The 56,695-nt window shown below is 62.8% G+C and carries 53 protein-coding genes and 2 pseudogenes (1 of these 55 cut by a window edge); 24 read left to right on the forward strand and 31 right to left on the reverse strand.

Annotated features, from left to right (window positions below):
- Positions 1-153: 153 nt before the first annotated feature.
- The gene (locus CCR94_RS04390; protein WP_104506665.1) at positions 154-969 is read right to left on the reverse strand and encodes an AraC family transcriptional regulator; all 816 of its coding nucleotides are present in this window, start codon (positions 967-969) and stop codon (positions 154-156) included.
- A gap of 88 nt (positions 970-1,057) precedes the next feature.
- Between CCR94_RS04390 and CCR94_RS04395 the strand changes: the two genes are divergently transcribed.
- Positions 1,058-1,819, forward strand: coding sequence for a class I SAM-dependent methyltransferase (locus tag CCR94_RS04395; RefSeq protein ID WP_104506666.1), 762 nt, complete (start codon positions 1,058-1,060; stop codon positions 1,817-1,819).
- A 142-nt stretch (positions 1,820-1,961) separates the two neighbouring features.
- Here the strand turns inward: CCR94_RS04395 and CCR94_RS25885 are convergent, their stop codons facing one another.
- A complete protein-coding gene (locus tag CCR94_RS25885) occupies positions 1,962-2,312 on the reverse strand; it encodes an ATP-binding domain-containing protein (RefSeq protein ID WP_425332310.1) in 351 nt (116 codons plus the stop codon).
- Positions 2,313-2,613: 301 nt separating this feature from the next.
- On the opposite strand from CCR94_RS25885, the gene CCR94_RS04405 reads away from it, so the two are divergent.
- The 13 genes from CCR94_RS04405 (at position 2,614) to CCR94_RS04470 (ending at position 17,913) form a co-directional block, all read left to right on the forward strand.
- A complete protein-coding gene (locus CCR94_RS04405) occupies positions 2,614-3,408 on the forward strand; it encodes a TonB family protein (protein ID WP_104506668.1) in 795 nt (264 codons plus the stop codon).
- A gap of 194 nt (positions 3,409-3,602) precedes the next feature.
- Positions 3,603-5,927: a TonB-dependent receptor gene (locus CCR94_RS04410; RefSeq protein ID WP_104506669.1), complete on the forward strand. Its 2,325-nt coding sequence runs from the start codon at positions 3,603-3,605 to the stop codon at positions 5,925-5,927.
- 22 nt (positions 5,928-5,949) lie between these two features.
- Positions 5,950-6,936, forward strand: a complete 987-nt coding sequence (locus tag CCR94_RS04415; protein WP_104506670.1) for an LLM class flavin-dependent oxidoreductase — start codon at positions 5,950-5,952, stop codon at positions 6,934-6,936.
- On the forward strand, positions 6,936-7,973 hold the full coding sequence (locus CCR94_RS04420) for an ABC transporter substrate-binding protein (protein WP_104506671.1): 1,038 nt from the start codon (positions 6,936-6,938) through the stop codon (positions 7,971-7,973). The genes CCR94_RS04415 and CCR94_RS04420 overlap by 1 nt, the downstream gene beginning before the upstream one ends.
- On the forward strand, positions 7,951-8,988 hold the full coding sequence (locus CCR94_RS04425) for a FecCD family ABC transporter permease (RefSeq protein WP_104506672.1): 1,038 nt from the start codon (positions 7,951-7,953) through the stop codon (positions 8,986-8,988). Before CCR94_RS04420 ends, CCR94_RS04425 begins: the two co-directional genes overlap by 23 nt.
- Entirely contained in the window at positions 8,985-9,755 is a 771-nt protein-coding gene (locus CCR94_RS04430; RefSeq protein WP_244593935.1) for an ABC transporter ATP-binding protein, read from the forward strand. Before CCR94_RS04425 ends, CCR94_RS04430 begins: the two co-directional genes overlap by 4 nt.
- 3 nt (positions 9,756-9,758) lie before the next feature.
- A complete protein-coding gene (locus tag CCR94_RS04435; protein ID WP_104506673.1) occupies positions 9,759-10,571 on the forward strand; it encodes a class I SAM-dependent methyltransferase in 813 nt (270 codons plus the stop codon).
- Positions 10,572-11,000: 429 nt separating this feature from the next.
- Positions 11,001-11,258: an L-lactate permease gene (locus CCR94_RS04445; RefSeq protein ID WP_104506675.1), complete on the forward strand. Its 258-nt coding sequence runs from the start codon at positions 11,001-11,003 to the stop codon at positions 11,256-11,258.
- Entirely contained in the window at positions 11,255-12,745 is a 1,491-nt protein-coding gene (locus CCR94_RS04450) for an FAD-linked oxidase C-terminal domain-containing protein (RefSeq protein WP_170068933.1), read from the forward strand. Before CCR94_RS04445 ends, CCR94_RS04450 begins: the two co-directional genes overlap by 4 nt.
- A 10-nt stretch (positions 12,746-12,755) precedes the next feature.
- Positions 12,756-14,000, forward strand: a complete 1,245-nt coding sequence (locus tag CCR94_RS04455) for an FAD-binding protein (RefSeq protein ID WP_104506676.1) — start codon at positions 12,756-12,758, stop codon at positions 13,998-14,000.
- Positions 14,000-15,289, forward strand: coding sequence for a glycolate oxidase subunit GlcF (gene glcF / locus CCR94_RS04460; protein WP_104506677.1), 1,290 nt, complete (start codon positions 14,000-14,002; stop codon positions 15,287-15,289). The genes CCR94_RS04455 and glcF overlap by 1 nt, the downstream gene beginning before the upstream one ends.
- A gap of 22 nt (positions 15,290-15,311) precedes the next feature.
- Positions 15,312-17,477 carry a malate synthase G gene (locus CCR94_RS04465; RefSeq protein WP_104506678.1) on the forward strand — a complete coding sequence of 722 codons (2,166 nt, stop codon included), beginning with the start codon at positions 15,312-15,314 and terminating at the stop codon, positions 17,475-17,477.
- Between the two features lie 19 nt (positions 17,478-17,496).
- Entirely contained in the window at positions 17,497-17,913 is a 417-nt protein-coding gene (locus CCR94_RS04470; protein ID WP_104506679.1) for a GlcG/HbpS family heme-binding protein, read from the forward strand.
- Between the two features lie 137 nt (positions 17,914-18,050).
- Here the strand turns inward: CCR94_RS04470 and CCR94_RS26545 are convergent.
- Positions 18,051-18,242, reverse strand: a pseudogene (locus CCR94_RS26545) (LysR substrate-binding domain-containing protein); the annotation flags it as partial.
- Here CCR94_RS26545 and CCR94_RS04480 point away from each other — a divergent pair.
- Complete coding sequence (locus CCR94_RS04480; protein ID WP_146089854.1) at positions 18,214-18,636, forward strand: hypothetical protein; 423 nt, start codon at positions 18,214-18,216, stop codon at positions 18,634-18,636. The pseudogene CCR94_RS26545 and the gene CCR94_RS04480 overlap by 29 nt on opposite strands.
- Here the strand turns inward: CCR94_RS04480 and CCR94_RS04485 are convergent.
- Together CCR94_RS04485 and CCR94_RS25890 are read right to left on the reverse strand one after the other, a co-directional pair.
- Positions 18,581-19,045, reverse strand: coding sequence for an L-histidine N(alpha)-methyltransferase (locus CCR94_RS04485; protein ID WP_104506682.1), 465 nt, complete (start codon positions 19,043-19,045; stop codon positions 18,581-18,583). The genes CCR94_RS04480 and CCR94_RS04485 overlap by 56 nt on opposite strands.
- Positions 19,035-19,244: pseudogene (locus CCR94_RS25890) on the reverse strand (ergothioneine biosynthesis protein EgtB); the annotation flags it as partial. The pseudogene CCR94_RS25890 and the gene CCR94_RS04485, both read right to left, overlap by 11 nt.
- Before the next feature lie 255 nt (positions 19,245-19,499).
- Between CCR94_RS25890 and CCR94_RS04495 the strand changes: the two are divergent.
- A complete protein-coding gene (locus CCR94_RS04495) occupies positions 19,500-21,173 on the forward strand; it encodes a methyl-accepting chemotaxis protein (RefSeq protein WP_104506683.1) in 1,674 nt (557 codons plus the stop codon).
- A gap of 126 nt (positions 21,174-21,299) precedes the next feature.
- Here CCR94_RS04495 and CCR94_RS26300 read toward each other — a convergent pair whose 3' ends face one another.
- Positions 21,300-21,422: a hypothetical protein gene (locus CCR94_RS26300; protein ID WP_275112800.1), complete on the reverse strand. Its 123-nt coding sequence runs from the start codon at positions 21,420-21,422 to the stop codon at positions 21,300-21,302.
- A 3-nt stretch (positions 21,423-21,425) separates the two neighbouring features.
- Here CCR94_RS26300 and CCR94_RS04500 point away from each other — a divergent pair, with 3 nt between their 5' ends.
- Positions 21,426-23,543: a putative bifunctional diguanylate cyclase/phosphodiesterase gene (locus tag CCR94_RS04500; RefSeq protein WP_158254615.1), complete on the forward strand. Its 2,118-nt coding sequence runs from the start codon at positions 21,426-21,428 to the stop codon at positions 23,541-23,543.
- A gap of 259 nt (positions 23,544-23,802) precedes the next feature.
- Here CCR94_RS04500 and CCR94_RS04505 read toward each other — a convergent pair whose 3' ends face one another.
- The 4 genes from CCR94_RS04505 to CCR94_RS04520 form a co-directional block, all read right to left on the reverse strand.
- Positions 23,803-24,375, reverse strand: a complete 573-nt coding sequence (locus CCR94_RS04505; protein ID WP_104506685.1) for a manganese efflux pump MntP — start codon at positions 24,373-24,375, stop codon at positions 23,803-23,805.
- Between the two features lie 313 nt (positions 24,376-24,688).
- Positions 24,689-25,402 carry a TerC family protein gene (locus CCR94_RS04510; protein ID WP_104506686.1) on the reverse strand — a complete coding sequence of 238 codons (714 nt, stop codon included), beginning with the start codon at positions 25,400-25,402 and terminating at the stop codon, positions 24,689-24,691.
- A 66-nt stretch (positions 25,403-25,468) separates the two neighbouring features.
- Complete coding sequence (locus CCR94_RS04515) at positions 25,469-26,065, reverse strand: tellurite resistance TerB family protein (RefSeq protein WP_206605774.1); 597 nt, start codon at positions 26,063-26,065, stop codon at positions 25,469-25,471.
- Positions 26,066-26,086: 21 nt separating this feature from the next.
- Positions 26,087-26,398, reverse strand: coding sequence for a DUF1476 domain-containing protein (locus tag CCR94_RS04520; protein WP_104506722.1), 312 nt, complete (start codon positions 26,396-26,398; stop codon positions 26,087-26,089).
- A gap of 749 nt (positions 26,399-27,147) precedes the next feature.
- Between CCR94_RS04520 and CCR94_RS04525 the strand changes: the two genes are divergently transcribed.
- The 4 genes from CCR94_RS04525 (at position 27,148) to CCR94_RS04540 (ending at position 31,830) form a co-directional block, all read left to right on the forward strand.
- Positions 27,148-27,780, forward strand: coding sequence for a hypothetical protein (locus tag CCR94_RS04525; protein WP_104506687.1), 633 nt, complete (start codon positions 27,148-27,150; stop codon positions 27,778-27,780).
- An 11-nt stretch (positions 27,781-27,791) separates the two neighbouring features.
- Positions 27,792-28,334 carry a M23 family metallopeptidase gene (locus CCR94_RS04530; RefSeq protein ID WP_104506688.1) on the forward strand — a complete coding sequence of 181 codons (543 nt, stop codon included), beginning with the start codon at positions 27,792-27,794 and terminating at the stop codon, positions 28,332-28,334.
- Between the two features lie 187 nt (positions 28,335-28,521).
- The gene (locus tag CCR94_RS04535; protein ID WP_146089855.1) at positions 28,522-30,111 is read left to right on the forward strand and encodes a hypothetical protein; all 1,590 of its coding nucleotides are present in this window, start codon (positions 28,522-28,524) and stop codon (positions 30,109-30,111) included.
- Between the two features lie 9 nt (positions 30,112-30,120).
- Entirely contained in the window at positions 30,121-31,830 is a 1,710-nt protein-coding gene (locus tag CCR94_RS04540) for a hypothetical protein (RefSeq protein ID WP_104506690.1), read from the forward strand.
- A 405-nt stretch (positions 31,831-32,235) separates the two neighbouring features.
- Here CCR94_RS04540 and CCR94_RS04545 read toward each other — a convergent pair whose 3' ends face one another.
- The 17 genes from CCR94_RS04545 to CCR94_RS24410 all read right to left on the reverse strand — a co-directional run bounded on the left by CCR94_RS04545 (position 32,236) and on the right by CCR94_RS24410 (position 47,521).
- Positions 32,236-32,610 carry a transposase gene (locus CCR94_RS04545; protein WP_425332311.1) on the reverse strand — a complete coding sequence of 125 codons (375 nt, stop codon included), beginning with the start codon at positions 32,608-32,610 and terminating at the stop codon, positions 32,236-32,238.
- Positions 32,592-32,732, reverse strand: a complete 141-nt coding sequence (locus CCR94_RS24950) for a hypothetical protein (protein WP_158254616.1) — start codon at positions 32,730-32,732, stop codon at positions 32,592-32,594. The genes CCR94_RS04545 and CCR94_RS24950 overlap by 19 nt, the downstream gene beginning before the upstream one ends.
- On the reverse strand, positions 32,729-32,965 hold the full coding sequence (locus tag CCR94_RS24955; RefSeq protein ID WP_158254617.1) for a hypothetical protein: 237 nt from the start codon (positions 32,963-32,965) through the stop codon (positions 32,729-32,731). The genes CCR94_RS24950 and CCR94_RS24955 overlap by 4 nt, the downstream gene beginning before the upstream one ends.
- 422 nt (positions 32,966-33,387) lie before the next feature.
- Positions 33,388-34,230, reverse strand: coding sequence for a fumarylacetoacetate hydrolase family protein (locus CCR94_RS04555; protein ID WP_104506693.1), 843 nt, complete (start codon positions 34,228-34,230; stop codon positions 33,388-33,390).
- 6 nt (positions 34,231-34,236) lie between these two features.
- Positions 34,237-35,040 carry an SDR family NAD(P)-dependent oxidoreductase gene (locus CCR94_RS04560; protein ID WP_104506694.1) on the reverse strand — a complete coding sequence of 268 codons (804 nt, stop codon included), beginning with the start codon at positions 35,038-35,040 and terminating at the stop codon, positions 34,237-34,239.
- Positions 35,037-37,676 (reverse strand): PEP/pyruvate-binding domain-containing protein, encoded by a 2,640-nt coding sequence (locus CCR94_RS04565; protein ID WP_104506695.1) that lies wholly within the window; start codon positions 37,674-37,676, stop codon positions 35,037-35,039. The genes CCR94_RS04560 and CCR94_RS04565 overlap by 4 nt, the downstream gene beginning before the upstream one ends.
- A gap of 38 nt (positions 37,677-37,714) precedes the next feature.
- Positions 37,715-38,665, reverse strand: a complete 951-nt coding sequence (locus tag CCR94_RS04570; protein WP_104506696.1) for a peptidase U32 family protein — start codon at positions 38,663-38,665, stop codon at positions 37,715-37,717.
- A 22-nt stretch (positions 38,666-38,687) separates the two neighbouring features.
- The gene (locus tag CCR94_RS04575) at positions 38,688-39,590 is read right to left on the reverse strand and encodes an ABC transporter substrate-binding protein (protein ID WP_146089856.1); all 903 of its coding nucleotides are present in this window, start codon (positions 39,588-39,590) and stop codon (positions 38,688-38,690) included.
- Positions 39,587-40,573 (reverse strand): peptidase U32 family protein, encoded by a 987-nt coding sequence (locus tag CCR94_RS04580; protein ID WP_104506698.1) that lies wholly within the window; start codon positions 40,571-40,573, stop codon positions 39,587-39,589. The genes CCR94_RS04575 and CCR94_RS04580 overlap by 4 nt, the downstream gene beginning before the upstream one ends.
- The gene (locus CCR94_RS04585; RefSeq protein WP_104506699.1) at positions 40,570-41,484 is read right to left on the reverse strand and encodes a peptidase U32 family protein; all 915 of its coding nucleotides are present in this window, start codon (positions 41,482-41,484) and stop codon (positions 40,570-40,572) included. Before CCR94_RS04585 ends, CCR94_RS04580 begins: the two co-directional genes overlap by 4 nt.
- A gap of 12 nt (positions 41,485-41,496) precedes the next feature.
- On the reverse strand, positions 41,497-42,468 hold the full coding sequence (locus CCR94_RS04590; protein ID WP_206605775.1) for a peptidase U32 family protein: 972 nt from the start codon (positions 42,466-42,468) through the stop codon (positions 41,497-41,499).
- A 181-nt stretch (positions 42,469-42,649) separates the two neighbouring features.
- Entirely contained in the window at positions 42,650-43,633 is a 984-nt protein-coding gene (locus CCR94_RS04595; RefSeq protein WP_104506701.1) for a LysR family transcriptional regulator, read from the reverse strand.
- Positions 43,630-45,099 carry a histidinol-phosphate transaminase gene (hisC, locus tag CCR94_RS04600; RefSeq protein ID WP_158254618.1) on the reverse strand — a complete coding sequence of 490 codons (1,470 nt, stop codon included), beginning with the start codon at positions 45,097-45,099 and terminating at the stop codon, positions 43,630-43,632. The genes CCR94_RS04595 and hisC overlap by 4 nt, the downstream gene beginning before the upstream one ends.
- A gap of 309 nt (positions 45,100-45,408) precedes the next feature.
- Positions 45,409-45,831, reverse strand: a complete 423-nt coding sequence (locus CCR94_RS04605) for a type II toxin-antitoxin system VapC family toxin (protein ID WP_104506703.1) — start codon at positions 45,829-45,831, stop codon at positions 45,409-45,411.
- Positions 45,828-46,082: a FitA-like ribbon-helix-helix domain-containing protein gene (locus tag CCR94_RS04610; RefSeq protein WP_104506723.1), complete on the reverse strand. Its 255-nt coding sequence runs from the start codon at positions 46,080-46,082 to the stop codon at positions 45,828-45,830. Before CCR94_RS04610 ends, CCR94_RS04605 begins: the two co-directional genes overlap by 4 nt.
- 388 nt (positions 46,083-46,470) lie before the next feature.
- Positions 46,471-47,184, reverse strand: coding sequence for a NapC/NirT family cytochrome c (locus tag CCR94_RS04615; RefSeq protein WP_104506704.1), 714 nt, complete (start codon positions 47,182-47,184; stop codon positions 46,471-46,473).
- Positions 47,177-47,521, reverse strand: coding sequence for a nitrate reductase cytochrome c-type subunit (locus tag CCR94_RS24410; RefSeq protein ID WP_158254619.1), 345 nt, complete (start codon positions 47,519-47,521; stop codon positions 47,177-47,179). The genes CCR94_RS04615 and CCR94_RS24410 overlap by 8 nt, the downstream gene beginning before the upstream one ends.
- 620 nt (positions 47,522-48,141) lie before the next feature.
- Here CCR94_RS24410 and CCR94_RS24415 point away from each other — a divergent pair.
- Positions 48,142-48,489 carry a hypothetical protein gene (locus CCR94_RS24415; protein WP_244593936.1) on the forward strand — a complete coding sequence of 116 codons (348 nt, stop codon included), beginning with the start codon at positions 48,142-48,144 and terminating at the stop codon, positions 48,487-48,489.
- Positions 48,490-48,932: 443 nt separating this feature from the next.
- Here the strand turns inward: CCR94_RS24415 and CCR94_RS04625 are convergent, their stop codons facing one another.
- From CCR94_RS04625 to CCR94_RS04635, 3 genes are all read right to left on the reverse strand, one after another.
- Positions 48,933-49,205 (reverse strand): hypothetical protein, encoded by a 273-nt coding sequence (locus tag CCR94_RS04625; RefSeq protein ID WP_146089859.1) that lies wholly within the window; start codon positions 49,203-49,205, stop codon positions 48,933-48,935.
- A gap of 147 nt (positions 49,206-49,352) precedes the next feature.
- Complete coding sequence (locus tag CCR94_RS04630) at positions 49,353-52,283, reverse strand: discoidin domain-containing protein (protein ID WP_104506707.1); 2,931 nt, start codon at positions 52,281-52,283, stop codon at positions 49,353-49,355.
- Positions 52,280-52,927 carry a TetR/AcrR family transcriptional regulator gene (locus CCR94_RS04635; RefSeq protein ID WP_104506708.1) on the reverse strand — a complete coding sequence of 216 codons (648 nt, stop codon included), beginning with the start codon at positions 52,925-52,927 and terminating at the stop codon, positions 52,280-52,282. Before CCR94_RS04635 ends, CCR94_RS04630 begins: the two co-directional genes overlap by 4 nt.
- 259 nt (positions 52,928-53,186) lie before the next feature.
- Here CCR94_RS04635 and CCR94_RS04640 point away from each other — a divergent pair, with 259 nt between their 5' ends.
- On the forward strand, positions 53,187-53,984 hold the full coding sequence (locus CCR94_RS04640) for an AsmA family protein (protein ID WP_146089860.1): 798 nt from the start codon (positions 53,187-53,189) through the stop codon (positions 53,982-53,984).
- 145 nt (positions 53,985-54,129) lie between these two features.
- Positions 54,130-55,884, forward strand: coding sequence for an ABC transporter ATP-binding protein/permease (locus CCR94_RS04645; protein ID WP_104506710.1), 1,755 nt, complete (start codon positions 54,130-54,132; stop codon positions 55,882-55,884).
- Between the two features lie 73 nt (positions 55,885-55,957).
- Here the strand turns inward: CCR94_RS04645 and CCR94_RS04650 are convergent, their stop codons facing one another.
- Positions 55,958-56,695, reverse strand: the 3' portion of a protein-coding gene (locus tag CCR94_RS04650; RefSeq protein WP_184421734.1) for an alpha/beta hydrolase. 552 nt of this gene lie beyond the right edge of the window; 738 of the gene's 1,290 nt are visible here — the last part of the coding sequence; its start codon lies off the right edge, out of view; its stop codon occupies positions 55,958-55,960.

Below are 56,695 nucleotides of genomic sequence, written 5' to 3' on the forward strand. Positions count from 1 at the left end.
GTCAGGCGGCCGCGACGGGCAGGCTGACCCATCCCGGCTTGCCCAGGGAAACGACGGCGACCACCGTCTCCTACACCACGCCAAGGGACACGATCTCTTTGTCCTCGGGGGCAGTGTAGCAGCGGAACGGAAAATCCAGGTAGGCATGAGGGCTCAAAGCCGGACCGGTTTTCGCACCCGCGAACGATAAGCGGTCGGCGTTTCTCCGGTGAGTTGCATAAAAGCCTTTGCAAAGGCGCTTAAGGAAGCATAGCCCGCATCAGCAGCGACATCGGTCACTCGGCCTCCGCCCGCCAACCGCCCCATCGCCTCCAGCATCCGCGCCTGGATCATCCAAGCCTGCCATCGCAAGCCAGTTTCTCGGAAAAACGCCCGTCGGAAACTGCGTTCGGACATGCCTGCCGCTCGGACGGCATCGCTCAGGCTGACATGGCCAAGATCGCGCAAAGTCTCATCCATGGCGCGCGTGATGGCGGGGTTATTCGCACCGGGGAGACAAAGCGGTAGCTCGGCTTGTAGCCACTCACCGCACAACAATCCCAACGTACGGAAAAAGCTGGAAGAAAGCAAATCCTGCTCGCCGACGCCCAAGGGCCAGCGCCGCGCATGCATGACCATTTCGTGCATCATTGGGCCGGTAACCAGAATGCGAACCCTGGCCTCCCGATCAGGAACCGCGACTGGGTCAAAATAAAGTGAAACATAGTCCCAACTGGCGATCATCGTGCGATGCCGCACTCCGGCGGGAATCCAGGCCGATCGTCCGCATGGCAGCATAAACCTTGCGCGATCGGCCTCAATCTGAGTGGCGCCGGCATAGGCGTAGATCAGTTGATGATAAGGGTGGTCATGCCAGTCATAGAACCGATTGCGAGACGGATCACAAAAGGAGAAGCCAACACCCTCGGGTCGGTCGAGGCCATGCTCCTGCAGCACAGCCTGGGTGGCGTCGTAATCGAGTGTCTCCATGGCCGAAATCCGCTAATTATTGGCCGGCCAACGTTAGTCGGCCAACTCTGATTTTGCTAGTTTTCTTGTCGCCAACAGGGAGCAGCAAATGAGCGTCGAAGCCGGCCATAACGCGAAGATCATCGACCAATTCACACGCTGGGCGAAACCTTTTTCCGATCTGCCCGCGCACTCTGATGCCGAAGGGATGGAGTGCTTGCTGCAAGCTGCCCAGTTAAACGCGGGGCTTAAGGTCATCGATGTCGCGTGTGGCCCCGGTATTGTGGCCTGCGCGGCGGCGCGGTTGGGGTGCGAGGTGACGGGGATCGACATCACCCCCTCAATGATCGATCAGGCCCGCGCCCGCCAACAGGCGGTGGGACTCAGCCAACTCGATTGGCATATCGGCGACGCCACTCAACTGCCCTTCACGGACGAATCGTTCGATGTGGCGATCACGCGTTATAGTTTTCACCATATGCCGCACCCCTTGGCGGCGCTGCGCGAAATGAAGAGGATTGTGCGTCCGGGTGGCCGGCTTATCGTCGCCGATGCAACGCCGACAGCACAAACTCAGGCCGCCTACGACCAGATGGAGACACTGCGAGACCCCTCCCACACCAGCGCCCTCACGTTGGAGCAACTCTTGGCTCTAGGCGAAGCCGCCGAACTTAGGTTGGAACTTGTCGATGGCTACCGTTTGGATGCGCGTCTCGAAACCCTGACGGACCCCAAAGACCAGATCGCTCTGGAGTGCTTGCTCGACGAAGATATTACCAGTGGCGAAGATCGGACTGGTGTCGCGTCTCGACGGGATGTGGATGGGATTTGGATCAAGTTCCCTATTTCTGTTGTGAGGTGGACGAGATAGGCAGAATATGGACACTTGGACAGCCAAGCCTGCAATTTTTGGATCGGCTGACCCAACTGCCGCTATCGCGCTCAGCTTTCCCTCGCCGGCGACTTTGGGGAATGACTGGAATCCGCCGGGAAGGGACGGTCAATTCCCCCGCCTACCGCCCCAGCCACTCCTTCAGCCTCGTCCAGCGCCTGTTCGTCCGCGTGTTCCGGATGGCGATGGCCAAGGCCCGCCTCTGCCCCACGATCACAACGAGCCGCTTCCTGTAGGTGACCGCAGTGTAGAAGAGGTTGCGCGCCAGCATGGTGTAGTGCTGCATCGCAAGGGAGACGACGGCGGCGAGATATTCGGACCCCTGCGACTTTTGAATCGTGGTCGCGTAGGCGGGGACGACCGCGTCCAGGTCGCCGAAGGAATAGGTCATCTCGCGTCCGCCGAAACTGGCGAGCAGGGCGTCTTCCTCTCGGCCCATGCAACCGCGACCGGGGCGTCGATTTCCGGCCATGGCGTCGCGCCAACGTGCAAGGAAAGCAACCGGTCGGCGACGCCCTCTTCGGCGAAGTGCAAGCGGCGCAGGAAAATGCAGTCGACCAGGCGACCGCCCGATCCTCAGATTCCATCCCCGCATATGGCGAGTGTTCAGGCCACCGTGCCGCCGCAGGTTTTCGCAAGGCTGACATGGACGAGGCGCGAAGCGAGACGTTCTGACCATAAATGCGGCGCGGACCCCCACCATTCGCCGATCATTTGGGCTTGCTAAGCGCAAAACTCTTTATGTAATTAACGTATATAAATAAGCATATCCAATGAACTCGTATCACCATGAACGCCATTGCCTTTCGCCCCTCGCGTTGTTTCTTCAGGCGGGGCTTGCCGGCAAGAGCGTCATGGCGCTGCTGTTTCTTGTCTCGGTTTGGGGCTGGACGTTGATACTGCAAGTCTGGCCGTCCGCGCGCCGCCTCTGCGCCGCCGTGCAGGCCGCGCGCCGGGACGAGGAGTCGGCCGTGGTCGCCGAAGCGCTCGAAGCGGGCGTCCGCGCGCAGGCGGTGCGGGTGGCGAGCGAAACCCATGCGGACCGGCGCTGGCGCATCGGCGAGACCATGACCCGCGCCGCCCGGACGCTGCTGCTGGAGGCCGAAGGCGGGTTGCCGAGCCTCGCCGTGATTTCCTCGACCTCGCCGTTCATTGGCCCGTTCGGTAAGGTCTGGGGCATCACGTCCTCCTTCACCGCGATCGCCGACGCCCAAGACACTTCGCTCGCCGTGGTCGCGCCTGGCATCGCGGAAGCTTTGGCCGCCGCCGCCATTCCCGCTTCGGTCGGATACAACAGGCTTTCCGCGCTGTTCTCACGCGTCTCCGCCGAACTCAACCGCCACAAGAGCTATCCGGCGAGCGCGCGGGCGCGCGGCGAATCCGGCGCTGTCGGGGTCAGCTTCACGGTCGGCGGCTCCGGGCGCATCGCCAGCCATTCCATTTTCACATCCTCGGGCTCCTCGGCGCTCGACGGCGTCGTCCACGCCATGATGCGCGCCGCACATGCGCCACCGCCGCCCGGCGGCGCGTTCCACGGCAGCATTGTCATCCGCTTCAACCTCCGCTGAGGCGGAGCGCGGTCGCGCGGCGCGGCCATGGCGCGTTATAACACCAGACTACCTATTGAGAGCCAGGACATAGAAAGAATGACCATAATATGGGCACAATGACGCCACAATCGTCTTTATCGTAACATTACCGCTCTCCTATTAATGTATTCGAAAGAAATATTTGCGCGTCGCGCGCTCCGGAGGTCGATCCCATGCGCCATTCTCGTCCCGCCCAGCGCCGCGTCCTGCGCGCCAGCGTCTCGCTGGGCGCCTGCCTGTTCGTCGCGAGCGGCTGGGCGCAGGTCGCCCTACCCGAAGTTCACGTCGAAGCTCCCGCCGCCGCGCCTGCCGCCGAATCGGCGGTCGCCGAGCCGGGCCGCCCCGCCGCGCTTCCCTCCCGACGCGACGGGGCGGCCACGGTCTACGACGCCGCCGGCAATGGCGTCGATTTTGGCGCCGACAACGGCGGCTCCAATGTGCTGCGCACCGTCTCCAACCTGCCCTCCGTGGACGCGCCGGCGATCGATCCTTACGGAGCCGCCAATATTCCCAACGGCTTCAAGGGGATCCGCGTGCGCGGCCAGTTGAGCCAGCACGGCGACAGCCTCAGCACGGTGGACGGAGTCCCCCTCGCGGGCGTCAATCCGGGCGTCGGCGCGATGTTCATGATTCCCAACGAGGACGTCGCCCGCACGACCCTGCACCAAGGGCCGATCGCGCCCAACGTCCTGTCCTATTTCAACTCCGCCGGCGTGATCGACGCCCAGATCGCCTGGCCGAAGGACAAGATGGGCGGCGAAATTTCGCAGAGCGTCGGCTCGTACCATTTCCTGCGCACCTTCGCGCGCGTCGATTCCGGGCTTCTGTTCAACAACACGACAAAATTCTTCCTGTCCGGCGCCTGGAGCGACGCCGACAAGTGGCGCGGCACAGGCAAGTCGCCCGACGGCAAGGGCGACTTCACCGCGGGCGTCGAGACCCGGCCCAACGAATCGCTCGACATCAAGGCGCTGGTCGCGCACACGCAGGTCGACCAGAACACCTATGCCGCCCTGACCTACGCGCAGGCCAGCAATCTCGCGAAATACCGCTTCTACGATTTCAGCGGGATCCCCGTCGCCGGCAATACGTCGAACTGGTACGGCTACAACCGCCAGAGCCTCAACGTCTGGTCCGCTTTCACCGAAATCGCCTGGAAGATCAACGGCGACACGACCCTGACGCTGAAACCCTACTTCTTCCACGAAGACGGATATTACCTGGACGCGGCGTCAACAACGGTGGCGCGGCAATGGCTGATCGACCACAATTTCTATGGCGGCGTCGCCGAATTGAAGACCCGCGCCTGGACCACGGATTTCACGCTCGGCTATTGGGGCGGCGCCGGCGAGCTTCCCGGGCCGCCCACCGCCCAAAAACAGTTCAACACCAATACGTCGGGCGGCCTCAGCTTCCTCAAGTGGAGCATGTTGGCGCAGGAGACCCAGCCGCATCTCTACAATTCGATCTATGCCATGGCGGACCGACGCTTCGACGACCTCCGGGTGCAGGGCGGCTTGCGCTATCTGTGGCAAACCCTCGCCGGAATCAACGCCATGACTCCCGGCGCCGGCGCCCTGGACGTCTCCTATTCGGCGGCGCTCGCCGCGTCGACCGTCAACGCCCGCAACAGCGTGACGCCCGCCACGGTCGGGACGGCTCTGCCCTATCTGGCGCTCGCCTATGACGTGACCCCCGATCTGACCGCGCGCGTCAGCTATGGCGTCACCTACACCGGCATGGCCCTCGACCTGTGGCCAACCTACCAGTCCTCCGCCGCGACGCTCAACGCCAAGGGGTTCAATCTCAACCAGCTCTGGCACAATCTCAAGCCGGAGACCGACGACGTGGTCGATGTCGGCGTCGACTTGAAATTCACGTCGCCGATCGGAGCGGGAACCTTCAGCCCCACCCTGTTCTATGCGCGCAACCACAACCAGAACGTCTCCTACGATCCCGGCGTGGGCGTCGCCTTCGCCCAAACCATCGGCCAGAGCCGCACGCTGGGCGGCCAGGCGATGGTCCGGCTCGAACCCAGCGATATCCTGTCGTTCTTCGCCGCGATCGGCTACCAGAACGTCGCTTTCGTCGAGGATTTGCCGTATTGGACGGGCGCTTCGCCGGCCGTGATCGCCGCGACAAAGGTCAAGGGCAAGCTGGTTCCCGACGCGCCGCTTTGGGTTTCAACGCTCGGCGCCGAGGCGCGCTGGAACGATTTTACGCTCACGCCGATCGTTCACATCGTCAGCGACCGCTATGGCGACGCCGCGCATGCGCAATCCGTCGCCGGCTATGCCACCGTGGACCTGCGCCTCGCCTATCGCCGCCCCGTCGATTTCGGCGAACTGGAGGCCAGCGTCACCGTGACCAATCTGTTCGACGCCGCCTATATCGGCCAGATCTCCAGCAATTTCTACCAGTCCACGTCCGCAAGCGCAGGCATCTACTATCCCGGCGCGCCGCGCGCCATCGTCGGCAAGCTCGCTTGGCGCTACTGAGCGCCAGCGTCAGGAGATCGAGATGCGCCTCGGCGTTTTCTGCACCTACGAAAATCCGCTCGACGATTACGTCAAATGTTTTCAGGCGCAGACGCGTCTGGTGCAGCATGTGGAGAGCCTTGGCTTTGAAGAGGCCTGGGTCGCCGAGCATCATTTCAATCCCGACGCCGCCAGCCCGTCGATCCTCGTGCTGCTCGCCTGGCTCGCGGGCGTGACCAAGACGATCAGGCTCGGCTCCGCCGCCGTGCTTCTGCCCTTCCGCAATCCGATTCAGGTGGCGGAGGATGTCGCCAGCATCGACATACTCAGCGGCGGACGCTTCGATTTCGGCGTCGCCAAGGGTGGCCCGTTTCCTCTTCAGAACAAGCATTTTCACGCGGACAAGGACGTTTCGCGCGACATGACCATCGAGGCGCTGGAGCTGATCGAGCGCCTGTTCGCCGAAGAAGAAGTGACCTTTTCCGGCCAGTATTATCAGGTCGAATCCGTGCGTCTCGCGCCAAAACCGCTGCAAAACCCGATGCCGGTCTGGATCGCCACCACCACGCCGGAAGCCATTCGCTATGCGGCGAAAAAGGGCATTGGCGTGATGGGCGGCTCGCCGTTCCCCTTGCAAAAAGTGGTGGACATTGTCGAGACCTATCGCGCCGCCGCGCCCGGCGTCGATCCGCGTCTGGCTCTGGCGCGCTTCTATTTCGCCGCGCCGACCCGCGAACAGGCGCTCGCCGAGGCGCAGCCGTTCATCGCGCGATTTTCCGAGCGCATGCGCGGGATTTTCATGGCGCAGGGAAAAGGACCGGGCTTCGATGCGGACGGCGTGATCGCGCGCTCGCTGATCGGCTCTTACGACGAGGTGATCGCGCAGGCGCGCGAAATCCAGGCGCGCGCGGCGCCGCGCGCGCTGCTGCTGAAACCGGCTTCGCTCGATGCGGACAAGAACCTGAAAACCCTGACCGATTTCGCCAGGATCATCCGGCCCGCGCTGGCCCCGAGCGCGAGTGTCGCCTGATGAAGATCTTTCTCCGCATCGCCGCCGTCCTGCTGGCGCTGGCCGCGCCGGCGCAGGCCGGCGACGCGCCGAAACCGGCGCGTGAAATCACCGACATGGCCGGCCACAAACTTCGGGTTCCAGACAAGATCACCAAGGTTTTTTCAGCGTCCTATCCGCTCACCACGCTGATGTATGTGATCGCGCCCGATCTGCTTAGTGCGGTCAATGTGCCGATCACCGACAAGCAGAAGCCGTATTTTGCGCCGCGTCTCGCCGAACTGCCGGCGGCGGGCGGAACGCCGGGCCAGAACCGCGCGGCCAATCCGGAAGAAATCCTCGCGCTGCAGCCCGATGTGATCGTCGCCTGGACCGATCCGATGGGCGGCCATCCCCCGGCGGAGCAGAGCTGGGCGCAGACCGGCCTGCCAGTGATCTACATGAATGTGAGCAGGATCGACGATTATCCGGCGGCGCTCGATTTCCTCGGCGACCTGCTCGACCGTCGCGCCCGCACCGATGAACTCAAAACCTATGTCGTCGCGGCGCTGGAGCGGGTGAAGACGGCGGTGGCCCGCGTCCCGCCCGAGCAGCGCGCAAAACTGCTCTATGCCGAAAGCCCCGACGGACTCGCCACCGAATGCGATTCCTCCTTCCACATGGAGGCGTTCCGCCTCGCCGGCGGCGACAGCATTTATCACTGCGCGCAGGCGACCCATATGGGCATGGAGAAGATTTCGCTCGAAGAAATCATCGCCCGCCAGCCCACGCTGATCGTGGCTCTCGACCCAAAGTTCAAGGATTTTTCGGCGCAGGCGCCGGAATGGCGCAATGTGAAGGCGATCGCGCAAGGGCGCGTCTACACGGTCCCGAAATTGCCCTTCAACTGGCTCGACCGCCCGCCAAGTTTTATGCGCGTGCTCGGCGCGCAGTGGTTGGCCAACATCTTTTACCCACAGGCGCTGCCGCTCGACATCAAGGCCGAAACCAAGACATTCTACAAGCTGTTCTTCGGGGTTCAACTCACCGACGCAGATGTCGCTCAGCTTCTCCGCTGACCGTGCGCGCACGCTGCTGTTGTTCGCCGGTCTGGTCGCCGCGCTGGCTGTGGCGGCGGTTCTGGCGCTTTCGGTGGGCCGCTATGGGCTGGGCGTTGGGGAAATCCTGCGCTTCCTCGCCGCCCGCGCGGGCCTCGTGGCGCCCGATCCAGCGCGCGACGATCTCTTGAAAAACATCATCGTCGACATCCGCCTGCCGCGCATTGTCGCGGCGGCGGCGATCGGCGCGGCGTTGAGCGTCGCCGGCGCGGCGTACCAGTCCGTTTTCCGCAATCCCCTGGCCTCGCCCGGTCTGCTCGGCGCGCTCGGCGGAGCCAGTTTCGGCGCGGCGCTGGCGCTGATCCTCGGCCTGTCCTGGATCGCCTTGCAGGGTTTGGCTTTCGCGGGCGGCGTCGGCGCGGTGGCGCTGGGCGTGGTCATCGCCAATCTGTTCGGCGAGGCCTCCGCCATCACCCTCATTCTCGGAGGCATGATCTCCGGCGCGTTTTTCACCGCCGCGCTGTCGATCTTGAAATATGCCGCCGATCCCTATGACCAGCTTCCAGCCATCGTCTATTGGCTGATGGGCAGCCTTGCGAGCATCAGCCTCACCCAGATTCTCTGGACCGCGCCGCTGATGCTGGCGGGCATGGCCGGCCTCGCGCTGCTGGGCCGCCCGCTCGACGCGCTGGCCATGGGCGAGGACGAGGCGCGCGGCCTCGGCGTGCCCGTGGCGGCGCTGCGCTATGGCGCCATAGCCGCGGCGACCTTCATTTCGGCGCTGAGCGTGTCGCTGTCGGGCATGATCGGCTGGATCGGCCTGTTCGCGCCGCATTTCGCAAGGCTGTTGGTCGGCCCCGGCAATGTCCGGCTGCTGCCGGCCTCGGCGCTGGTCGGCGCCATTTTCCTGATCGGCGCCGACACTTTGGCGCGCAGCGTGGCGCGCACCGAGATTCCCATCGGCATCATCACCGAACTTTTGGGGATCCCCGCTTTCATCCTGGTGCTGCGTCGCGCGCGAAGAGGCTGGATGTGAGCGCAAGTCTGGAAGCGGCGGCGCTGGTTTTTTCACGCGGCGAAAGGCGTGTGCTCGACGGCGCCTCGCTGGCCCTGGCGCCCGGCGAGATCGTCTCGCTGCTTGGCGCCAATGGCTCGGGCAAGACCACGCTGCTGCGGCTGATGCTCGGCTTTCTCAAGCCCGATGGCGGCGCCGTCGCGCTCGACAACCGGACCTTGCGCGCATGGTCGCGTCGCGACATCGCCAGACAGGTCGCCTATGTCGCGCAAAACCATGTCGCGCCCTTTCCCTATCGCGTCCGCGACGTGGTGCTGCTTGGGCGCCTGCCGCAAGCGGGCTGGCTGGCGCCGGTCGCGGCGCGCGACTTCGAGGCCGCCGACGCCCTGCTCGAAGACTTGGGTATTCTGCCTCTCGCCGATCGGCCCTACACGGAAATCTCCGGCGGCGAGCGCCAGCTCACGCTGATCGCCCGCGCCCTGGCGCAAGGCGCAAACCTGCTGGTGATGGACGAACCCATGGCGGGCCTTGATTATGGCGCGCAGATCCGGCTGATGCGGCTGTTGCAAGGGTTAAAGCGACAGGGCATCGGCGTGCTGCTCAGCACCCACCATCCCGAACACGCCTTTTGGGCCTCGGATCGCATCGCGCTGCTGGAACAGGGCCGTGTCACCGTCGATGGCGCCCCGTGCGACGTTCTCGACGCCGAGGCGGTCGAGCGGCTTTACCGCGTGCAGGTCAAAACCCTCACCGCCGCCGATGGCCGCCGCGCCTTCCTGCCGGAGTGACTTATGAGCGAACCTCTCATCATCGATGATCTGGATTTCGGCCAGATGTATCGGGACCATCAGGCCCGCGCCGGCAGTTGGGCGAAGCCGCCGGAGTACTGGGACGCGAGGGCGCAAGCTTTTGACGCGCGCGTCAGCGCGGGCGGCGGTTATATCGACGCCTTCATTTCGCACATGGATCTCTCCGACTGCCGCAGCCTGATCGACATCGGCTGTGGCAATGGCGCCCTGTCCGTGGCCCTCGCGCCACACCTCGAAACCATCGTGGCGCTCGATTACAGCCCCGCGATGCTTGATGTCACGCGCCATCGGGCGGTCGAGGCCGGGACGGGCAACGTTACAACGGTGTTGCGCGCCTGGGAGGACGACTGGAGCGATCTGCCCGTTTGCGATGTCGCCATCGCCTCGCGCTCGACCGGCGTGATGGACCTGGAAGCGGCGCTGCGTAAACTCGACCGTCAGGCGCGCAAGCGAGTCTATCTCACCGCACCTGTTGGCGCCCGCGAGATCAATTCTTCCATATTGGAGGCGCTCTGCCGGCCGCCTGCGCCCAAAATCGACAAGCCGGACTACATCTACTTCATCAACCTGCTCTACCGCATGAACCGGATGCCGAGGCTCGAATTTATCTCGCATCCGCGCAGTGAAGAGCCCAAGACGGATTGGCTAGGCTTCCAGCGCAACGCCGCATTTTTTCTCGGGCAATTGTCTGAACCTGAATGGGAACGCCTGCGCGCATGGCGCGAGTTGAACCCTGATGCGCCCTTGTTTGAGCGTGATCAACAGCATTGGGCGTTTATCTCATGGTCAACCTGACGGCTGACGTGTCGCTTGGCATTTAATAGTAAGGCGCCGATGAAATTGCCTCTGACTTCCTGCGAACGACGGCGCTCCTGCGGGCTGTCGGCGAGATTTCGCCGGAACCGATCTACGCCAAGGACATCGAGGACCGCTTTCTCTGCTACAATCCCTCCGCACTCGCGGTGATCGGCAAGAGCGCGGAGGTTGTGCTGGGCCACACCGATGCGGAATGGCGCCACGATCCGAAGCAGGCCGCCATCGTCATGGCGAATGACCGCGCATCATGCAAACCGGTCTGGCCGAGGTCATCTTGATATTCAATGTCGGATTTTGCGACCAAGGCCGTTCTTGAGCGCACGCCATTCGTAAGCAAAAGATAAGGGCGGGAGGGCCTGCCCCGCCTTCAAGGCCACTTGCACCCATTGAACAGCGGCTTACACTGACTTGGCCGCACTCCAACGCGATCTCGATCCGGCGCCGTTTGCGCCCACCAATTCCTCGGACGGCGTGATGAGCAAGATGGTGTCGCCGCAGAATATCGCCACCGGCGTCGCCGTGACCAATCTCCGTGGCCGCGAGGGAACCTGCTTGGTCCGCACCTTCCTGCACAGCCTCATCCTGGCGCTGATGCTCAGCGCCGTGGTCGCGGCGCAACGCGAGCTGTTCCATTGGATGGCGCCGATCGTCGGGTCGGCGAAATGATCCTGATGCCGGAGCCGGACGCGGCCACGCTTGCCCGTCGCGCCGAGATCGTCGCGGACCTTCGCGCCATCGTCCCGGGCGAAGGCGTGATCGAGTCCGAACAGGAGCGGCGCGCCTATGAATGCGACGCATTGACCGCCTATCGACAATTGCCGCTGGTGGTGGTGCTGCCGGAAACCACGCGGCAGGTGGTCGAAGTGCTGCGCTATTGCCAGGCGCGGACTCTGAAAGTTGTGCCGCGCGGCGCCGGCACGTCGCTGTCGGGCGGGGCGCTGCCGCTGGCCGACGCCGTATTGCTCGGCATGGGCAAGTTCAAGCGCATTTTGGAGATCGACGCCGCCAATCGCTGCGTCGTCGCCCAGCCCGGCGTGACCAATCTCGGCATTTCCCAGGCGGTGCAAGGGCTGGGGCTCTATTATGCGCCGGACCCGTCCAGTCAGATCGCCTGCACCATTGGCGGCAATGTCGCGGAAAATTCCGGCGGCGTGCATTGCCTGAAATACGGCCTGACCACCAACAATGTCATCGGCGTCGAATTCGTCACCATCGAGGGCGAGGTGATCCGCCTCGGCGGCAAGCATTTCGACGCTGGCGGCTATGATCTGCTCGGCGTGCTGGTCGGCTCGGAAGGCCTGCTCGGAATCGTCACCGAAGTCACCGTGCGCGTGCTGCCGACGCCGCCCGGCGCCCGCGCCTTGCTGATCGGCTTTCCCACCATGCAGGGCGCCGGCGATTGCGTCGCCGCCGTGATCGGCGCGGGCGTCATTCCCGGCGGCATGGAGATCATGGACAGGCTGGCGATTGAAGCGGCGGAGGCTTTCGTTCACGCTGGCTATCCGCTCGATGTCGAGGCGCTGCTGATCGTCGAACTCGACGGTTGCGCGGCGGAGGTCGATCATCTCATCGCGCGTGTCGAAGCCATCGCCAGGGCGTATGGCGCCACCACCTGCCGCGCCAGCCAATCGGAAGCGGAGCGGCTGCTGTTCTGGGCCGGGCGCAAGGCGGCCTTTCCTGCGGTGGGGCGCATCTCCCCTGATTATATGTGCATGGATGGCACGATACCGCGCAAGGAAATCGGCAGCGTTTTGCTTCGGATGAAACAGATGGAGGAAAAGCACGGGCTTCGCGTCGCCAATGTCTTCCATGCCGGCGACGGCAATCTTCATCCGCTGATCCTCTTTGACGCCAACATATCCGGAGAATTGCAGCGCGCCGAGGATTTCGGCCATGACATCTTGCGGCTCTGCGTCGAAGTCGGCGGCGTGCTCACCGGCGAACATGGCGTCGGCGTGGAAAAACGCGACCTGATGGACGCCATGTTCAACGAGGTCGATCTCGCCCAGCAGCAGAGGCTGAAATGCGCCTTTGACGCGAGCGGCCTGCTCAATCCCGGCAAGGTTTTCCCGCAACTGTGCCGCTGCGCGGAGCTTGGGCGCATGCATGTCCATGCGGGCCGATTGCGCTTCCCCGACCTGCCCCGGTTCTGAAGGATTCTGCATGGCGCTTTACCGTCCCGCCGACGAAAAGGAAATCGCCGAACTGGTGGCGACTTGCGCGGCGCAGCCCGAGACGTTGGAGATTTTCGCCGGCGCCAGCAAGCGCGCGTTCGGGCGTCCCGTTGCGGCGGATCACCAGCTTGATCTGTCGCGGCTTGCCGGCGTCATCGCCTATGAAGCGGCGGAGCTGGTGCTGACCGCACGCCCGGCGACGCCGCTTCAAACCATCAAGCAAGTCTTGCGCGAACAAGGCCAGATGCTCGCCTTCGAGCCGCCATCGTGGCGCGACCTGCTGCAAACGCAAGCGCAGCCGACCGATTCCCCGGCGCAGCCAACTGGTTACTCGGCGCAGCCGACTGTTGGCGGCGTTCTCTCCTGCAATCTCTCGGGACCGCGCCGGGTGCGCGCCGGCGCCGCCCGCGATTTCTTTCTCGGCTTTTCCGCCGTGAACGGGCGTGGCGAGCTGTTCAAGGCTGGCGGCAAGGTGGTGAAAAATGTCACCGGTTTCGACCTCAGCAAATTGCTCGCAGGCTCGTTCGGCACGCTGGCGATCCTGACCGAAGTGACGCTGAAGGTGATGCCGCGACCGGAAACGGAAACAACGCTGTTGTTGCGCGGGCTGGACGATGCTGGCGCCATTGACGCCATGGCGCGCGCCCTCAACACGCCCTTTGAAGTCTCCGGCGTCGCCCACCTGCCCGCCGCCGTCGCGGGCCGTGTGCTGGAGGACGGCGCCGCCACCGCCCTTCGCCTGGAAGGCCCCTCGCCCTCCGTCGCGTTTCGCGCCGGGGAGATCGCGCGGATGTTTGGCGGCGCGACCCGGCTCGACGGCGAGGCTTCCGCTCGGCTGTGGCGCGACATTGGCGAGGTTCGCGCGTTGCTGCCGCAAGGCGCGGCGCTGGTCTGGCGGCTATGCCCGACGCCGGGCGAGGCGGCGGCGCTGGTCGCGGCGCTGCGCGCCGCGCTATCCTCGGCGGAAGCCTTTTACGACTGGGGCGGCGGGCTGGTCTGGCTGTCTCTGGATGCCGAAGAGGCCGGCGTCGATGGCGGCGCGAGCGCGGTGCGCAGCGCGATGCGGACCGCCGGCGGCCATGCCACGCTGATCGTCGCGCCGGAATCGATGCGCGCCGCCGTCGATGTGTTCGAACCGCCGCCGCCGGCGCTGCGCGCCTTGAGCGCGCGGGTGAAGGCGAATTTCGATCCTCTGGGCCTGTTCAATCCCGGACGCATGGGCGGGGGCGCGTGATGCAAACCCAGTTCACCCTCACCCAGCTCGCCGATCCCGCCACAGCCGAGGCCGACACGATTTTGCGCGCCTGCGTGCATTGCGGCTTCTGCAACGCGACCTGCCCGACCTACGCCCTGCTGGGCGACGAACTCGACAGCCCGCGCGGGCGCATCTATCTCATCAAGGACATGCTGGAAAACGACCGGCCCGCCAGCGCCGATGTGGTCAAGCATATCGACCGCTGCCTGTCCTGCCTGTCCTGCATGACCACCTGCCCCTCCGGCGTGCATTACATGCATCTGGTCGATCACGCCCGCGCGCATATCGAGAAGACCTATCGCCGGCCCTGGCTGGATCGGCTCACGCGGCGCATCGTCGGCCATATTCTGCCCCGGCCCGGTCTGCTCCGCGTGGCGATCAGCGTCGCAGGTCTACTCAAGCCTATCGCCCCCCTGTTGCCGCGACGCCTGCGGCCGGCGCTGGCGCTGGCGCCCTTCGACCCGCCCGAACCCTCGCCGCTGGAACAGCCGCGCATCATCCCGGCGGAAGGGCGGAAACGTCGTCGCGTCGGCCTGATGACCGGTTGCGCGCAAAAGGCTCTGGCGCCGCAGATCAACGAAGCTACGGCGCGGCTGCTGACGCGCCATGGCTGCGAAGTGGTGATTGCGGAAGGCGCGGACTGTTGCGGCGCGCTCAACCATCATCTCGGCCAGGACGATGGCCTCGCCTTCGCTCGCGGCTCCATCCGCGCCTGGAGCCGCGAGATCGAAAGCGGAGGACTCGACGCTCTGGTCATCAACACCTCCGGCTGCGGCGTGATGATCAAGGATTATGGCTTTCTGTTTCGCGACGATCCTGAAATGGCGGACAAGGCGCAAAAGATCGCCGCGCTGGCGCGCGACATCACCGAGATCATGAGCGAGATCGGCCTGAAGGCGCCCGCGCGCGCCAGCGGTCGCCGCGTCGCCTATCACAGCGCCTGCACCCTGCAACACGGACAGAAAATCCGCGACGCGCCGAAGGCGCTGCTCGAACAAGCCGGCTTTGTCGTGCTGGATCCGCCGGAGGGCCATTTGTGCTGCGGTTCGGCGGGAACCTATAATCTGTTGCAGCCGGACCTTGCGACGCGGCTGCGGGCGCGCAAATGCGCCAATCTGGAGAGCATGCAGCCAGACATGATCGCCGCCGGCAATATTGGCTGCATCTTGCAGATCGGCGCGGCGACGCAACTGCCGGCGCTGCACACGGTTGAGCTGCTGGACTGGGCGACCGGAGGGCCGCGCCCCGCCGTCCTGCCGGAGGCGTGAGGATAGAAAGAGCGAGGAAGCCATGACGTCCCAATCTCAGGCGCCCCGGATCAAGGTCGCGCCCGTGTTCAAGCGCTTCATCGAGGACGAGGCGCTGCCCGGAACCGGGCTGGCGCCGCCGGTCTTCTGGGCGGCGCTGGAGCGCTTGCTGGTCGAATTTGCGCCGCAAAACAAAGCGCTGTTGGCCAAACGCGACGCGATGCAGGCGCATATCGACCGCTGGCATCTGGAGCGGCGCGGCCAGCCGCATGACGCGGTCGCCTACAAGAGCTTTCTGAGCGAGATCGGCTATCTGCTGCCCCAAGGCGAAGATTTTTCCATTGCGACCGAACATGTCGATCCCGAAATCAGCACCACCGCCGGGCCGCAACTGGTGGTTCCCATCAACAACGCCCGCTATGCGCTCAACGCCGCCAACGCCCGCTGGGGCAGCCTTTATGACGCGCTTTACGGCACGGATGCGCTGGCCCCGACCGACCCCGGCCATCGGGGCTATGATCCCGAACGCGGCGCCGCCGTGGTCGCCTGGGTCCGCGCCTTCCTCGACCGGATCGCGCCGCTGAAGGACGCTTCCCATGCCGACGCGGCGGGCTTCGCCATTGAGGCCGACCAGTTGCGCGTAAAACTGAAAAACGGCGCGACGACGGAACTGGCCGAGGGCGCGCAATGGGTCGGCTATGTCGGCGACGCCGCCAATCCCTCGCGCATCCTGCTGCTTCACCATGGCCTGCATGTCGAAATTGTGGTGGATCGCACGACGACGGTTGGCGGGCTCGACGCCGCCGGGATCAGCGATGTCATTCTTGAGGCGGCGCTGACCACGATTCAGGATTGCGAGGATTCCGTCGCCGCTGTCGATGCCGAAGACAAGGTCGCGGTCTATCGCAACTGGCTCGGTCTGATGAAGGGCGACCTTGCCGCGACTTTCGCCAAAGGCCAGGGCCAGGAGACTCGCAAGCTTGCGCCTGACCGCGCCTATCTGCGCCCGGATGGCGCGCCGTTCATCCTGCCCGGTCGCGCTTTGTTGCTGGTGCGCACGGTCGGCCATCTCATGACCAGCGATCTGGCGACGCTCGATGGTGAGGAAGCGCCGGAAGGCCTGATCGACGCGCTGACCACCACGGCCATCGCCCTGCATGACCTGCGCGGCGCCGCGCCCCTGCGCAACAGCCGCGCCGGTTCGGTTTATATCGTCAAGCCGAAGATGCACGGCCCGGAAGAAGCCGCCTTCGCCGATCGCGTTTTCGCCTTTGTCGAACAGGCGCTTGGTCTTGCGCCCAACACCGTGAAAATGGGCATCATGGACGAGGAGCGCCGCACCTCGGTCAATCTCAAGGAAACTATTCGCGCCGCGAAAGACCGGGTGTTCTTCATCAACACCGGCTTCCTCGACCGCACTGGCGACGAAATGCACACATCCAGGCTCGCCGGGCCTTTCATCCGCAAGAACGACATGAAATCCAGCACCTGGATTTCCGCCTATGAGGCCAACAATATGGATGTGGGTCTGGGCGCCGGCTTCCGGGGCCGCGCCCAGATCGGCAAGGGCATGTGGGCCATGCCGGACCTGATGGCGGAAATGCTGAAGGTCAAGATCGGCCATCCGCAGGCGGGCGCCAGCACCGCCTGGGTGCCCTCGCCCACCGCCGCGACGCTGCACGCCACCCACTACCATCAAGTCGATGTCGCCGCGCGCCAGGAGGCGCTTGCGAGCCGCGCGCCCGCAAAACTCGACGATCTCCTGACGCTCCCCCTCGCCGACCGGCCCAACTGGTCGCGCGACGAGGTCCAGCAGGAACTGGACAATAACGCCCAGGGCATTCTCGGCTATGTCGTGCGCTGGATCGACCAGGGCGTCGGCTGCTCGAAAGTGCCGGATATTCACGACGTCGGCCTGATGGAGGATCGCGCCACGCTGCGCATCTCCTCGCAGCATATCGCCAATTGGCTGCTGCATGGCGTCTGCGACGCGGCGCAGGCGCGCGAGACTTTTACACGCATGGCGGCGGTGGTCGATGGCCAGAACGCCAGCGATCCCGCCTATCGCCCGATGGCGCCGGATTTCGACGGCTCCATCGCCTTTCAGACCGCCTGCGCGCTGGTGTTCGAGGGCGTCCGCCAGCCCAATGGCTATACCGAACCGCTGCTGCACGCGGGACGCCGCAAGCTCAAGGCCGCCAAGGCCTGAATACCAAAGGGGATCGCCCATGTTGACGCTCGAACACGCACAGAAAATTGTCGCAGCCGCCTTGGCCGCATCGCGCGAAAAGGGCCTGAAACCCATGGGAATTGTCGTGCTCGACGCGCGCGGCGCCTTGCGCGCGGCGGCGGTTGAGGACGGCGCCAGCCTGGAGCGCTGGCGGGTCGCCTATGGCAAGGCGCGCGGCGCCATCAGCCTGGGCGTGAGTTCACGCATGATCGAGAAAATGGCGCAGGACCGGCCCTATTTCATCGGCGCGCTCGGCTCGGTCCTGACCGAAGGCATCGTGCCGGTTCCCGGCGGCGTGCTGATCCGCGACCCGGCCGGCGCGGTGATTGGCGCGGCGGGCGCCTCCGGCGACACCTCCGACAATGACGAGGCGGCGCTCCTCACGGCGCTGGGCGCGGCGGGTCTGGCCAGTTGAAACCCGTCCGGCCACATCCGAACCGGAATCGGAAATCCGAAATGTTTCATTCCGATCGCCCATACCGCCTCTGCCTTGCGCCGCTTTAGAATCTCCAGGAATCCGCGCGCGGGCGGCGACAGGGTCTTGGCGGCCATATGCGCGACATACCGTTGCCGCTCGATCGGAAAGCCCTGAACGTCGAGTTCCCGCAAGGCGCCCGAGGCGGCGTCGAGCGCCAGAACGTGGCGCGACAGCGCGGTGAGGCCGAGGCCCGCCGCCACCACCTGCTTGATGGTTTCGTCGCTGCCCGAACTCATCATGAACGCGCCCAAGGGAACGATCGCCATTGAAACGGCCGCGAATGTCGGCAATCGTCCGTCGCCGACGAAGCGGATCGGCTTGCATGGCCAAGGCGACGCCGATTGGCCGAGCTACAACAAGACGCTGACCTCCGAGCGCTTTTCCGCGCTGGACGAAATTACAACGGCGAACGTCAAAAACCTGAAGGTGTTATGCACCTACGACACGGGCCAATATACCGGTTTCAGTTTCGGATTGCTCGAAGTGCGGGGCGCTCTCGTCTTCACCGCCGAATATGATATTTTTCAATCAATCCCAATGATTGCAGCCAGAATTGGCGCGTGCATGAAGAGTATACGCCCGCCTCGGCGCAAGGCGTCGGCCGTCACCATCGCCGATCCGAAAAAGGCAGCGCCGGGGGCAGATCGAAATCGCGCGTGAAATCCGCGACGATCGGGAACACGTCAAGCCTGGGAAAACGTTTGGCGATGCGGCTTGTGGTTTGTGCGAGTTCATCGGCGGCTATGTCGATGGGAAGGTAGAGCCGAGGCGCGCGCAAGGCGTCGATGAGGATCTCGGTCTTGATCCCGGAGCCCGCGCCATATTCGAGCAGCACAGCGCCCTCGCCGCAGAAGTTGGCCATATCCCGAGCGTTTTGCGAGACGATCTCCGTCTCTGTTCGTGTGGGATAATAATCTTCGATGCGCGTGATCGCGTTGAACAGGTCCGAGCCGCGCGCGTCATAGAGCCAGCAGCAAGGGATCGATTTCTGTTTGCGAGAAAGCCCGGAGACGACGGCTGCGCGAAAAGCCTCGTCCGATCTCGTTTGGAAGCCCAGTTCAAGCGTCATCGTCGTCCTCCGCCAAGCGTACGCCCGAAAACTGCCAGCGGGCGTCGGGAGGAAAAAAATTGCGATAGGTCGAACGGATATGGTTCTCAGGCGTCGCGCACGAGCCGCCGCGCAGCACGAATTGCCCGCACATGAATTTCCCGTTGTATTCGCCGGCGGCGCCTTGGGCTGGACGGAAGCGCGGATAAGGTGCGAAGGCGCGGTCATTATCACCATATTAAGCACGGCGGTATTTCGCAATTTATTTACGGATGTCCGTCTCTATCACATTCAATACTTATTTAATGAGACCTCGACTGGCTTGGTAAATTAAGGAAAGACAACAACAAATTCGTTGAATCTTGGCCACGCGACAGAATGCGCGGCCTTTGTCAGTTTCATGACAGAGTTCTTAAAGTCCGAGTAACAACCGTGAGCTACGCAGGTTGAATGAAACAACCTGCGGTTGCGTCCCATGCGACTTACCACCAAGATTTCGGCCATCATCGGCATGTTCGCCGTAATTCTGGTGGCCGTCGCGGCCTCTCCGTTCGTGCAGGGCAAGCTCGACCGCGACCAGGAGCTGCGGATCGACAATGCCTTCGAAATTGCCGTTCTGGCCTCAAACATCTCCCAATCGGTTGAGCGCGCCGTCGCATCGGTGGATAGCGTCCTACTGGCGGATGACGACGCAAACTCACGCCAGGCCACCACGGAACTTCAAGGCGCGCTAGGCGCTATCCAAGCCTTCAAGACCGATCTGTTCGCCATCGTCGGCGAGCGCCTGTCCGAAGCCGAAAAGGCGCGCCTGTCGGCCCGGATAGCCGAATTCGTGGATTACCAGACGGATACAATGACCCTTTCCGTCAAGGTTTCGCGCAAGGCCGCCATTGTCCAGATCAATGACGAGAGCACCGTCGCCAATCGCAAGTCCATGCTGGCCGCGGTGAAAAAACTCAGCGACGAGACAATGGCGAGCGCGCGCGCCGAACGCCTTGCCGCAGAAGCGGCGCGGCAGCGCCGCGTCATGACGATCGCAGCCATTTCTGCGCTCACGGCGCTGCTCGGGGTTTTATTTGGCGGCTATGTCTGCGAGATCCACATCCGCAGGCCGCTCGACCGTTTGCGCAAGGGCGTGCTGAACCTTGCCGCCGGCGACCTCAACCTCGATTTGAAGGATTCGCGGCGTCGCGACGAAATCGGCGAAATGGCTGGCGCCGTCGTCACCTTTCGCGACATGCTCGCCGAAAAGCAGGCTTTGGGCGCAGAGGCCGCCCGAAAGGCGCAGCGCGAGATTGCGCGCGCCAACAAGCTGGACTCAGCGACCGCCAACTTCCGCAGTCACGCGGAACACGCCATGCAGGCGCTCAACGGGTCCGTGGCGGAAATGACCGATCGAGCCGAATGTCTTGTAAAGACATCGGAAGACACCAAGGACCAGTCGGCCGCCGCCACCCGGGCGGCGGAGGCGGCCGCGGGCGCGATCAGCCGTGTCGCCGACGCCGCCGACGCCCTGACGCGCTCCGCAGCGGTCATCCATGACCACGCCCATGCGTCGAGCGCGGTTTCAGTGGAGGCGCGCGCGGACATTCAGGACGCGCTGCGGCAGGTTGGCGGTCTGTCGCAGGCTGTCGGCGGCATTGGCGAAGCCGCTTCCCTGATCGAAAGCATCGCCGCCCAAACCAACCTCCTGGCGCTCAACGCAACCATTGAGGCGGCGCGCGCCGGGGAGCATGGCCGGGGCTTTGCCGTGGTCGCCCATGAGGTGAAAGCTCTGGCTGCGCGCACGGCCTCCGCCACTGGCCTGATCGCGTCTCACATCGCCTCCATTGACACCGCGGTAGCCGGCACGGCCGCCTCCGCCGAAAGCAACGGCGCCACCATCGCCCGGATGGAGGCGATCGCGTCCCAGGTGGCCGAAGCCGCCGCCGCGCAACGCGAGATCAGCCGCGAGATCGCCCAATCGGCGCTGTTGGCCGCGCAAGAGGCCGGAACGGTTGGAAACAGCATGGTGGCGATGCAAAGAGCGGCGCAAATGCAAGACGCCGAAGCTGAAAGGCTTCGCGCCGCCTCGCAGACCCATGCGCAGGAGGCGGCGGCGCTCGCCCAGTTCATTTCCACATACATCGCCGACGTGCGCGCAGCCTGATGTCCGGTTCGAGCAGTCACAGTTGGTCTTCATGAGGACAAATCAAGCATGAGCTTCTTGCGTCTCGCTGTCAGAACCAAGGTTGCCTCCGTTCTCGGCGCGTCCTGCCTTGTCGCGGCCACGCTCTCAGCCTTCGTCGTCTATCTCGGCGACCTCGAACGGCGGCAGGCGGAAACCATTTTCGATGCTTTCAGCGTCGCCAACGAAGCCAATGTCCTCGCCCAGGACGTCCAGAAAACCGTCGCGCAAGTCATGGCGATCATGGTCGCTGACGATCCGCGCGGCGCGCGCGAGAGGTCCGTCGAACTGCAAGACGACCTGCGAGAGATCGCATATCGTCGCACGACTCTGTTGTCGGGGATCGGCGACCAGATGTCCGATTCCGAGAAATCCCGGCTTTCCCTGCGGATAGATGAGTTCATCGCCTATCAGGCGGACACGGCGAGACTGTGTCTCCAAGTCTCGCCAAAAGCGGCGATCATACAGGCCACCGACGAAGCGGCCGTCTTGAATCGTCGAAAGATGCTGGCGGACGTTCAGCGATTGAGCCAGGACATGCTCGCCAGGGTGGAGGTCACGCGCCAGGAGTCGACCGTCGGCCGGAAAATCCGATTGGCCATGCTGCAAGTTGTTCCCGCTTCTATCATCATCATCGGCGGTCTGGTCGGCATTGCGCACTTGCGTCGGCGTGATGCGAACCGGCAAAAACGGCGCTACGATGTCGCGCTGAACAACATGCCCATCGGCATCTGCATGGCGGACGAACATGGCGTATTGACGGTCGTCAACGATCGGCTGTCCACAATGTTCGGCATCGAATTGGATTTGACGGGCTGCCCCGTGCGACAACTCGCCGAAGAAATCGCTTCGGCCGCCAAACTCGCCGATGGCAAGCGCGCGGCGTTTATCGCGGATATCGGGCGGCTGTTCAACGCGCCGTTTTCCAAGCCGCTTGTCGCCGTGCTGGGCGAGCGCATCTTCGAGGTCCGATGTCACGCGATGGACGAGGGTGGGCGTCTGATCGTCATCGACGATGTCACCGCCACCAGACGCGCTTCGCAAAAAATCGAACGCATGGCCATGTACGACTCCTTGACCGGGCTGTCCAACCGTCTTCGCTTCCGCGACCAGCTCGCAATGACCGTTCAGGCGTGCAGCGAAAGCAATCTGACGTTCTCTGTCTTGTTCGTCGATCTCGACGCCTTCAAGGAGGTCAACGACACCCTCGGCCATCCGATGGGCGACAAGCTCCTGTGCGAAGTCGCGGAGCGGCTGACGGCGACCGTTAGAGCCGGGAGTCTGGTCGCGCGCTTCGGCGGAGACGAGTTCGCGATCATCCTTGCCCCAACGGTTGGCCCTCAAGACCTTGACGCGATTTGCAGTCGCCTGATCGCCGCGACGAGCGCGCCCTATCACATCGAAGGCCACAGCATGGTGGTCGGGGCAAGTATCGGCGCGGCGTCGTTCCCCCGGGATGCGAGTACGGGCGAAGCGATCATCAAATGCGCGGACCTGGCGTTGTATCGTTCCAAGGCGCTCGGTCGTTCCTGCTTCCGTCAGTTCGACGCGTCGATGCAGGCGGAAGCAATGCTGAAGCGCCAAATCGAACATGATCTGCGTGCGGCTATCGCCAACGACGAACTGGAACTCTTCTACCAGCCGATCGTCGATGTCCGCAGCCATCGCGTCAACACGTTCGAAGCCCTGTTGCGCTGGCGCCATCCGACTCGTGGACTCGTCTCGCCGGAAGTCTTCATACCGATTGCGGAAGAAACGGGCCTCATCGTCGAAATCGGCGAATGGGTGCTTGCAAGCGCCTGTCGTGACGCCGCCGCGTGGCCGGCGGACATTCGCGTGGCGGTGAATTTTTCGCCGGTTCAGTTCCGGCGCCGCGACGTCGTCGCCATGATCGAACGGGCCTTGCCTGCGGCCGGCCTGGCGCCTGATCGGCTCGAAGTCGAAGTCACCGAAGCCATACTGATCCGCGACGCCGAAGCCACCCGTATCGTCTTCGAGCGCCTCAGGCGATCGGGCGTGCGGCTCTCACTCGACGATTTCGGCTCGGGCTACTCCAGCCTGAGCTACTTGAACACATTCCCATTCGACAAAATAAAGATTGATCGCGCCTTCGTGATCGACTTGAGCAACCCGAAATCGCTCGCGGTCATCACCGCCGTCATAAACCTCGCCGAACGCCTCAATCTGTCGCTCGTTGTCGAAGGCGTTGAAACGGAAAAGCAGCTCGAGATTCTCTCGAGCCTCGGCGTTACGAACTTTCAAGGCTTTTTGTTCTCTCCGCCGAGACCGCTCGCGGAAATCGATCAAATGATCAGAGAGCCGTTCCATTCGCACCTGCACGAAGCCGCCTGAAATCCTGCGCAGCCCATCCGCGACGTCGAAGCTTGCGACGCCAGGGGTCGCGACTTGCCTTCAGCAATCCATGCGATCTCAGCTGACATTGCCGATGTGCTTCCTCAATAGAGTTGGATTCCCACCTGTCTGATCAGCTGTCGTTGACCGACTCGCAGTGGCGCTATCGCCCTGGGCGCCAGCATGTTTCTCGGAGGCGGCGCCATTTTGAGATTGAGCGGGACCGCCGCCGTGAGCGTCAAGCTGCGGATAAGCGAAATTACATCATACTGATCGGGGATCCCGTAAGATGGGAGATCAAGATCTTCGTCCCGATGGCAAACAGGCCAACGCCGCCGAGCCGCTCGGCCCATTTTCCGGTGCGTTCGCCGATGACGCCGCCAAGGCGGAGGCCAATCAATGTCATCATCAAGGTGACGGCGCCGATCGTCAGCAGCGTCAAAGGTATGTTGTCGCTGAAAAGCGCGAGGCTCACGCCTACCGCCGTTGCGTCAACGCTCGTTCCAAGCGCAGTCGCGAAAACCGCGGCGACGGTCGGCATGGCGGCGCCGATCTCTTCAGCGTCTTCCTCAAAACTCTTCCAGATCATGCGTCCGCCCAGAAAGCCGAGGATCCCGAAGGCGATCCAGTGGTCGAACGCTTCGATCGTCCCCGCGAATTGCTTACCGAGAATATAACCCACCAATGGCGCGCAAGCTTCCATGAGCCCGAAGCTGAGCGCGATCGCGGCGATGCGGGCGACGCCCATATTGGGGAAGCGCGCCCCTTTCGCAACGGAAGCCGCGAAGGCGTCCGTGGAGAGGCTGAAGGCAAGGATAAATGTTTGCAGCATGATGTCCTCTGGCGGCGTCGGTTCGCCTTTTAGCGTTGCGCATCGGTCTCGCCAGAGTGCAACCACCCGCGTCACCAGAGCCGGAGCCCATCATGTTGATGACGTTCCGTCCTGAGACGTCGCCTACTCCCCAATGCAGGCATGGTCTTAGCTTGGCGGAGTGACAGAAGCAAACCCGGCGGCGGACCGAGGATCGAGACGTTCATCCGCGACTGTCGCCCGAAAGCAGGATCAACGGCGCCAGCGCAAGCGGACCATCCTGGCGAGATCGGCATTGGCGAGACATGAGACCGATCTCAAAGGCGGTGAAGCCTTAAGCGGGATCGCCCATCGACGCAGCTTTCCTTCGGGAGAGAAGGAAACCGACCGCGACGACGAACAGAGCGCCGGCGAGCGCGGCGGCGTAGTGCGGCAATGCGTCTCCGAAGCCGTACGCGGCGCTGAAATCGTGCGCGAAGCTGGCGACAAAGGGGTCGCCGACGATCATTTCTCCGGAAATCCAGCCGAGCAGCGCGCCGCCGAACCAGACGAGGAGGGGAAAGCGCTGAATCAGCGTGGAGATCAGCGACGCGCCGCCGACGACAAAGGGAATCGAAATGAGGAGACCGATCACGAACAAGGAGATGTTCCCCTTGGCGGCGCCGGCGATGGCGACGACATTGTCGAGGCTCATGACAAGGTCGGCCAGCGCAATGGTTCGGACCGCTCCAAAGAGGCTTTCATGCGCCTTGAGTTCATGCGCTTCGTCCTCTTCGGACTTGACCAGCCTGATGGCGATCCAGAGCAGCAGCGCGCCGCCGCCGATGCGTAGATAAGGAACCGCGAGCAAATAGGTGATGACGGTCGCAAAGATGATGCGCAGGACGACCGCAGTGCCGGCGCCCAGCCCAATGCCGAGTTTTTGCCGATTGGCCGGCAAGGATCGGCACGCCATCGCAATGACGACGGCGTTGTCGCCCGAAAGCAGAATGTCGATCCAGATGATTTCAAGCAATGGAATCAAGTATGTGGCGCTGAAATAGTCCATTTGGGCGTCCGCAGGTCAGTTTGTTGGGAAAGCGGCGGCGGGGTTTCGCCGCCGCCGCGCCGTCATTCAGAGCCCGAAATCGCCGGCGTTGAGGCCGAGTTCGGCGCAGATCGCGCGCACGGCGGATTTTTCCTTGTCGTCGAAATCGCCGTCGGACGCGCCGATCACGCAGCAGACGCGCACCATTGTGCGGGCGGCTGCGTCATTGCCCTTGAGGCGGCCAACGACCTTCATGGCTTCGATCTTGCCGATATCGGCGTCGAAATCGAATTTTGCCGTGATCTGGTTGAAGAAGGCGATGACCTCCTCAAGCTTGAACACCTTGAGCTCGTCGGACGCCTGGAGATAGGCGACCATTTTCTTCTTTTCCTCGCTCGAAATCGAGCCGTCCGCAGCGGCGACGAGGGCGCAGGAGGCGACGGTCGCTTCGAGGAAGTCTTTGTTCTTGAACTTGCCCACCTCGTCGAGCAGGGTCTGGCGCGCCGTCGAGGCGGCGTCTTTGAAAGTCTTGATCCAATCCATCATGATCTTGTCCTTTGCGGTTTCAGGTCCACGTCCGATCCGGACAGCGCCGAGTTTCTGCGCCGTCCAGCCCGGACGCGGTGGTTGGGCCGGCCAGCGCAGGATCGGAAAATCCTTGATCCGGTCGGCGAGAAGGGTCACTGGCCTGCCTCGGAACGCCCGTCAGGACGCCGCCAGTTGGCGGCGCGCTTCGGCGGCGGCGCGGTCGAGTTCCGTCCGCACCTCTGTTTCCGAGGCCTTGCCGGCGAGATCGGCGCGCACCTTGGCGATGACGTCCTCGTCGCCCGGCGCCTGGAAATCCGCCGCGATGACCAGCAGGGCGTAAGCCTCCGCCGCCTCGCCGGCGAGGCCCTGTCGGCTTGCCGCCCAAAGGCCGAACAGACGGTTGCGGCGCGCGGTCAGACGGAAGGCCATGTCCTCCTCGTGCTGGAACGCGGCTTCATGGGCTTTGGCGCGGTCACTGAGACTGTTCATGTTCAACTCCTCGCTCTGTGATCGGCTGATCGCATCGGTCCAAAGGCGCGCGCCGTCCACGCGTCCGCCGCAACGGTCGCGTCAAATCGTTCGTTTTTGCGCTGATTTCGGCAATTGTCCGCGCGGAAGCGCCAGACTTGCGAAGGCCATCCGGAATTATGCGTCTCCGACATCACGGTTCCTTTTACGGGCGCCGTATGCGTGAAAGGCGGATGTCTGGGTCGGGAGTTCGTAAGAGATCAGAGCCCAACACAAACCACCGCTTCCAGCGCAACGGCGCGGGATACGGCGATCCGACATCGCGAGGTTGCCCGACACGCGTCGGGGTCCTCGCCAGAGGGGCCCGGATTCATCTTTGTTGAGAGTTATATAGAAGTTTTGGCCGCGCAGTTCAAGAGACAGGAAATCTGGCGCGCGTCTCGGACGGACGCGCCTCAATCGCGATGCTTAAACAGGTCCTGGCCAAAGCGGGTCGATGGGATGGCCGCAAGATGCAGCAGGGGCGCTGGCGAAAAAATCCCCCTCGCCGCGAACGCCCCCAAGGACGCACTTTTTCGTGATATGAAATAATTTACGAGCCCTGAACATAACTTTTTGCAATGATTTCAGATCGATAATAGCGCTCTTCATGAAATTGTTATCATGGTATCCTCTTGACTGTTTTTGGTATCCCATGACATCATAAATAAACAACGAAGTCTCGGCTATAAGACATTGTTTTGCCGCGTTTTTCGCCACGGAGCCGTACAATGGCGCTTGAGCTCGGGGATCATATTTGGTACTGGGGTGGCAATATCTCACGCGCGCAGAACATTCCGAGGCGCGACTGGTTCCCGGACTCCAATCCGGGTGATTCCAATGACTACTCCGGACACGGTTCAGAAATTTACTACTTTGTCATTTATTCTGACCAGATTGCGCGCGGCCAGCCGCACATGCGAAACCGCCCGGGCAGCTTCTCCTGGATGAACAACAATCCCGGGAATATCACGGGCGTGCCAGGTGGCCCGGATTTCGGGCAATATCCTGGAAAATTCTCCTGGCATAACTTCCTGATTTTCCCCGATTGGTCGACTGGCTTCGATGCGATCGCGAAGCTTCTCCAAGGCCCCGCATACGCCTCACTATCAATCCTGGATGCGTTCAAGAAGTATGCGCCCGCATCCGATGGCGGCAACAATCCCGTGCAGTACGCCAACGATGTCGCCAAGGCGCTAAACATAGACGTCAACACGCTGATCGGCGACCTGAACGGCGATCAGATGGTCGTCATGCAGAACAAGATTCAAGACATCGAGGGGGCGATCGCCGGCGACAGTCTGGCCTGGAATTCCGATGAAATACCTTCCGAGATCGCGAACCAATTGCCTTCCACTAGCTGACTGGCGCATCCATGCCTGAACCGTTTTCCATCAACATCAGCGCTCCTCTCAACCCTTCAGGTTACACCCGAGGACTTGGAGGACCCAACCAGGGTGGCCACGTCGGACCGAACTGGTACATTCAATACGGAATGGATCTTGGCGCGGACGAGGGCACGCCTGTTTATGCGGCCTTTGATGCTCATATCACGAGATTTCAGCGACACGACCCGTCAGCGGATACCGACAAGGTTTTTGGGGCGCAGATTTTCATGCGCTCGCCCAATGACAAAATGGGCGCATTCTATACGCATCTGACCGACGTTCCTGACAGCATAGGTGTGAACAGCGTCGTTGCTCGCGGCGATCTGATCGGCACAATATGCAAATTTGGCGGGACTCCAACCCATCTACATATTGCCCTTGTCGAAATTATCGGCGGCGCTCCGGGAGGTCAGTATACCGGCGTTGACCTGTATCAATTCTTTGAACAATTGCAGACTGAAAGCATCGACACCGTTGCCTCCATCCAGTTCTGGCAAAATGGATCACCACCCGAGCCATCAACAAGCTGAATGCCGATAATCCATACTATATTTCTTTATCATGAACACCAAATGGTAATCTGCGGCAAAACTATGTATTTTTCCATGATTGACCGGATTCTTTGAAATATTATGGCGTTTTATATTACATTAAGATAATATTTTTTTACTTCGTTTAATTAAAAATTCCATGCAGTGCTAAATGGAGGACGGTTGAATGGCGCTACTCGAACCCAGCGTGCTCGCCAACACAATCATGGCGAAACTGTACGATGTCCTTACCAGCGGAGACAATGTCGTCCCGCCTTCTCAGGATAACTTCTTCAGCTGGTGCACACCGGGAATACCGATGGATCCCGAGGATCTCCGGTTCCTTTCGCAAGGGCTGACCGGCATTGTCCGAAAATCGGCGGCGGACGCGATGCAACCGTCCGCCGCCGCCGCATCGGGCGCCGCCGTACAACCGGCGCCGCTCACGCCGGATCAGCTCAATCAGTTGATGGCGCAGGACACGATGCGTCTTTACATGCAGGCTGAGAATCTGGCGCGCCTTCTGGATTTCGTTCCCGATGTCGCGGCTGGCACGAACAGCCAGTTTGCGCGCATGTCCGTACAGAACAACGACGGCACTCTCTCGGACGTTTACGATTACACATTGCGCATGAGTCAGGTCATGAAGGTCGAGTTGCCTCCGGAGACCGTCGCACAAATCGACAAACTCAACAAACTCTTGAGCAAAACGGTGAAGGCGAAGGACATCATCACCGGAGAGGAGACCGAGACGCAGCAGCCAAGCGATCTTGTTATCCTCTACCACCAGAAGCAGCAGGCCTATGATGCAGCCGCGCTTGAGTACAATTCTCATAGAATCGACGCGCTCACGGCTACAAACGCTCGCGCCATCCATGATTGGGCCATCAATGCTCACATCTATCGCGATGCCGTCAACGCAGCGATGGCGGATTGGCAGACCTCGGGTCACAAAACAGACTATGAGAAGATCGCGGCGTTCTTCGAACAAATCGGACAGCGCGATATGGCGCTCATCAAGCAGCGTTACCTTCAGCAAATGGAACAAGCGCTGCTGACCTCCCCCGTCTCAGGTTCGGATTTCTTTTTTACCTCGCTTGTGCCCGGCAATTTCGCAACTTCGACCGGCTGGAGCAAGTTCGGCTTTTCCGCTGGCGACTACCAAACCCACTCGAATTCGAGTTACAGCTGGTCGAAGAGCGGCGGGCGCGGAGGCGCGACATTCTTTGGCTTTGGCGGCGGCGGATCTCATGAAGAAGCAAGCAGCCACAGCGAATATCACGGCACATTCGACAGCAGTTCCGTCAACATGACCTTCGAGATTGCGCAAGTCCCGATCGCGCGGCCTTGGTTCAGGCCCGCTTTTCTCACCAGCCACTACTGGCGCTTTGATCAAAACAATGTGGCCGTGAAAGGAGACCGGCTTTGCGATGGCGGAAACCCGCCGAATGGCAAGATGCCGGCATACCCCACTTCCGCGATCTTCGTGCGCAATCTCTCCTTGCAATTCGGGGAGAGCCATGGCTTCTCGGATTTCGTCAACAACGCCAAGAGCCAGGCGAGCAGCGGCGGCGGATGTTTCGCCTTCGGCCCGTTTTTCGTCGCCGGCAGCGGCTCGCACCGATCCGGTTCGGGCGACACACGGCGCGACTACGGCTTCAAGTTCGAAAACAACACCATGAGCATCGATGGCATGCAACTCATCGGTTTCAAATGCCATGTCATGCCGAAAAGTCCAGATCCGTCCCCCGACATCCCTGCAAATGCCTGGATATGAGAGGCGCGCATGGATGCCTTCGTTCAGATCGCGCTCATGGAGAAGGCGAAAAGGATCTTCGCGCAGGATGCCGGGAGCATGCTGTGCTTCCCCTTCCTGTCGCCGCTGACGTTCTCGCCGGCAGAAATCGGGCGCATTCTGTCCCCCTCGACGGCGGCGGATTATAACGCCGCCGCGGATTTCGCGCGCATTGTCAACTTTCTGCCACACGACATTGTTGCGACGGCGACCGAGCGCAAATTATGGGATGTCTATCGCGAGGTGCTTGCGCGCGCGGAGGTCGCGGAAAGCTCCGACAGTTCTCCAGATACCGGCGCGGCCGAGGCGCTTCTCTATGTCGCCGCGGCGGACGGTTCGCATTCGGATAGCGCCGCGCTTCTGACCTATCGCCAGTACCGCGACGCCTGGATCGCGGCGAATGAAGACTACGCCGCGCATCGCGTTACGGGTGAACTCAGCGAAGACCCGGAAGTAAGGCGAAGTTGGAAGGAAACGGGTGAACCCTTGATGCGCGCGCAGATCGACGCCGCCGCCTCGGCATGGGAAACGGTCGGACGCCGGGCGGCGATCGAGCGCGCATTGCAGCTCCTGCGCGAGGCCGAGGCATCGAACCCGCAATCCCGCTGGGCGCAATGGTCGCGCGACTTCAATCCGGACATCGACCTGTTGACGGATCCGAGCGGCGGCCAATATGCGCCGGCTGGGATCTCCCCCAGCGATTTCGCGGCCGGACACGACTGGCTGCATTTTGAAATGTCGGCTGGCGAAATGGCGGCGCTCGTCGCGGGCGCGCCCGCCTCGCTGCGGGACGCCCTGCCGCAAGGCGCCGGCGCCGGCGTCGGGCGCGTCTCTTTCGACTATACCTCGGTCATGATCGTGCGGCCATGGTTTCACCCGGATGTGTTCACATCGCAAATATGGCGAAGCCAGGATCCCGACCTGATCCTCAGCAACGGCGTCGATCCTCCTTCAGGCGCATGCCCAGCTTACGCGACCGCGATCGTGTTCACGCGCAACCTCCAGACCTTCGGCGCAGGCTCTCCGGGGCATGCCGCCGGCGCCTTGCGTTTTTCGGCTGATGCGTGGCGCTTCATGCCTGTCGCCGTCGAGAACAGGACGGCGCTGGTCAGAAAGTCAGCGCAGCCAGCGCCCGCAAATGCGGTCTCCAGCCCCCCTCCAGCGGCGTTCAGTCGTCTCCATCGAGCGACCTTCGCACGCGTCCTTGCCACTGCCCCGCCCCAGATGGATTTCCAGGCCGCCCCGCGCGTTCCGCAGGCGCCGCCGCCGCCATCTCAACCTCCAGGCGACGAATTATCGATCCTCGCCTTCATATGCAAACGTCTCCCAAAAGCGCCCAATCCGCTGCCAACGCTGCATTTTGCAACAACAAGCACAGGCGCCGACGTGATTTCCAAACTGGTCGCGGCGGGCATCGATTTCAGCGTCGAGGAGGCGGATATTCGGGAATGGTTGAGCGATAGCGAGTCTACGCCTTACCCGGCCATTTCGGCCGCCTTGCTGGCCCTTCTCGGCGGCAAGCGCCTGCGCCGGCCAGTTTACCTCGACGGGATCACCTGGAAGTACGAACACGCGCCAGGCGCTTCTTCGCCGCGTCGTGTGGCCGACGTTGACGGAGGCCGGCTGGAAACGGCCGTGATTGCGAGCTACAATGAACGATACGGCGATTCCGTTGAAAGTTTTCAGGCTTTGGTTCAGTAGGCGGCGCAACCAGTCGGTCGTTGGAGCGTAGTCGAATGTGATCGGCGTACATATTTGCGAGCCGATGATCGAGAATGGGAATGCTCTCTGCATCGCCGTGGTCGTTTGTTGCAACGTATCAATCCGCCGTAGCATGAAGGCGCAGGCGGGCGCGGCGTCAGCGGTATCGGTTCGCCGGGATGGTCGGATCGTCCTTATGGACTTTGATGAGATCGATCAGTGTCTCAATCCCGAAGTCGGTGAAGGCCAACAGCCAGTCCTCGTCTCCGCCAAGCTCCTTGGCCGCGCGGTTGATCGTCCGGCATCGCCCTCGGCAGGAAATCGTGGTTGTTCTCCGATTCCGACCGCGACGAGGTATCCCTCCAGCGTGACGCGCCTTGCGAGATTCAGGGCCCCCGAGCCATTCTACGCAGTTAGAGCATTCCCCGGCTCACATGATCCATATCCATCATGCCTGAAGAAGTTAGAGCATTCCAGGGAGCTGAAGTCGGCGAGAATGACGCCGATGCGGCGCCAGAGTTCATCGACGGTTCGTTCCTTGGCTTTGCGCAAGAGGGCTTTGAGCTTGGCGAACATCATCTCGATGGGATTGAGATCGGGCGAATAGGGCGGCAGATAGAGCAATCTTGCGCCCGTCTTTTCGATGATCACGCGCACGCCCGCGACCTTGTGAGCGGGCAAGTTGTCCATGATGACAACGTCGCCTTCCCTCAGAGTTGGCGCGAGGCGCTGGGCAAACCAAACCTGGATGATCGCCCCGTTCATTGGCCGGTCAACCACCAGGGCGCGGTGATGGCGTCATTGCGCAATCCCGCGACAAAGGTCGTCGTTTTCCAATGGCCATGCGGCGCATAGTCAACACGCCGCTCGCCCTTGGCGCAGCGGCCGCGTGTCCGCGTCATTTGCGTGTTTGTACCGGTTTCATCAATGAATACAAGCCGGTCCGGATCAAGCGCCGGCTGCATCTTTTTCCAGCCGTCGCGCGCTTTCGCCACGTCTTCGCGATGCTGCTCGCTGGCGTGCAACGTTTTTTATCGCTGAGGTTGTGGCGCTGAAAGAACCGCGCGATCGAACTGTCCGAGGTTTTGACCTGACGCTCGTCCAGAAGCCGAGCTTCGATCTCAGCCAGCGTCAAGTCACCCTCGCCCGCAACCAAAGCCGGAAGCATTCCGCGTGCGCGTCCAACGGCGAGGGTAGAGCCTTCTTGCCGGGCTTCTCGGCAAAGCTCCCCGTTTCTTGTAACGCCGGAACCATTTTATCGACGACGATTCCGACACCAACCCCGCCCCTCCAAAATTCCGAGTCAGACTAAGCGGGGAAACTCTAGCTGAATCTCCTAGAGCGCGATGCGTTTCCGTGGAAACGCATCGCGCTCCAGACTCTTTGTTTTCGCATGATCTTTTCCAAAAGCCGGTGTCCACTTTTTGGGATCACGCTCTAAGGCGACCTTCCCGACAAGGCCTGCGACGGTCTCTTCATGACCCAAAGCCGACTTTCACTGACGCGATGCACTCCGTCGCGCGGCGCCGCGCGCCGCGAGAAGACGGCGAACCGCCCTCAGTTCGCCGGCAAGCCGCAAATCACGCGCTGCCGTTGCGCGCCGAGGCCTGACGCGCCCAAATCGACTTGATCTCCGGCGCTCAGATACCAGCCCCGCGTCATGCCCACGCCCGGCGGCGCGCCAGTAATGATCACATCGCCGGGCTGCAACGCCATGAACTGACTGACATAGCTCACCAGTTCCCGGACCGGAAAAATCATGTTCGCCGTGCTGTCGTCCTGCACACGGCGCCCGTTGACGTCGAGCCACAGCCTGATGTCCTGCGGGTCCGGCGCTTCGTCTTTCGTCACCAGCCAGGGGCCGAGCGGACAGAAACTTTCGTACGACTTGCCCTTTATGAATTGCCCGCCGCGCTCATTCTGAAAATCGCGCTCGGACACGTCGTTGGCGAGCGTGTAGCCGGCGATGTGGTCGAGCGCCTTGTCGACGGGAATTCTTTTGGCGCGCTGCCCGATCACCACCGCCAGTTCGACCTCCCAATCCACCTTGGTCGCGCCGGGCGGGATTTCAATCGGGTCGTTCGGACCGCAAACAGCCCCGGTATGCTTGGAAAAAATGATGGGTTCGGATGGGATTTCGTATTGGGCGCCATGGCCGGGATAGTTCAGGCCGATGGCGATGACATTGCCAATGCCCGCGACCGGCGGACCGAGGCGGGGCGCCCCTTCCACCAATGGCAAGTCTTCGGGATCGAGCCGCCGCAGAGACTCGAGTTGCGCCGGCGCCAGCGTCGCGCCGCCGATGTCGGACACCTGACTCGCCAGGCTCCTGATATGTCCATGCCGGTCGAGAAGTCCAGGTTTTTCGAAACCGGGCGGCCCGTATCGCAACAGTTTCATCGGCGGTTACTGCGCTCCGGGGGCGCCGCCGCCCGCGTTCATGGCGAGATTGCCGCCATCGACCGGCAGGATCACGCCATTGACGCAAGCCGCCGCCTCCGAGGCCAGAAACAGCGCAGGGCCCACCATGTCCTCGGGCGCAAGCAAGCGCCCCATCGGCAGGCCCATCAGGATGCGCGGCAGCACTTTGTCGCGGAAATGCGGATTGTCCATGTGCGCGGCGAGTCCGGGCGTCAGAACCTGCGCCGGCGCCAGCGCGTTCACGCGCACGCCGCGCCCGCCATATTCGACGGCGAGTTCCCTGGTCATCTGATGAACCGCGCTCTTGGTGGCGCTGTAGGCGAAGGCGCCGCGTCCGAGCGCCGTCTCGCCGGCGTTCGAGCCGATATTGATGATGCAGCCGTTTCCCTGCGCCAGCATGAGCGGCAGCGCGGCGCGGATGCACAGGAAATAGCCGGTGACGTTGACGGCGAACATCCGGTCCCAATCGGCCAGCGGCAGTTCGTGCGGCGGGCAACGGCGCGGAAACACGAAGGGGACGTTGACGAGAACGTCGAGACCGCCGAGCGTATCCTTGATCCGGGCGAACAGCGCGTCGACATCGGCCTCGCTGGAAATGTCGCAGCGCGCCGCCAAGGCCGTCTTGCCGATCTCCTGCGCCGTGCGCGCCAGCCCCTCTTCATCGATGTCGCAAACCGCCAGTTGCGCGCCAGCGCGGAAAAATCCCAGGGCGAGCGCGTGGCCGACGCCGCCATTGGCGCCGGCGCCGGTGACCAGAACCCTGCGTCCGGCGAGATCGAACAGGTTCATTGCGGCGCCTCAAGGATTTCGACGCGCCCGGTGGCGCCGTCGAGGCTCACCAACGCGCCGTCGCGCAGCAGACTGGTCGCCCCCTCCAGCACCAGGGCCGGAACCCCGCTCTCGCGCGCCTGGCAGGCGGCATGGGCGAGCACGCCGCCGACTTCGACGATCAGCCCGGCGGCGACGCGCAGCAAGGGCGCCAGTCCGAGATTGGCGGAGCGGGTGACGATGATCCGCTCCCGACAGGAGCCATGCGGCGGGCCGCTCGCGCCCTCGTCGAGCAGCATCACCCGGCCCACGACGGCGCCGGGAGCCACGGGCGCGCCTTTCAGCCCGCCCGCGGCGGTTTTCGCCCGCGCGCCGAGGCGATGTAACGCCTCGGCGGACACCACGGCGGGAACGCGCCGTTGCGCGGCGAGCAGGGCGGCGATCTTTCGCTCGCGCCTTCGCGCCCGAACCAATGGCGCGAACGCCTCGGGCGTCTCGAAACCATCGTCAAGTTCACCCGGCTCCAGATAGAAGATGTCGCCGTCCGCCCATCCCAGCCGCCGGTTGATTTCGAGCAGGATGTCTCGCAACGCGCGGTACTCTCCGGTGTAACAATGCTTGTTGGTTTCGCGCAGCGGCAGGAAAGCCTGGGCGAGGCGCAGATCGGCGAACAAGGCGCGGATTTCGTCCTCGCTCGCGCCGCGCGCCGCCAGTTGGCGCCGAACCGCCCGCTGCGTGGCGCGGCGCTGGCGTTGTTGTTCGCGGAATTCCGCCCCCGGCCGGCGCCCGGAAGCGGTCAGCTCCCGCAACAGCTTGTCCACCGCTTGCGGATCCTCCGCCAGGCGTGGCAGCGAAATCTCCAGTTCGTTCGCGGCGCAATGACCATGGGACGACAGGAAGGCGTGAAGGCCGATCCGTCCGCGCGCCAAACCTTCGAGATCGAAGGCTTGCCGCGTGACCATGCTGCCGTCGAGCCCCTTGAGCAGGTCGCCGGTCAGCCCGTCGTCGCCGAAATGACATTGCAGCCGCCAGCGAACGAGATCGGCGAAGAAGAAGGCGATGCGCGCGGCCATGACGAAATCGACGCAGAGGTTTTGGCGCAGGCGGTCGAGCCGCTGCTGGAAAGCGGCGAGCAGATCATTTTCAGAGCCGTCGATTTCGTCGCGCCTGGGCGGCTCAAGCGCGCGGAGCCATGCGCGCTCGTCGCTTTCGCGGCGGCGAAGCATGTCGCCGGCCGCCTTGCGCATGGCCGCGTGGAAACGCCAGAAGGCGTCATGGCGCTTGCGGCCCTCCTCGGCGCCGTGGCGCGCCTGCGCCTCATCGAGGCTCAATCCCTGGGCATAGAGGCCGAATTCGGGATAAGAGGCGCGGCCCGGCTCGCGCGCGATGCGGTCAAGAATGTCGTCCACCTCGATTTCGGGGCCAATGCGGAAAGTTTTCGCGTCGATCTCGACATTGAAATAGGGCTGGCCGCAAATCAGTTCGTAAAGCGGTTCAGCGGCGTCCTGTTCCAGCACATAGCCGAGCTTGCGGCGCCCGGTGGCGATCGCCGCGCCGGGGCCGGCGAAGATCGCGCGGAACAGGCCGAAACTCATCGGCGTCGGGGTCGGCAGCAATTCGCCGATATTGCCGTTGCTGAAGATCGCGCGCCGCCCCTCCAGCTGGCCCTGACGCCGCAGGGACGCGACGCGGTTCGCGAGTTGCGCGCGCGTCGTTTCGAGATAGCTCTCGACTTCGTCTTCGCCGATCGACGCCCGGTCCGCGCCCGTGATCGGCCGCGCCTGGATGACATGGATGCGGCCGCCCCGAATGGCGAATTCGATGTCCTGCGGACAGCCGAACAAGGCTTCGATCTCGACCGCCAGACCAACGAGCGCTTTGGCCTGCGCCCGCGTCACAGCCGGCTTTTTCGCGCGCGTGGGCGCGAGCGCGACAGGACCGGCTGATGTCAGCATGAACGTCTGGTCCGTAACGGTTTCCGACCGGATCGCGCCGTCTCGCCCGGCGACGATGACATCGCCGTTGACGCGGCCCGAGGCCAGCGGCTCGCCCAGCCCGCGCGTCGCGTTGATGACGATTTCGCCGCGCGCGCCGGTGACGGGATTTGCGGTGAAGACGATCCCCGAGGCCTGCGCATCGACCAACTCCTGAACCAGCACGGCCATGGCCGGCGGCTTGTTCCCAATGACGCGCGCGCGCAAAAACTCGGCCTCGGGCGCATGCAGCGCGCGAAAACAGGTTTCGACCGCCGCGATCATCTCGTCGGCATTACGCACAGGCAGAACGGTGGGAAACACGCCAGCCCAGGAGGTATCGCGCCCGTCCTCCTCGGTGGCGGAACTGCGCACCGCCGCCGTGGCGAAGCCGCTGCGCCGCCAGACTTCCACGAGCATTTCGCGCAATTGCGGCGGCAGACAAATGTCGTCGCCGCAGCGGGATTGGCGAAACGCTTCCGTCGTGACGCAAAAACCGTCCGGAATGCAAAAGCCCTTTCGTCGCAGCGCCCCAAGAGGATGAACCTTGCCGCCGACCAGCGGCGCGTCGCCCGCTCCGATATCGTCGAGCGCGCGGATGAGATCGCGCCGCCGCGCGCGCGGCGCCTGCTGCGGAAAAAGGGCGACTTCTGAAAAGGACACAGACTCGATTGCGCCGGTCATGCGTTCGCATCCGTCGAAAAGCGGCCAAAGGAAAAGGTTCAGGACGCCTGCGCGTGGACGATGCGCGCATCGTCGCGGCGGCAGCGCTCGCGGGTCCAGCGGACGCGGATCTCGTTCCACTCGTCGGCGAAGCCGGACACATCATTGTCGCCCGCGAGCACATGGTCGAGCGCGCGGCGATAGAAGCCGCAGATGTCGGCCACCAGTTGGACCGAACGCTCGCGTCCCGGAATCTTGAAGCGATCGACGCCGAGCCGGACATAATCCGGCATTTCCCACAGCAGCAATTCGGGCGAGGCCTTGAGATCGGGATGGCCCGAAACGTCTTGCGCGTCGATGGCGAGGTCCCATTTCGCCCGGCAGATGCGGTGGCAAGAGCCGCCACGGCTGGCGCTGCCGACGTGGTGATCCTTGCCCGCCGCGTCGCGGTCATGCGAAATCAGGAAATAGCTTGAGGAATAGCAGCGGCCGGGACAGATGCGGCCGCGCTTCACGGTCTGGAACATGAAGGCTTCCAGGCTGACGCCGGTCTCGTCGCGAATCTCTTCCAGCTCCGCCGTTCCCCAGCGATAGGGAATGACGACGATATTGGCGCCGAGTTCGCGGTAAAAACGAATGTCGCGCGCATTGAAAACGCCCGCCGTCACGCTGACGTGGATGTCGAGATCGGGGCATCTCTCGCGCACCAGCTTGATGCAGCCGGGATCGCAGATCATTACGCCGCCGGCGCCCCACAGCGCATAACGCTCCACCTTGAGGAGGAAGGCGGGAATTTCCTCGGGATTGGGCATGACATTGATGGCGACACGCACATCCTTGGCGAGCGGCCGCGCCCAGTGGATGAGGTCGCGAATCTCCTCTTCCTCCAGTTCGTCGGAGGCGGGCCGGCGACTCCAGCCCTTGGGGCCGACGAAGACGGAGTCGCAACCGCGCTGCAATGCGGCGACCGCCATGTCGAACGTGCCGCCCGGTCCCATCAAAGCAACCATTTTATCCCCCATTCGCCGGCTCTTATGCGAGCGCCGGGACGACGAAATCGATATCGTCCGCGCTCCTGAGCCGTTCAAAGAAATCGTCGAGTTTTTCGCGCGAGGCTTCGTCAGGCCACGCGTCGCAAATCCTCCGCAACCACGCGGCGCGCAGGCTGGCGAGCACGGCGGGAGCGTCGCCCGGCTCCGCCGCCGCCTCGCGCCAGATGTTTTCGTCCGCGCGCATGAGCGCCACCGCATCGCGGTAGGCCGCGACGAAACCTGCGATCAACTGCGGATGGGTCGAGGCGAACGCCGGCCGCGTTGCGAAAAAGGTGGTGGGAATGGACGGCGCGCCAAGATCTGGCAGCAGGTCGAGCACGTCGCAAAGCTGGCGGAATCGTGCGTTCGCGGTCACGCGCGGCGCCAGATGCCACGGCAGAGCGGCGGCCTCCACCTCGCCGGATTCAAGCCAGCCGATCAGCGTGGTCTTCGACAGCGCCTCCGCGACCCGCGCCTCCCCCTGCGGATCGAAACCATGCCGCTTGCGGCAGGCGGCGCGCGCGACCAGCCAGTTCTTGTCCGAAGCGCGGATCACGCCCACCCGCCGTCCGCGCAAATCTTTCAGGTCGTCGATACCCGAACCGGAGGCGACCACCAGCGCGCCCATGATCTTGCCATAGGGAAAAACGGCGGTCAGCGGCGCATCGGATTTTTGGCTGCGGGTCATGGACAGCCAGTCGGTATCAATCAGATCGGCGCGACGTTCGGCGAGCACGTTTTGCGTGGCCTGAACGCGGCTATCGCCGCGATCACCGCCCAAAACCAGCTCCAGTTCAAAACCATGACGACGGTCGAGTCCGCGCGCGCGGATCACCCGCATCACCCAGGACGGGCTGCCGCTCGATTCGAATGCCGCGCGCAAAAGCCCATGCGAAGCCGTCATCGCGCCATCGCCAAGGCGGGCGCCGCATCGGCGCAATGCTCGGCGCGATCCATCAACACATCGACACGCTTGCGTTTCTCCACCGTCCAGCGGGCGCGCAGGGCCGCGAGTTCATCAACATACACGCTCATGTCGGTCTGGCCGGCGGCGATTCCGTCAAGCGCCTTGCGATAGAAGCGCACGAGATCGCGGATCATCGCGGTCGGGCGCTCACGCCCGGAAATCTTGAAGCACTTCACGCCCAGTTCGACGAAAACAGGCAATTGCTCCAGCATCAGCCTCGCGTCGCGGCGCAGTTTGATCTGGACGGGATCGCCATGCTCGGCTGAAAATTCCCAGTTGGTCTGGCAAACGCGGTAGCATTCCTTCGCGCCCCGGTTGGCGCTGCCAAAAGTATCCTTGCCTTCGATATCCAGCCATTCGCGGAATTTCAGATAGCTCGACATGATGCATTTGCCCGGACAGATTTTGCCCGTCTGCACGGTCTCGAACAGAAACGTTTCGAGGCCGATGCCGGAGACGCAGCGGGTCTCCGCGATCTCCTCGACGTCCCAGCGATAAGGCAGGATGATCACGTCCGCGCCGAGTTCGCGATAGAATTCCGCGTCCCAGGAATTGGTGATGCCGCTGCCGATGCTGACGTGGATCAGCGTATCGGGAACGAGACGCCGGATCAGGCTGATAGCGCCGGGATCGGTGACGATGAAGCCCGACGCGCCCCAGCCCGCGTAAAGCTCCGCCTTGCGCGCGAAATCGTCCATTTCGAACGGGCTGGGAAAGGTGTTGAGCACCACGCGGACCTGGCGTCCGCGTTCTCCGGCATAGTCGATGGCGGCGCGAATGTCGTCGTCCGTCATCTCCGATTCATAGGGCCGCCGGCTCCAGCCGAGTGGGCCGACATAGACGATGTCCGCCCCTTCATCGACGGCGGTCATCGCCATGTCGAGCGTGCCGCCCGGCGCGAGAAGGGCGGGGTTGCTCATGTCCGCCCCACATAGCGGCGGCCCGCGTCGCCGAAATAGTAACCGTTGCACAGGCCCATTTTCGCCAACCCCGACAGCTCTTGCAGCAGCGGCTGGACATCGCCTTCCGTCTCGCCCGCGAAAGCTTTCGTGAAGGCGTCGCGGTAGATGCGCCCGACGGTCGCGATGTACTCGGGGCTCTCGCCATGGCTCTGGACATAAAAGGCGTTGAGCTTGGCGGCTGTGAGCTTTTCGACATGTTCGAGCATGCAGAGATCGGCGCCGCTCAGCGTCATGCAGCCGGTGTCCTTGAGCGACCAGTCGCCGGAGGCGCGGGTCAGCCAATGTTCCTGCGCGCACTTGAACTTGCAGTCCTCGCCGGGAAGCCCGCCCGAATTTTCGTGGATGAAGCAGGTTTCCGCCACCACCAGCGGGATCTTGCCATGCACGGGAATGAGCACGTCGATCGGCGTGTTGTCCCTGATGTAGATGGCTTCGTCGAGGCTGAGTTCGGGATTGGGATAGACGCGGGTGACGCCGTAATCCTTGACCACGCGCGCCGTCGCGTCGGTGTAGAGATTGCCGAACACGCCGAGATGGATCGGCTTGGTGTTGCCCATCTCCTTCAGCATTTGCAGCAGGCCGAGATTGTGAACCTCGAACCCGTCGAACGGCAAAGCGAGCGCCGCTTCGATGACCTTTCGCACGGTCGGCAGGTCATGATTGCTCGGCACCGCGAACAGCCGAAGATACGCCTTCTTGCCGAGCGCATGGACCTGCTCCGCCGCGTCCGCCAAGAATTCGGGATGGGCGCAGAAATTGTTGGGGTAGCTCAGGCAGGAGAACTCGCCGAGATAGAGCGCGTCATAGGCGGAAAAATCCCCACGGCGAAGCTGCTGCGGCGACGCCACATTGGTGGAAAGCTCAAACATGGAAGGCCTCGTTCAGATCACGACTTCGAAATTCTTCGCGGACACCTGCTCGCGCTCGACGCGCCGCGCTTCGCGCTCGGCCTCGCCGATCAGGCGGTTGTCGCGGATGCCGCGCTCGACCTTCCAGCGCTGGTGAAACACCAGCAACGGCTCGCGGAAGCCCGAAAGGTCAGGGTTGTCGCTTTCCTGAATTCTATCGAGCACGCGGCGATAGAAGCGCACGATGTCGCGCACCAGCAGGTCGGACCGGTCGCGTCCTGGAACTTTTAAACAATCCACGCCCGCCGCCAGATAGGCCGGCAGTTCGTCGAGCCACAGAGCGGGATTGGTCTTGATGGTCATGCCGTGGCGGATGAAGGCGTCGTCCGGGCCAAAATCCCATTCCGACTGGCACACCCGCAGGCAATCGCCGCCACGGCTGGCGCTGCCATAGAAATGATCTTTTCCCGTTTCGTCGAGCCAGCGGCGATAGCTGAAATAACTGGACATCATGCATTTGCCGGGACAAATCTTGCCCCCGGACGGCGTCTTGAACAGGAACACCTCGATGCCGACGCCAGTCTTCTGCTTGATCTCGGCGATTTCCTCGACAGTCATGCGGTAGGGCAGAACAACGTGCGTCGCCCCGTTGTCGCGCAAAAAACGCACATCCTCGAAATTGGTGACGCCACAGCCGACGCTGGTGTGAACCGCCACATCGGGCAGCAGCGTCTTCACCAGCCGCATGCAGCCGACGTCGCTGATCATGAAGCCCCTGGCGCCCCAGCCCGCATATTGCTGGATGCGATCGAGGAACATCGGGATTTCGGTAGAGCTGGGCAGCGTGTTGACGACGACGCGCACTTCGCGTCCCCGCGCCTGCGCGTCGTCGATCACATGGCGAATTTCGTCGTCGGAGAGTTCGTGTTCGGCGCCCCTGCGGCTCCAGCCGACCACGCCGACATAGACGGCGTCCGCGCCCTCGTCGAGCACAAGACGGCACATTTCCCTGGTCCCTCCCGGGGCCATCATCATGACCATGTCGTCGCCTTCCCTGGTCCGAACGCTTGGGTCTTTTCTCCCTTGCGGGGCGCCTGCGTTTCGGTCTCGTTGTTATTCAGGGATGATAGGCGGCGGTTCGCGCCGGTGTAAATCTATGGGCGCCATTGGCCTTTCCAATGGGGTTTCAAACAAGCGCCCCCAATTCCGTCAGCTCCGCCGCGCGTTTCATGAAGGGCGGCATCGGCAGGATTGTTGGCAAGGGCGTGCGCGCTCCGGCTTCGCGCAGCGCGTCGAGAAAGGTCTTGTAGGGCTCGACGCGCAAACTTTGAGCGGGAACCATGGCCACGGTTTGCCGCGCCGGCAGATTGGTGGCGTAGAGATCGACGCCCTCCAGACTGCGCCCGTTCTCATGCACGGCGAGCGCAGGCGCCAGACATACGCCGAGGCCCGAACGGACAAGGCTGAGCGCCACGTCATAGCTGCGGCATTGCGCAACCAGGCTGTGTCCCGGCAACATCTGCTGCTGCCAGCTTTCAAACCGCCGCGACAGTTGCGAGGCGAAGTTGAAGCGGATGCAGTTTCTCAGCATGGCGCGCTTGTCCGCCGGAAGGTCTTCGAGATCGGCGACCGCAGCAAGTCCGAGTCCGGCTGGCGTCACCAGGACATAGGGATCGGTCACGACAGGAACTTCCCTGAACGACACATTGCTCTTGGCCAGCGACCCCACGGCGACCAGACCGATGTTGACCTGGCGCGCATAGAGCAGGTCCAGCACCTCCGTCGGCGACATCTCGTGAATGTCGAACTCGACTTCGGGCAGGCGCTGCTTGAGCAACCCGATTGCCTGCGGCGCCACCGCGCGCACGATGGAATTGATGCCCGCCAGCCGGATGACGCCGCGTTTGCCGGTGGCGAATTCCCGAAGCTGCTCCTCCGTGCTCTCCACCTCGTTGAGGATTTGCAGCGCGCGGCGCAGCAGGAACTCCCCCGCGACGGTGATTTCCATCTGGTTCAGCGTGCGCTCGAACAGCTTCGTGCCGACTTTTTCCTCCAGGCTCGACAATTGCTGCGACAGCGTCGGCTGTGTCAGCCCCATCTGCTTGGCCGCCTGCGTCAAGGTCTTGGACTGGGCGATGGCGCAGAAGATGCGCAGCTGGTGCAGGTTCATGCGCTTGTCGCTTCCAGCGCGCGCAGGTTCCGCCCGACGCCGGCGGCCGCATCGACGTGGCGTTGCAACCACGCCAGGGTTTCGACAAGGCGCGCGTTCTGCTCCGGCGTCCCGACGCTGACCCGGATGCAGGCCGGCAGCCCGATGGCGTCGAGAGATTTCACGCGCACGCCCGACTTTTGCAGTTCGGCGGTGATCGCCGCGCCGTCACCCACGTCGATCATCACAAAATTGGCCTCCGAGTTCTTCACGAAAGCCAGTCCAAGCTCCGCAATACCGGCGCAAAGTTTTTCGCGCGCGGAAACGTTCAACGCCGCTGACCTCGCCACATGGTCGCGGTCGTCAAGTGCGGCGAGCGCGGCGGCTTGCGCGATACTGCTCGTATTAAATCGCTGGCGAAAGCTGTCGATGCGCCGCGCCAGCGCGGGCGGCGCCACGGCGTAGCCGATCCGCAGTCCGGCCAGACCAAAAGCCTTGGAAAAGGTGCGCACCACCACCAGCGGACGTCCCGACCTCACAGCCTCCAGCGAATCGGGAAAGTCTTGACGGTCCGCATAATCGCAATAGGCCTCGTCCAGGCACAGGACCACATGCGGCGGCAGGCGATCCAGCAAACGGCCCATGGCCGCCTTGCCGATGACGCGACCGGTGGGATTGTTGGGATTACCGAGCACGATCAACCCGGTATTCTCCGAAATCCGCGCGGCTATAGCGTCGAGGTCGTAATCGTGATCGACCAGGGGGACAAGAACCTCCCTGGCGCCGGCGCGGCGCGCCATAGCGCGGTAGGTCGGAAACGAAGGCCAGCCGATGATGGCTTCGCTGTCCGGTCCCAGCAGCGCGCGGGCCGTCATTTCCAGAATTTCCGTCGAACCGTTGCCGAGAACGATGTTTTCCGTCCCGACCCCGAGGCGCTGCGCCAAAGCCTCGCGCAAGGAATCGCCGGGTCCATCGGGATAAAGATGCGCCGTCGCGGCCGCCGCGACCAACGCCGAAAGGACGCGCGGCGACGGGCCATAGGGGTTTTCATTCGAGGAGACATCGACAAACGGCGCGACCTCCTGGCCGTAATGCGCGCGGATCGACGCCAGCAGGGTCGGATGCGGATCGGCCTGGGGCCGCCGGGCTTTCACCCGCGCCAAGGCCTCTTCGATGGAATATCCTTCTAATTCATGGAGATAGCACAGTGTCAGGGCGGGCGAACGCGATATGCCGGCCTTGCAATGAACGAGCACGCGACGTCCAGCGGCGACATGGGTCTTGATGAAAGCCGTGGCGGCGCTGATGCTTTCCCCCAAAAGGGCTCGCCGATCCGCGATCTCGATCACAGCGTGGGGCATGGCGAGCGGTGGATGGTCGAAGCGCGCAAGGCTGAGCACGGCGCCAATCCGTCGCCGACGCAATCCCTCGGCGTTTTCAACCTCCCCCGCGTCGCCGACCGCCACCCTATCCGTTATGAAGTCCATGCGAGCGCCCTGATCGGCTGAGCTTAATCCGATCAAATTTGCGTTGGCCTCGATCATTTGGCAAGCATTGAGATGCCCCGGCGCTTCCCGGCCAAATCCCTCCACGGCCGCTGGAGACCCAGCATGCGCGGCTTTCCAAGAGAGCGCATCGTTCAAGCTGTCTCCAGTCATGGCGACAACCTCGCCGTCGGCCTCGTTTGGGTCGAACCGCGGAAATTCAGGCGCACCAACTGCGATTGCCCGCTTGTGGCGCGAACCTGCCCTTGCTGGCGCCGCTCGGGACCGTCAGCTGTCCGCCATTGCCCATCGTCAGGCGCCAGCGATCCAGGGGTCGATCACGACTAGGCCGGCGGCTGCGAATGCGCTGGCATCGCGGGATGCGACGGCGAAACCGTGTGAAGCGGCGATGGCGGCGATGTAGCCGTCCGCTGTGGGGAAGCCTTTCCCGGCGGCGCGCGCCTTCACGGCCATGTCGGAGTAACGGCGGGCCGCATTCGTATCGAACGGCAGGATGCGGTTCACGAAGAAGTCAAGCACGCCTTCGAGCGCGGCGGCCAGTCTATCCTTGCGCTTGCCTGCGGGAAGCGCGCCGATGCCGAACATCAGCTCGGCGATCGTGACGCTGGAGAGAAAAAGCGTTTCCGCCGCCTGTTCATCAAGCCATTGGCGGACGGCCGGAGCTGGTTCAGGCTTCATCGCCTCGGAGACGACATTGGTGTCGAGCAGGATCATTCGAAGCGCAGCGGGTCTGCGGGGTTATGTTCGCAGGCCTGTTCGAGGGCCTCTACGTCGCCGTTGGTCAGGCCGATCGAGCGGCTCATTTCCGCAAGCGCGCTGCCGAGACGAAGGCGGTTGGCCGGAAGCACTGCGGTTTCCAGGATATGGCGCATTTCCGCTTCTGTGCTGCGGCCGTGCTGCGCCGCGCGGACTTTGAGGGCGCGATGCGTTTCTTCGGAGAGGTTGCGGATGGTGACAGCGGGCATGATGGCGTTCATTGATAACTGATGATATTGCTATCAATATAAAGGTAATGATATCATTGCGCAAGGTCGCCCGCTCGGCGCAGCGGCGGCTTTGCTTCAGCCTCTCAAGTTTGCGGTCCCGGCATCGCGCCCCGCGAAAACGAGCCTTGCGCGCTGCTGGACGTCAACGGATTCCATAGGGGCCTGGCGGCCTTCCTCGACAACGTCGTCGAGGAGGCTTTACTGAAGCCCGTTCACCGCGACATGCTGATCGTCGAACGCGAGGCGATCCCGTTGCTGGCCGCCTTGCACGCCTGTCGGGCGCCGCAGGCGACAAAATGGATCGCCGCGACCCCGGCGTGACGCCGGATGACGCCACGCCTGGGCCGATCGGGCGCGCCCGCTCCGTTCAATGCGAGGCGGCGCCAGCCTCCTTGTCACGCAGCGCTTTAAGGAAAGCTTCGACCGCCTCGCCCTTGCCGGCCAGCTCGTCATCCAGCGCCTCCGCCGCCTCTGCGGCCTTATCAGGCAGGCGGTGGGCTATGCCCTGGTGGCAGTCGATGCAGGTCTTGCCGGCGGCGAAAGCCGCCTTGTGTCGTTCGGCCGAGGCCTTCGCCTGCGCCGAAAAGTCCATATGCGTGAAGTCGTGGCAATTGCGACATTCGCGGCTGTTGGTGGTTTTCATTCGCCGCCATTCGTTCACGGCGAGTTCGAGCCGGTGCGCGGCGAATTTCTCGGGCGTATCGATCGTGCCGAGCAGCTTGTGCGGCAATTCGTGGAACAGGGTTCCGATCTTGCGCGTGATCTTCCAGACCCAGGCGTGAGGCACGTGGCAATCCGCACAAGTGGCGCGCACGCCGGTGCGGTTGCTGTCGTGGATCGTGCCGCGCAATTCCTGATAGACGTTGTCTCTCATCTCGTGACAGGAGATGCAGAATGTTTCGCGGTCGGCCAGGTCCAGCGCGGTGTTGAACCCACCCCAAAAGATCACGCCGGCGGCGAAGCCGACAACCAGAATCCCGCCCAGAGACCAGCGCGCTGTCGGCGACCGGAGCTGTCGCCACACAGACGCAAGCCGGCCGCTCCAATTCTGCCGCCCATCTCCTTTCTCCGACTCAGTCATGACGGCCTCCGGGTGCGGCGGGAAGCGGTTTGGCGTCGGCGGTCGGCCGATGACATTGGGTGCAGTTCACGCGCGTCGCAAGGATCCTGTCGAGGCGGACGCCGTCGCGATGCAGGTAATGATCGTCTGATATTTCGCGCGCGGCCGGCGCCGCCTGGGCGGCCGCGCCATGGCAGGTCAGGCAGTCATTGCCCGTCGCGCCGGTCTTGTACCCATCGACCGTGTGGGGAACAGGCGGCGCGCTTGAAGCGGGCTCGCCGCCGGCGCCCGCGAAGGCGGTCAAGGCCATGAGGGCGGCGCCGATGAAGACCAGGCGCGAGGAGTGCGTTGCGTTCACGGAACTCTCCAATATTGCGCGCCCGGCCGGTGTCCGATCATCGGGCGCAACCATCCGATCCATCAGGGGACTCGCGCCGGCGACGCCTTGGCGAGCGAGAAGCGCCTCATGCGCGCGCAGCCGAAAAGCGGCGTTATCTGTGTTCGATGAGATGGCGCGCGGGCGCGGCCGAACATGCTTGTCATCTTGAATCCTCTCTCGATCAAACGGAGGCGAATTCGACGGCTGGGCGCGAACATCGACTCCGGAACAGGCCTCATCCTCGCGGATCGAGGGACTTGTGACGTCAAGTCGCGCCAAGCTATGCAACCTTAACAATGGTTGAGGTCAAGGCTGTTTTTCGGGCCGGGAGCGCGCTGGCCTTGGCCAATAATGGCGAGGCGGACCACCCGCGTGGGCGCAAGATGGAGCTTGATCTCAACCATTGTTCAGGTTGTATCGATGATGCTGGGTCGCGCGCCCGCCTGCGCCGCTGGTCCTCACGACCCTGACGCTCATTGCCGTGTTCGCCGGCCAGCGTTTCTGGCGGCAGGCGCGGCTCGCGCTCTACGTTGCCTCGGGCGATCCGACGGCGAGCGGCTCAAGATGGGCGCGTCGAAGAAGTCGCCCTTGAGCTCGGAGTGAGCCGGGCGACGCTCTACCGCCTGATCGCGGCCTATCGTCGAACGCCGACCGTCGAGGCGCTGGGACCCAGACAGAGAGGGCGGCAGAAGGGAGCGCTCGTTCTCGACAAGGCGCGCCACGACCTGATCCGCAACCCGAACTTAACCGGAGACTTGTCGGTTGCCGCCGAAAGCCGCTCGCTTCCCTACAGCGCTATCGGGAGCGCGCTTCGCAAGCGGCTTTCTCCCGTCGTCCTGCACCATTCACGGGGACACGATCCGTTCGCAGCAGAAGATCGGCGTCGATTTTATCCGATTTTGCTCGCCGCTTGCGCCGCTCCACCGGAACGCTCGACGGTTGCATGACATGCGCCTCGATCCCGCGCGCCGTAAGCCCCGTTTATGCGCGGATTTTCACCGCCGGCAACATCCGTCGTCATAGTCACCCACACCATTGCAAGAAAGTCATGTAAATTGTCAGCAGGCCAGCCGCCGCAACTGCGGACACTGCTATAAGGGGGCCGTGCTCATCGCATTTCTCGGCAAGAGATCTAAGAAGGACGGTGCGCCTTTTCCTGCCCGCGCCAGACCTGGTCATCTACATGCCTCCAAATGATGTCGCGTCGTGTCGAGCCCGTCGGCGACCGCGACCATGGGCGTCTCCATGGGGATGGTTCCAACCGAGATCCTGGCGGGATAGCCAGCTCAGTCCCATTTCTCGTGCTGTCCCGCGCAATTGTCGCGGAGGTCACGAGTTTGCTCACGCTGTCGCTAAATTCCCGCCGATTGCGACCTGCCGTTCGGCGTCATCAGAACTTGCTGCAATCACGGTTCTCGCGGACGTCGACACCGCCGTCCGTGTGATGATAATTAATGATGACCAGTTGACAGCCCGCGTCGTCTCGGTAGCTCCTGACGATTTCATGGCGTCGCCAATCGCCCATGACGTCGCTTGAGACCTCTGAGACTATCGCCGCGCTCTGGGCCGATGTTTGCGCCGAGGAAAAAGCGGCGAGGCAAAGGACGCCCGCCATTAAGACGAAAACTCTCATGACTGCTCCATGGAGATCGAGAACGGGCATCAGCAACTCGACGACTGATAGGCGCCTGCGCGCTGTCGCGAGGACGGCACGCAACAGCCATGGCGGCTTTCACGATACGGTTTTTGACGGGATCGAAGAGTTTCATCGGCTGCCTCGCAGAGTCTTCATCCCGTTCCGTCACGGCCATTATTCTTCAATGACGAGATCCCGCCAGGCTGGCGTTGTCATTGTATCGTCAAGGATTTCGCAGGGATGCCCGTCGGCCCAGGCGCGTTTCGCCCCGGGATAGCGGAAGGTGACGCGTTCGGGCGCGGGTCCCGACAGTTTCATCTTGACCTTCGCGCCGGACGTGGTTTTCCGCGCGCGAAGGTTCAGGAGACCGAACGCCGTTGGCGCGCCGTTGATGGCGATGCCGTCGTTGTCCCACCAGGCGTCGGGAACGGCGCGGAACAACGCGAGCGTCCCGCCTTCTTCCCGCACCAGCATCCGACGAATGGCCGTGAAGAATTCGGCTGCGATCCAGGTGTGGGGCATATCGCCAATGTAATCCGGCGCGCGCAAGTCGCCCCACACGACCTCCGCCCATCCCCGCCAGCCTGGAGGACGGCGCGCGCCCAGCATTGTGTTCAAGAGTCGAAACGCGTCGTCGAAACGCCCGAGCGCGACGAATACGTTCACGTTGCGCAGTTCGTATGGCGAGTAATTCCCGCTGAAGTCGGGCGCCGAGATTGCCGCCGCGCGCCGAGCGGCGCGGGCGAAAGTCGGCGAAACCAATTCTGGCGGGAGGACGTCCTCGACGCGGCAAGGCTCAAACGCGATGGAGGTGGCTGTCGGATCGACGTCTTCTCGGTCGGCCGATCCCGGTATTTCGTTCACGCCCATCGCCGCTGCGGTCGCGCGGATGGAGCGCGTGAGGCATTGTGCGAAGGCGCCCGCCTGGGCTTCCGCCTCCGTCGCTTTGTCGTCGGCGCCGATTTCTCGCGCGAGATACGCGCAATTGCGCCAGGCGGCCAAGGCGAAATAATCGTCCCAATAGCTGAACGACGGTTTGCTGTAGCCTTCGTGACTGATTGAAGGCGCGACAAGGCCGAGAGAGAGCGAGGGGTCGCCTTCCCTGCGCGCGGTGAGGTCCTTGAGAAAATTCGTCGCGCGAAGGACGGGCTCGAACACCGCTTCCAGGAACGCGCGGTCCCGCGTGATACGATAGACATCGGCGGCGACCAAGACGAATTCACCTTGCGCATCGAACTCGATGTCGCCGCCATAACCGTGGTTGACTTGCCCGTCGACGTCCAGAATCGGCGGGACGAGTCCGTTCGGATAGATTCGTTGCGCATACCACAGGACATAGGTCTTCGCGTCCTCGATCAGTCCGGCCCAGAGCAACGCCAGCGCTTGCGCCGAGCCATCGCGGATCCAGGTTCGGTCGTAGTTGCGCGGCCCGGGCTTGAAGGCGATCGGCGTGGAATTGACCAGAATGTGAACGATCTGCGCTTCGAGCGTGTCGCCGACCTCGCGGTCGCCGACTTCGAACAGGCGCGGTCCAATCTTGTCGCGCCAGGATTGGCGAACGCGATAGCGGGCGTCCTCGAATCCGATGCAGGCGCTCGGCGTGACGCCGTCGCGCATCGGCGCCGCGACCTTGACGCTGAACGACTCTCCAGGCGCCAGCGCGAATGAAAACTCGAATGCGGCGCTGAGCAGACCGGAGGCGCCGCTCAGCGCCGGAGCGGTCTGGAGCGGCTGGCGTTCGATCAGCTTGACGATGTCGGCCTTGTCGAAATCGGCGATGGCGCAAAAATCCGGCGCGCGCGAAAACGCGGCGTAAAGCGTTCCATTGACCCACAAGTCCTGGCCCTTGAGGGCGATGGACGTGGTGGCGGCGTGTCCGCCGTGCTGCCAGTAGGGGTTGATCTGCAAGGGGCGAAGAACCAGCGTCAGTCCGCCGGATTGCGGGGTTGCCTCATGGTTGCAAATCCGATGTTCGCATCGCAACTGGCCCTCATGCGCGAAGGCGGTGGTGCGACATTCGAGGCCATGCGTTTCCCAGACGACGCTGGCGATCGGCAACGCTCCATCGTCCAAGGTTTGCGTCAGGCGGGCGGCGCCCGGCGCGCCGCGCAGGACGCCTGCGCATCGCAGCAGCGGCGCGATCTGTGGCGCGCCGCGCCGCGGCTCGATGGCGCCATATTCGTCGATCAGAGCCTGCTCGCCCTGATCCCATTCTCCGAGCGCCGTCCAGTACACTTGCCGGCCCAGCAGCGTTTGCGGATAAAGCTCCTCCACGCCGCTGATGGCTGCGCGTTCGAGAGCGCCAATAGGCATGTGGTCCTTGTTTTGGAGGCGCAGCTTAAGTTCTTGGATGACCGCGCCCGCCGGCGTGTTCGCTTCATGCAATGTCAGGCGGAAATAGCGGCCCGTCGTCGAACGCCACCAAAAACTGTCGACCCCGCCGTCTCCGGTTTCTATGCGTCCGACCTCCCGGAACACCTCGCCGTCATCCGAGAGATGCACGGAAAACACGGTCCCAAAATCCTCGCCCCATTCGATCAATGCGCCAATGGGGAGCCGAGGGTAGCCGAGATCCACGGTCAGGCTGGCGCCCGTCTTGAGCCGGATCGGGGAGCCGCTGAGCGCATGGCCTTGGCCTGGTTCGAGGGTGGATGCGGCCTCTTGCGGCGCATAGAGGTTGATCTCGACAATTTCCGGCCCGTGTTCGGGCGGGGGATCGTCGCTGATGATGCACACGAGCCGAGCGGCGACCGGGGGGAAGGCGAACATGTCCAAGCCACCCTCGCCGTGGCGCGTGCCACACAAAGCGAACCATTTCGTCGCGTTCGACGCGACGACGCGATAGGTCCGCATCGCTTGATCGCCCCAGTAGATTTCGAGGCCTGCGATGATCGCGATTTCCCCGAGATCGATCTCGAGCCAGGCGCGTTCTCCTCCCTCCGCCTTCCAGGCCACGCTATACGACCGGTCGGCGGCTCGGTTTGGATCGCCGCTCGACGCAGAGATGCGCCACTGCTGTTTGGGCGGGACGCCCGACTGCAGCGCGGGCAGCCTTGCGCCGGCGCGCTTGTCCGCCAACGGCGCGATAGGATTTGGCTCGTTCATTCCGATTGCCCCCCCTCCCCTTCTTTCGCGCCTGGCTTCAGCAAGCCGCGCAACAGCACCTTGCGATGCGTCGAGATGAAGGTGTCGCAATCGATGGCTCTGCGGTTTCCAAATAGAAGGGACATGATGTTGAGCGAAAGAACCGGAGCGACGACAAACCGCGCGAGTTCGTGGGTGTCGGTCGGTTCGATCTGGCCGGCGGCAATGCCAGCGTCGAATCTCTTGCTCAAGCTCTGGAGGATGGGGGCGATGAATTCCGAGTAGTTCTCGTCGACGAATTGGGGGAAGCGATCGGCCTCCGACACCAGCAGGCGCAACAGTTCACGAAACTTGTGATGTTCGAATATGAAGTTGTAAAGCCTTGACAATATATAATCTAGGTCGGCAGCAATATCGTCGGTCCATTCCCATTCGTTTTCCTGAAACTCCTGCGCGAGGGGTGCGCTCAAGCTGGTGATTAGGCTCTCGAACAGCTTTTCCTTGCTTTCGAAATATAAGTAAATCGTCCCCTTGGTGACGCCGATGCGCTTGGCGATGTCTTCCAGGCGCGTGGCGCCGTACCCCGTCTTCCTGAACTCATCGAGGGCGGCCTCTAGAATCTGTTCAGGTCGTTCCGCTTTTTGCTTGGATCGAATGCCAGACACCCGCTTACCATCCGTTCAAATTTAATTGACTAACGCGTCAGTCAATGAAATAGATCATGGCATCCGGGAAGGCAACCCCACGATCGCGATCAAAGCGAAAATCTGGAGGCCATTCCCGGTCGGCGCGGTCGCTGCGCGCACGTCGATGCGCTTAAGAAGGTGAAGTGGACGTTCTTTCGTTGCCTATCCGCCTTACGCCAAAAAGGAGCCGGATATAGCCCGTGGGTTTTAAGCGGATAATCTCAGTGAGAGAGACACCATGAGGAAAATCTTCGGACTTACACTTATTTTGCTGCTTTTCTCCTCCATCGCGGCATGGATCTCACTTTCTCGGATCGGACCGTCCATCAAATCCAATATCGAGACTCAGGGCGCCCTTGCTACCCTGACGCCGGTGCTCATAGGCAGCTTCACGTTCTCGCCCATCACCGGCGCTGGCGCGATGGACGGACTAACCGTAGGCAACCCAGCCGGGTTTTCCTCGCCCTATGCCGTAACGGTGGATCGCATCGCCATGCAGGTGGAGAGCAGCTCCCTTCTCGGCGGCGGCCCCGTCATGATCGAATCCGTGACGGTCATTGCGCCGCGCATCACTTACGAGGCGGATGACCCGACCGCCGTCAGCAATTTGGAGAGCATGAAGAATAACGCCAAGGCCCACGCCGCCAGTTCGTCCGGCATGCAAGCGGCCAGCGCCATGCGCAAGGTCGTCATCCGCAACCTCACCGTTATGGGAGGGGCGCTTTCCCTCGCCATCCCCGTTGTGGACAGCACGCTGACCGTGCCGCTGCCTCCCGTCCATCTCAGCAATATCGGCGCGGACACAGATGGCGCCACGCCGCCTGAAATCGTTCGCGTCATATGCGAGGCCGTCGCGGACGCAGCCAAGAAGGCGGTTGCCGCCGCCATCGCCAAGAAGGTTGACGCCGCCGTCGACAAGCTCGGCAAGATAGTAAAGCGGCTTGCCAAGGGGCCGCCTGGCCTTTTGCCAGATCCACCTTCGTTGTATCTGCCGCCTTTGGATCATCTGCGTCCGCTGCCTGCTTTTCCACCGTGACGAGGTCTGACCTCTTTCGTGGGGCTGTCATTGACATCTATGTCCAACGACGAACTGCAGGAATTGGTGACGCTCACTGACGTTCTCAGACGCTACGACCTGCCATTCCCATAGGGCTCGCCGAGCAGCAACCGAAGACGAGGCGATGGGAAATACCGAGGATCGGATTGAAAACAATCTGCCGAAACAGATCGCCGGGCTGATCGGACTGATCCGCGGCTCGGATCGTCGTGGCGAGGTCGCCGCTTTTCTGCTGGCGCTCGTCGCGATCGTCGGCGCCACGGCTTACGCGCAAACACTTCTCAACGCCTGGAATCAACCATTCTACGACGCGCTCGCCCGCAAGGATGGAGCGACATTCGCGCGGCAACTTGTCCTGTTCGCGCAGATCGCGGGAAGCCTCCTTGGTTTAAACGTGGCGCAGACCTGGCTCAATCAGCGCACGAAGCTCGCCTTGCGCCGCGCGATCGGCGAACGCCTCATTGTCGACTGGCTTGCGCCTCTCATCGCCGCGCGCCTCTCCCAGGCCGGACAGCTTGGCGAGAACCCCGACCAGCGGATCCACGAAGATGTCAGACGCCTGACCGAACTGTCGACCGATCTGGGCGTCGGCTTGTTGCAATCGACCATGCTGCTGATCACCTTCGCGACCATTCTGTGGACGCTTTCGGACGATCTTTTGATCTCCATTGGCGGGACGCTGTTCGCCGTGCCCGGTTACATGGTTTGGTGCGCCCTCCTTTATTCCATCGCCGCCTCGGCCTTGAGTTGGCGCGTGGGGAGTCCGCTGATTTCGTTGAACGAGGAAAGATACGCCGCGGAGGCGAAGCTGCGGTCTGTTCTCGTCCATGTCAACGAAGAGATCGAAAGCATCACCCTCAACGGCGCGGAGCCCGAGGCCGCGCGCAAGCTGAAATCGGTCTTCGGCGATGTCGTCACGATCGCGAAACGTCTGGCGATGGCCACGACGGGTTTGGCCTGGGTGACGGCGGGCGTCGGCTGGCTCGCTATTGTGGCGCCAATTCTTGTCGCCGCCCCGGTTTATTTCGCCGGGGACATGACCTTCGGCAAGCTGATGATGGTTGTCGGCGCCTTCAACCAGGTGCAGACGGCATTAGGGTGGTTCGTGAACAACTTCTCGGGCATCGCGGACTGGCGCGCCACATTGTCGCGCGTCGTGAGTTTCCATGAAGCATTATCAACGATTGAACGCCTCCGCGAGGGAGAGAGCCGCATTGAAGTGCAGGGCGGGCACGAGGAGTCGTTCATCATTGACGACCTTTGGATCTCAACGCGGAGCGGACACATTGTGCTGAACGACCCGCACCTCGTCGTAAAAGCCGGCGATCGTGTTCTCATCAAAGGCGACTCTGACGACGAACGCGCGTTATTCCTCGCGATTTCGGGATTATGGCCCTGGGGCGGAGGATCTATCGCACGCCCGCATCGCCAGTCGATCGTCTTCATGTCGTCGCCAGGATCCATTGCGCCGGGTCCGTTGCGCTTATCCTTGACGTTTCCGCACCCGCCAGACGCCTATGATGACGAACGCATTCGCGCGGCGCTCACGACTGTAGGCCTCGAACATTTCGCGACATCGATCGACACGGACGATCGATGGGATCATCGACTGTTGGATGATGAAAAACAGCGCGTCACAATGGCTCGCGCTCTCCTGGTGAGACCGCGCTGGCTCGTGATTCATCGCGCGCTTGCTTCGGTCGACCTTGTATCCGCCGAGCGGATTGCCGCATCGTTCTCCCGCGAAATGCCGGAAGTTGGCTTGATCTATATTGGAGATGCGCCAGCGGCGCCTGACTTTTTCACGAGGATGGTCGATTTCACGTTGGAAAGGAAACGCCCCCCTTTCCACCCGACCGTCGCTCCGCGGATTGGCTGATCGCCTGAACGCCCGGTGAGCGTAGAGCAACGGCCGGTGTCGCGTCGCCTGGTCGGATTACCGCTCCGCGCCGTCAGTGTACTTGTCCTGGCATGATATTGACGTTCCCGCCGCCAATGGACAAAATTGGAAATGGGCCTTGCGACCCGTTCGAATCAGCCCTCCGCGCGCGCTCCGTCTGGGTTGCGCCAGAAGGAGGTTGCATCCGCCCCAGCGAGCGAACCAGTTGAGGCGCGACGCCCGCGAGCAGGGTGAATTTGTCGTGGTTGGCTGGGTCCATCCCTTTCACATCGCTGACGTCGATGACGGTTGCTCCAAGGGACGTCAATTCGTTGGCATCGCCATAGGCTCCAAGCCGTGGTCGTCCTCCCGCGATCAGACTGGACAAGCTGAGCGCCTGATCGTCCCTCGATATTATGACATAATAAGGAACGGGCGGTTTGCCCAGTTGGCGCAGCTGGGACTTAAAGACATCGAAATCAATATCTGGAGAAGCAAGAAAGACCAGGTCAACCTTGGACAAGTTGCTTGTGAATCCGCTTAATTTTAACTGGATAATCGACTCCATGAACAGCCAGTTGCCTAACGAATGCGCCACGATACTGACCTTATTTGCGTCGCTTTGCAGCAAAAGCTTAAGCACTCTCGCGAGATCCGCCCGCGCGGCGTTGGCGCTGTTATTGTCATAGCCATAATCGAATACATTTCCCCGCGACGCCCAACTGAAAACGACGGGAACGCCGGGGAAAGCCGCGTCGTGACTGATTTGCGCCGTTGTGTAGACCGCCTCAGAGAAAAAAGTGTTGAACCC

It is taken from the genome of Rhodoblastus sphagnicola (assembly GCF_002937075.1).
GTDB lineage: Bacteria > Pseudomonadota > Alphaproteobacteria > Rhizobiales > Beijerinckiaceae > Rhodoblastus > Rhodoblastus sphagnicola.

Excerpts from the sequence above, each read along its gene's own strand:
- hisC (WP_158254618.1), bottom strand. The coding sequence starts at position 45,099 with ATGGACTTCATAACGGATAGGGTGGCGGTCGGCGACGCGGGGGAGGTT.
- CCR94_RS04590 (WP_206605775.1), bottom strand. The coding sequence starts at position 42,468 with ATGTGCCGTCTTGTGCTCGACGAGGGCGCGGACGCCGTCTATGTCGGC.
- CCR94_RS04595 (WP_104506701.1), bottom strand. The coding sequence starts at position 43,633 with ATGAACCTGCACCAGCTGCGCATCTTCTGCGCCATCGCCCAGTCCAAG.
- CCR94_RS04395 (WP_104506666.1), top strand. The coding sequence starts at position 1,058 with ATGAGCGTCGAAGCCGGCCATAACGCGAAGATCATCGACCAATTCACA.
- glcF (WP_104506677.1), top strand. The coding sequence starts at position 14,000 with ATGCAAACCCAGTTCACCCTCACCCAGCTCGCCGATCCCGCCACAGCC.
- CCR94_RS04585 (WP_104506699.1), bottom strand. The coding sequence starts at position 41,484 with ATGTTTGAGCTTTCCACCAATGTGGCGTCGCCGCAGCAGCTTCGCCGT.
- CCR94_RS04485 (WP_104506682.1), bottom strand. The coding sequence starts at position 19,045 with ATGACGCTTGAACTGGGCTTCCAAACGAGATCGGACGAGGCTTTTCGC.
- CCR94_RS04390 (WP_104506665.1), bottom strand. The coding sequence starts at position 969 with ATGGAGACACTCGATTACGACGCCACCCAGGCTGTGCTGCAGGAGCAT.
- CCR94_RS04565 (WP_104506695.1), bottom strand. The coding sequence starts at position 37,676 with ATGACCGGCGCAATCGAGTCTGTGTCCTTTTCAGAAGTCGCCCTTTTT.
- CCR94_RS04525 (WP_104506687.1), top strand. The coding sequence starts at position 27,148 with ATGGCGCTTGAGCTCGGGGATCATATTTGGTACTGGGGTGGCAATATC.
- CCR94_RS04520 (WP_104506722.1), bottom strand. The coding sequence starts at position 26,398 with ATGAACAGTCTCAGTGACCGCGCCAAAGCCCATGAAGCCGCGTTCCAG.
- CCR94_RS04540 (WP_104506690.1), top strand. The coding sequence starts at position 30,121 with ATGGATGCCTTCGTTCAGATCGCGCTCATGGAGAAGGCGAAAAGGATC.
- CCR94_RS04625 (WP_146089859.1), bottom strand. The coding sequence starts at position 49,205 with ATGCCCGTTCTCGATCTCCATGGAGCAGTCATGAGAGTTTTCGTCTTA.
- CCR94_RS04535 (WP_146089855.1), top strand. The coding sequence starts at position 28,522 with ATGGCGCTACTCGAACCCAGCGTGCTCGCCAACACAATCATGGCGAAA.
- CCR94_RS04610 (WP_104506723.1), bottom strand. The coding sequence starts at position 46,082 with ATGCCCGCTGTCACCATCCGCAACCTCTCCGAAGAAACGCATCGCGCC.
- CCR94_RS04555 (WP_104506693.1), bottom strand. The coding sequence starts at position 34,230 with ATGAAACTGTTGCGATACGGGCCGCCCGGTTTCGAAAAACCTGGACTT.
- CCR94_RS04510 (WP_104506686.1), bottom strand. The coding sequence starts at position 25,402 with ATGGACTATTTCAGCGCCACATACTTGATTCCATTGCTTGAAATCATC.
- CCR94_RS04570 (WP_104506696.1), bottom strand. The coding sequence starts at position 38,665 with ATGGTTGCTTTGATGGGACCGGGCGGCACGTTCGACATGGCGGTCGCC.
- CCR94_RS04435 (WP_104506673.1), top strand. The coding sequence starts at position 9,759 with ATGAGCGAACCTCTCATCATCGATGATCTGGATTTCGGCCAGATGTAT.
- CCR94_RS04480 (WP_146089854.1), top strand. The coding sequence starts at position 18,214 with ATGAACGCGCCCAAGGGAACGATCGCCATTGAAACGGCCGCGAATGTC.
- CCR94_RS04640 (WP_146089860.1), top strand. The coding sequence starts at position 53,187 with ATGAGGAAAATCTTCGGACTTACACTTATTTTGCTGCTTTTCTCCTCC.
- CCR94_RS25885 (WP_425332310.1), bottom strand. The coding sequence starts at position 2,312 with ATGGCCGGAAATCGACGCCCCGGTCGCGGTTGCATGGGCCGAGAGGAA.
- CCR94_RS04470 (WP_104506679.1), top strand. The coding sequence starts at position 17,497 with ATGTTGACGCTCGAACACGCACAGAAAATTGTCGCAGCCGCCTTGGCC.
- CCR94_RS04410 (WP_104506669.1), top strand. The coding sequence starts at position 3,603 with ATGCGCCATTCTCGTCCCGCCCAGCGCCGCGTCCTGCGCGCCAGCGTC.
- CCR94_RS24950 (WP_158254616.1), bottom strand. The coding sequence starts at position 32,732 with ATGACGCGGACACGCGGCCGCTGCGCCAAGGGCGAGCGGCGTGTTGAC.
- CCR94_RS04495 (WP_104506683.1), top strand. The coding sequence starts at position 19,500 with ATGCGACTTACCACCAAGATTTCGGCCATCATCGGCATGTTCGCCGTA.
- CCR94_RS04615 (WP_104506704.1), bottom strand. The coding sequence starts at position 47,184 with ATGACTGAGTCGGAGAAAGGAGATGGGCGGCAGAATTGGAGCGGCCGG.
- CCR94_RS04530 (WP_104506688.1), top strand. The coding sequence starts at position 27,792 with ATGCCTGAACCGTTTTCCATCAACATCAGCGCTCCTCTCAACCCTTCA.
- CCR94_RS04450 (WP_170068933.1), top strand. The coding sequence starts at position 11,255 with ATGATCCTGATGCCGGAGCCGGACGCGGCCACGCTTGCCCGTCGCGCC.
- CCR94_RS04455 (WP_104506676.1), top strand. The coding sequence starts at position 12,756 with ATGGCGCTTTACCGTCCCGCCGACGAAAAGGAAATCGCCGAACTGGTG.
- CCR94_RS04560 (WP_104506694.1), bottom strand. The coding sequence starts at position 35,040 with ATGAACCTGTTCGATCTCGCCGGACGCAGGGTTCTGGTCACCGGCGCC.
- CCR94_RS04575 (WP_146089856.1), bottom strand. The coding sequence starts at position 39,590 with ATGACGGCTTCGCATGGGCTTTTGCGCGCGGCATTCGAATCGAGCGGC.
- CCR94_RS04630 (WP_104506707.1), bottom strand. The coding sequence starts at position 52,283 with ATGAACGAGCCAAATCCTATCGCGCCGTTGGCGGACAAGCGCGCCGGC.
- CCR94_RS04500 (WP_158254615.1), top strand. The coding sequence starts at position 21,426 with ATGGCGATCATGGTCGCTGACGATCCGCGCGGCGCGCGCGAGAGGTCC.
- CCR94_RS04425 (WP_104506672.1), top strand. The coding sequence starts at position 7,951 with ATGTCGCTCAGCTTCTCCGCTGACCGTGCGCGCACGCTGCTGTTGTTC.
- CCR94_RS04415 (WP_104506670.1), top strand. The coding sequence starts at position 5,950 with ATGCGCCTCGGCGTTTTCTGCACCTACGAAAATCCGCTCGACGATTAC.
- CCR94_RS04405 (WP_104506668.1), top strand. The coding sequence starts at position 2,614 with ATGAACTCGTATCACCATGAACGCCATTGCCTTTCGCCCCTCGCGTTG.
- CCR94_RS04645 (WP_104506710.1), top strand. The coding sequence starts at position 54,130 with ATGGGAAATACCGAGGATCGGATTGAAAACAATCTGCCGAAACAGATC.
- CCR94_RS04420 (WP_104506671.1), top strand. The coding sequence starts at position 6,936 with ATGAAGATCTTTCTCCGCATCGCCGCCGTCCTGCTGGCGCTGGCCGCG.
- CCR94_RS04605 (WP_104506703.1), bottom strand. The coding sequence starts at position 45,831 with ATGATCCTGCTCGACACCAATGTCGTCTCCGAGGCGATGAAGCCTGAA.
- CCR94_RS04465 (WP_104506678.1), top strand. The coding sequence starts at position 15,312 with ATGACGTCCCAATCTCAGGCGCCCCGGATCAAGGTCGCGCCCGTGTTC.
- CCR94_RS04505 (WP_104506685.1), bottom strand. The coding sequence starts at position 24,375 with ATGCTGCAAACATTTATCCTTGCCTTCAGCCTCTCCACGGACGCCTTC.
- CCR94_RS04580 (WP_104506698.1), bottom strand. The coding sequence starts at position 40,573 with ATGAGCAACCCCGCCCTTCTCGCGCCGGGCGGCACGCTCGACATGGCG.